Origin of the sequence: Paraburkholderia suaedae (assembly GCF_040812055.1) — a bacterium.
GTDB lineage: Bacteria > Pseudomonadota > Gammaproteobacteria > Burkholderiales > Burkholderiaceae > Paraburkholderia.
Window position 1 is genome coordinate 1 of record NZ_JBFOAH010000010.1, and the last position, 56,499, is coordinate 56,499.

General features: G+C 64.1%; 54 protein-coding genes, 1 tRNA gene, 2 pseudogenes and 1 riboswitch (1 of these 58 only partly in view). Of the genes and pseudogenes, 31 read left to right on the top strand and 26 right to left on the bottom strand.

Translation table 11 applies throughout. The annotated features are described in order from the left end of the window. From ABQJ48_RS15600 to ABQJ48_RS15620, 5 genes and pseudogenes are all read right to left on the bottom strand, one after another. Positions 1-606 (bottom strand): annotated as a pseudogene (locus tag ABQJ48_RS15600) (hypothetical protein); the annotation flags it as partial. A gap of 35 nt (positions 607-641) precedes the next feature. Beyond that, the gene (locus ABQJ48_RS15605) at positions 642-1,535 is read right to left on the bottom strand and encodes a glycosyltransferase family 2 protein (RefSeq protein WP_367838909.1); all 894 of its coding nucleotides are present in this window, start codon (positions 1,533-1,535) and stop codon (positions 642-644) included. Between the two features lie 130 nt (positions 1,536-1,665). After that, on the bottom strand, positions 1,666-2,871 hold the full coding sequence (locus ABQJ48_RS15610) for a hypothetical protein (protein WP_367838910.1): 1,206 nt from the start codon (positions 2,869-2,871) through the stop codon (positions 1,666-1,668). A gap of 6 nt (positions 2,872-2,877) precedes the next feature. Beyond that, a complete protein-coding gene (locus ABQJ48_RS15615) occupies positions 2,878-3,978 on the bottom strand; it encodes a glycosyltransferase (RefSeq protein WP_367838911.1) in 1,101 nt (366 codons plus the stop codon). Positions 3,979-4,110: 132 nt separating this feature from the next. Continuing rightward, the gene (locus ABQJ48_RS15620; protein WP_367838912.1) at positions 4,111-6,327 is read right to left on the bottom strand and encodes a GNVR domain-containing protein; all 2,217 of its coding nucleotides are present in this window, start codon (positions 6,325-6,327) and stop codon (positions 4,111-4,113) included. 431 nt (positions 6,328-6,758) lie between these two features. Between ABQJ48_RS15620 and ABQJ48_RS15625 the strand changes: the two genes are divergently transcribed. After that, positions 6,759-7,160, top strand: coding sequence for a hypothetical protein (locus tag ABQJ48_RS15625; protein ID WP_367838913.1), 402 nt, complete (start codon positions 6,759-6,761; stop codon positions 7,158-7,160). A gap of 429 nt (positions 7,161-7,589) precedes the next feature. Here the strand turns inward: ABQJ48_RS15625 and ABQJ48_RS15630 are convergent, their stop codons facing one another. The 5 genes from ABQJ48_RS15630 to ABQJ48_RS15650 form a co-directional block, all read right to left on the bottom strand. Beyond that, the gene (locus ABQJ48_RS15630) at positions 7,590-8,831 is read right to left on the bottom strand and encodes a glycosyltransferase (protein ID WP_367838914.1); all 1,242 of its coding nucleotides are present in this window, start codon (positions 8,829-8,831) and stop codon (positions 7,590-7,592) included. Between the two features lie 156 nt (positions 8,832-8,987). Next, positions 8,988-9,872, bottom strand: coding sequence for a polysaccharide deacetylase family protein (locus ABQJ48_RS15635; RefSeq protein ID WP_367838915.1), 885 nt, complete (start codon positions 9,870-9,872; stop codon positions 8,988-8,990). Positions 9,873-10,026: 154 nt separating this feature from the next. Next, positions 10,027-11,286 carry an NAD(P)-binding domain-containing protein gene (locus ABQJ48_RS15640; protein WP_367838916.1) on the bottom strand — a complete coding sequence of 420 codons (1,260 nt, stop codon included), beginning with the start codon at positions 11,284-11,286 and terminating at the stop codon, positions 10,027-10,029. Positions 11,287-11,378: 92 nt separating this feature from the next. After that, complete coding sequence (locus tag ABQJ48_RS15645) at positions 11,379-12,569, bottom strand: carboxylate--amine ligase (protein WP_367838917.1); 1,191 nt, start codon at positions 12,567-12,569, stop codon at positions 11,379-11,381. A gap of 511 nt (positions 12,570-13,080) precedes the next feature. Beyond that, entirely contained in the window at positions 13,081-14,304 is a 1,224-nt protein-coding gene (locus ABQJ48_RS15650; protein ID WP_367838918.1) for a pyridoxal-phosphate-dependent aminotransferase family protein, read from the bottom strand. Between the two features lie 351 nt (positions 14,305-14,655). Here ABQJ48_RS15650 and ABQJ48_RS15655 point away from each other — a divergent pair. From ABQJ48_RS15655 to ABQJ48_RS15670, 4 genes and pseudogenes are all read left to right on the top strand, one after another. Next, a pseudogene (locus tag ABQJ48_RS15655) lies at positions 14,656-14,892 on the top strand (2-hydroxyacid dehydrogenase); the annotation flags it as partial. A gap of 79 nt (positions 14,893-14,971) precedes the next feature. Then, the gene (locus tag ABQJ48_RS15660) at positions 14,972-15,793 is read left to right on the top strand and encodes a crotonase/enoyl-CoA hydratase family protein (RefSeq protein WP_367838919.1); all 822 of its coding nucleotides are present in this window, start codon (positions 14,972-14,974) and stop codon (positions 15,791-15,793) included. A gap of 256 nt (positions 15,794-16,049) precedes the next feature. Next, positions 16,050-17,216 carry an MFS transporter gene (locus ABQJ48_RS15665; protein ID WP_367838920.1) on the top strand — a complete coding sequence of 389 codons (1,167 nt, stop codon included), beginning with the start codon at positions 16,050-16,052 and terminating at the stop codon, positions 17,214-17,216. 377 nt (positions 17,217-17,593) lie between these two features. Then, positions 17,594-19,306 carry a pyrrolo-quinoline quinone gene (locus ABQJ48_RS15670; protein WP_473094143.1) on the top strand — a complete coding sequence of 571 codons (1,713 nt, stop codon included), beginning with the start codon at positions 17,594-17,596 and terminating at the stop codon, positions 19,304-19,306. Between the two features lie 94 nt (positions 19,307-19,400). Here ABQJ48_RS15670 and fahA read toward each other — a convergent pair whose 3' ends face one another. Then, positions 19,401-20,702, bottom strand: coding sequence for a fumarylacetoacetase (gene fahA, locus ABQJ48_RS15675; protein ID WP_367838922.1), 1,302 nt, complete (start codon positions 20,700-20,702; stop codon positions 19,401-19,403). After that, positions 20,699-22,045: a homogentisate 1,2-dioxygenase gene (gene hmgA / locus ABQJ48_RS15680; RefSeq protein ID WP_367838923.1), complete on the bottom strand. Its 1,347-nt coding sequence runs from the start codon at positions 22,043-22,045 to the stop codon at positions 20,699-20,701. The genes fahA and hmgA overlap by 4 nt, the downstream gene beginning before the upstream one ends. A 350-nt stretch (positions 22,046-22,395) precedes the next feature. Between hmgA and ABQJ48_RS15685 the strand changes: the two genes are divergently transcribed. Continuing rightward, the gene (locus tag ABQJ48_RS15685) at positions 22,396-23,229 is read left to right on the top strand and encodes a diguanylate phosphodiesterase (protein ID WP_367838924.1); all 834 of its coding nucleotides are present in this window, start codon (positions 22,396-22,398) and stop codon (positions 23,227-23,229) included. A gap of 18 nt (positions 23,230-23,247) precedes the next feature. On the opposite strand, the gene ABQJ48_RS15690 is transcribed toward ABQJ48_RS15685, so the two are convergent. Next, positions 23,248-24,033, bottom strand: a complete 786-nt coding sequence (locus ABQJ48_RS15690) for an IclR family transcriptional regulator (RefSeq protein WP_367838925.1) — start codon at positions 24,031-24,033, stop codon at positions 23,248-23,250. Between the two features lie 93 nt (positions 24,034-24,126). On the opposite strand from ABQJ48_RS15690, the gene ABQJ48_RS15695 reads away from it, so the two are divergent. Further along, a complete protein-coding gene (locus ABQJ48_RS15695; protein ID WP_367838926.1) occupies positions 24,127-25,317 on the top strand; it encodes an acyl-CoA dehydrogenase in 1,191 nt (396 codons plus the stop codon). 168 nt (positions 25,318-25,485) lie between these two features. Here ABQJ48_RS15695 and ABQJ48_RS15700 read toward each other — a convergent pair whose 3' ends face one another. Next, positions 25,486-26,124 carry a peroxiredoxin gene (locus tag ABQJ48_RS15700; protein WP_367838927.1) on the bottom strand — a complete coding sequence of 213 codons (639 nt, stop codon included), beginning with the start codon at positions 26,122-26,124 and terminating at the stop codon, positions 25,486-25,488. 36 nt (positions 26,125-26,160) lie between these two features. Next, on the bottom strand, positions 26,161-26,421 hold the full coding sequence (locus ABQJ48_RS15705; protein ID WP_367838928.1) for a hypothetical protein: 261 nt from the start codon (positions 26,419-26,421) through the stop codon (positions 26,161-26,163). Positions 26,422-26,450: 29 nt separating this feature from the next. On the opposite strand from ABQJ48_RS15705, the gene ABQJ48_RS15710 reads away from it, so the two are divergent. From ABQJ48_RS15710 to ABQJ48_RS15720, 3 genes are all read left to right on the top strand, one after another. Further along, entirely contained in the window at positions 26,451-26,753 is a 303-nt protein-coding gene (locus ABQJ48_RS15710) for an ElaB/YgaM/YqjD family protein (protein ID WP_091796641.1), read from the top strand. 131 nt (positions 26,754-26,884) lie between these two features. After that, positions 26,885-27,271 carry a phage holin family protein gene (locus ABQJ48_RS15715; RefSeq protein ID WP_367838929.1) on the top strand — a complete coding sequence of 129 codons (387 nt, stop codon included), beginning with the start codon at positions 26,885-26,887 and terminating at the stop codon, positions 27,269-27,271. Between the two features lie 172 nt (positions 27,272-27,443). After that, positions 27,444-27,911: a DUF3318 domain-containing protein gene (locus ABQJ48_RS15720; RefSeq protein WP_367838930.1), complete on the top strand. Its 468-nt coding sequence runs from the start codon at positions 27,444-27,446 to the stop codon at positions 27,909-27,911. A gap of 118 nt (positions 27,912-28,029) precedes the next feature. Here the strand turns inward: ABQJ48_RS15720 and ABQJ48_RS15725 are convergent, their stop codons facing one another. From ABQJ48_RS15725 to glyA, 7 genes are all read right to left on the bottom strand, one after another. After that, entirely contained in the window at positions 28,030-28,461 is a 432-nt protein-coding gene (locus ABQJ48_RS15725; RefSeq protein WP_367838931.1) for a type IV pilin protein, read from the bottom strand. A 10-nt stretch (positions 28,462-28,471) separates the two neighbouring features. Further along, positions 28,472-28,954 (bottom strand): pilus assembly PilX family protein, encoded by a 483-nt coding sequence (locus tag ABQJ48_RS15730; protein ID WP_367838932.1) that lies wholly within the window; start codon positions 28,952-28,954, stop codon positions 28,472-28,474. A gap of 125 nt (positions 28,955-29,079) precedes the next feature. Beyond that, complete coding sequence (locus ABQJ48_RS15735; protein ID WP_367838933.1) at positions 29,080-29,889, bottom strand: PilW family protein; 810 nt, start codon at positions 29,887-29,889, stop codon at positions 29,080-29,082. Then, positions 29,886-30,311: a type IV pilus modification PilV family protein gene (locus ABQJ48_RS15740; RefSeq protein WP_367839090.1), complete on the bottom strand. Its 426-nt coding sequence runs from the start codon at positions 30,309-30,311 to the stop codon at positions 29,886-29,888. The genes ABQJ48_RS15735 and ABQJ48_RS15740 overlap by 4 nt, the downstream gene beginning before the upstream one ends. Before the next feature lie 14 nt (positions 30,312-30,325). Beyond that, positions 30,326-30,892 carry a GspH/FimT family pseudopilin gene (locus tag ABQJ48_RS15745; protein ID WP_473094140.1) on the bottom strand — a complete coding sequence of 189 codons (567 nt, stop codon included), beginning with the start codon at positions 30,890-30,892 and terminating at the stop codon, positions 30,326-30,328. A gap of 196 nt (positions 30,893-31,088) precedes the next feature. Then, positions 31,089-31,571, bottom strand: a complete 483-nt coding sequence (nrdR, locus tag ABQJ48_RS15750; protein WP_367838935.1) for a transcriptional regulator NrdR — start codon at positions 31,569-31,571, stop codon at positions 31,089-31,091. Between the two features lie 6 nt (positions 31,572-31,577). Beyond that, complete coding sequence (gene glyA, locus ABQJ48_RS15755) at positions 31,578-32,825, bottom strand: serine hydroxymethyltransferase (RefSeq protein WP_367838936.1); 1,248 nt, start codon at positions 32,823-32,825, stop codon at positions 31,578-31,580. A gap of 166 nt (positions 32,826-32,991) precedes the next feature. Then, a riboswitch (ZMP/ZTP riboswitch) is annotated at positions 32,992-33,100 on the bottom strand. Positions 33,101-33,344: 244 nt separating this feature from the next. Between glyA and ydfG the strand changes: the two genes are divergently transcribed. The 12 genes from ydfG to ABQJ48_RS15815 all read left to right on the top strand — a co-directional run bounded on the left by ydfG (position 33,345) and on the right by ABQJ48_RS15815 (position 42,137). Beyond that, a complete protein-coding gene (ydfG, locus tag ABQJ48_RS15760) occupies positions 33,345-34,091 on the top strand; it encodes a bifunctional NADP-dependent 3-hydroxy acid dehydrogenase/3-hydroxypropionate dehydrogenase YdfG (protein WP_367838937.1) in 747 nt (248 codons plus the stop codon). Between the two features lie 69 nt (positions 34,092-34,160). Next, complete coding sequence (gene ybgC / locus ABQJ48_RS15765) at positions 34,161-34,640, top strand: tol-pal system-associated acyl-CoA thioesterase (RefSeq protein ID WP_367839091.1); 480 nt, start codon at positions 34,161-34,163, stop codon at positions 34,638-34,640. A gap of 157 nt (positions 34,641-34,797) precedes the next feature. Further along, a complete protein-coding gene (tolQ, locus tag ABQJ48_RS15770; RefSeq protein ID WP_012431821.1) occupies positions 34,798-35,475 on the top strand; it encodes a protein TolQ in 678 nt (225 codons plus the stop codon). Between the two features lie 10 nt (positions 35,476-35,485). Beyond that, on the top strand, positions 35,486-35,932 hold the full coding sequence (gene tolR, locus ABQJ48_RS15775; RefSeq protein WP_367838938.1) for a protein TolR: 447 nt from the start codon (positions 35,486-35,488) through the stop codon (positions 35,930-35,932). Beyond that, entirely contained in the window at positions 35,929-36,960 is a 1,032-nt protein-coding gene (gene tolA / locus ABQJ48_RS15780) for a cell envelope integrity protein TolA (RefSeq protein WP_367838939.1), read from the top strand. The genes tolR and tolA overlap by 4 nt, the downstream gene beginning before the upstream one ends. 139 nt (positions 36,961-37,099) lie before the next feature. Continuing rightward, complete coding sequence (gene tolB / locus ABQJ48_RS15785) at positions 37,100-38,392, top strand: Tol-Pal system beta propeller repeat protein TolB (RefSeq protein ID WP_367838940.1); 1,293 nt, start codon at positions 37,100-37,102, stop codon at positions 38,390-38,392. 32 nt (positions 38,393-38,424) lie between these two features. Beyond that, positions 38,425-38,934 (top strand): peptidoglycan-associated lipoprotein Pal, encoded by a 510-nt coding sequence (pal, locus tag ABQJ48_RS15790; protein WP_367838941.1) that lies wholly within the window; start codon positions 38,425-38,427, stop codon positions 38,932-38,934. Between the two features lie 20 nt (positions 38,935-38,954). Continuing rightward, on the top strand, positions 38,955-39,704 hold the full coding sequence (gene ybgF / locus ABQJ48_RS15795) for a tol-pal system protein YbgF (protein WP_367838942.1): 750 nt from the start codon (positions 38,955-38,957) through the stop codon (positions 39,702-39,704). A 185-nt stretch (positions 39,705-39,889) separates the two neighbouring features. Then, positions 39,890-39,965 (top strand) — tRNA-Lys (locus ABQJ48_RS15800). A 116-nt stretch (positions 39,966-40,081) separates the two neighbouring features. Then, a complete protein-coding gene (locus ABQJ48_RS15805) occupies positions 40,082-40,555 on the top strand; it encodes a hypothetical protein (protein ID WP_367838943.1) in 474 nt (157 codons plus the stop codon). A 72-nt stretch (positions 40,556-40,627) separates the two neighbouring features. Further along, the gene (locus ABQJ48_RS15810) at positions 40,628-41,002 is read left to right on the top strand and encodes a hypothetical protein (RefSeq protein ID WP_367838944.1); all 375 of its coding nucleotides are present in this window, start codon (positions 40,628-40,630) and stop codon (positions 41,000-41,002) included. 322 nt (positions 41,003-41,324) lie between these two features. Beyond that, complete coding sequence (locus ABQJ48_RS15815) at positions 41,325-42,137, top strand: mechanosensitive ion channel family protein (protein WP_367838945.1); 813 nt, start codon at positions 41,325-41,327, stop codon at positions 42,135-42,137. A gap of 169 nt (positions 42,138-42,306) precedes the next feature. Here the strand turns inward: ABQJ48_RS15815 and ABQJ48_RS15820 are convergent, their stop codons facing one another. Then, entirely contained in the window at positions 42,307-42,978 is a 672-nt protein-coding gene (locus ABQJ48_RS15820; RefSeq protein WP_367838946.1) for a VTT domain-containing protein, read from the bottom strand. Between the two features lie 203 nt (positions 42,979-43,181). On the opposite strand from ABQJ48_RS15820, the gene mutL reads away from it, so the two are divergent. Beyond that, positions 43,182-45,284 (top strand): DNA mismatch repair endonuclease MutL, encoded by a 2,103-nt coding sequence (gene mutL / locus ABQJ48_RS15825; RefSeq protein ID WP_367838947.1) that lies wholly within the window; start codon positions 43,182-43,184, stop codon positions 45,282-45,284. 43 nt (positions 45,285-45,327) lie between these two features. After that, positions 45,328-46,278 carry a tRNA (adenosine(37)-N6)-dimethylallyltransferase MiaA gene (gene miaA / locus ABQJ48_RS15830; protein ID WP_367838948.1) on the top strand — a complete coding sequence of 317 codons (951 nt, stop codon included), beginning with the start codon at positions 45,328-45,330 and terminating at the stop codon, positions 46,276-46,278. 98 nt (positions 46,279-46,376) lie between these two features. Here miaA and purM read toward each other — a convergent pair whose 3' ends face one another. Further along, the gene (gene purM, locus ABQJ48_RS15835; protein ID WP_367838949.1) at positions 46,377-47,432 is read right to left on the bottom strand and encodes a phosphoribosylformylglycinamidine cyclo-ligase; all 1,056 of its coding nucleotides are present in this window, start codon (positions 47,430-47,432) and stop codon (positions 46,377-46,379) included. 101 nt (positions 47,433-47,533) lie between these two features. On the opposite strand from purM, the gene ABQJ48_RS15840 reads away from it, so the two are divergent. The 7 genes from ABQJ48_RS15840 (at position 47,534) to panB (ending at position 53,853) form a co-directional block, all read left to right on the top strand. Further along, positions 47,534-48,610 carry an AI-2E family transporter gene (locus tag ABQJ48_RS15840; protein ID WP_367838950.1) on the top strand — a complete coding sequence of 359 codons (1,077 nt, stop codon included), beginning with the start codon at positions 47,534-47,536 and terminating at the stop codon, positions 48,608-48,610. A gap of 74 nt (positions 48,611-48,684) precedes the next feature. Then, positions 48,685-49,467, top strand: a complete 783-nt coding sequence (gene hda, locus ABQJ48_RS15845) for a DnaA regulatory inactivator Hda (protein WP_367838951.1) — start codon at positions 48,685-48,687, stop codon at positions 49,465-49,467. Next, entirely contained in the window at positions 49,460-50,146 is a 687-nt protein-coding gene (locus ABQJ48_RS15850) for a histidinol-phosphatase (RefSeq protein ID WP_367838952.1), read from the top strand. The genes hda and ABQJ48_RS15850 overlap by 8 nt, the downstream gene beginning before the upstream one ends. After that, positions 50,143-51,735 (top strand): polynucleotide adenylyltransferase PcnB, encoded by a 1,593-nt coding sequence (gene pcnB, locus ABQJ48_RS15855; protein ID WP_367838953.1) that lies wholly within the window; start codon positions 50,143-50,145, stop codon positions 51,733-51,735. Before ABQJ48_RS15850 ends, pcnB begins: the two co-directional genes overlap by 4 nt. A gap of 48 nt (positions 51,736-51,783) precedes the next feature. Continuing rightward, entirely contained in the window at positions 51,784-52,326 is a 543-nt protein-coding gene (gene folK, locus ABQJ48_RS15860) for a 2-amino-4-hydroxy-6-hydroxymethyldihydropteridine diphosphokinase (protein ID WP_367838954.1), read from the top strand. Beyond that, complete coding sequence (locus ABQJ48_RS15865; protein WP_367838955.1) at positions 52,323-53,003, top strand: deoxynucleoside kinase; 681 nt, start codon at positions 52,323-52,325, stop codon at positions 53,001-53,003. Before folK ends, ABQJ48_RS15865 begins: the two co-directional genes overlap by 4 nt. 34 nt (positions 53,004-53,037) lie before the next feature. Beyond that, the gene (gene panB / locus ABQJ48_RS15870; RefSeq protein WP_367838956.1) at positions 53,038-53,853 is read left to right on the top strand and encodes a 3-methyl-2-oxobutanoate hydroxymethyltransferase; all 816 of its coding nucleotides are present in this window, start codon (positions 53,038-53,040) and stop codon (positions 53,851-53,853) included. Between the two features lie 98 nt (positions 53,854-53,951). Here the strand turns inward: panB and ABQJ48_RS15875 are convergent, their stop codons facing one another. After that, complete coding sequence (locus ABQJ48_RS15875; RefSeq protein WP_367838957.1) at positions 53,952-55,907, bottom strand: chorismate-binding protein; 1,956 nt, start codon at positions 55,905-55,907, stop codon at positions 53,952-53,954. A 25-nt stretch (positions 55,908-55,932) separates the two neighbouring features. Further along, a protein-coding gene (gene dnaJ / locus ABQJ48_RS15880; protein WP_367838958.1) for a molecular chaperone DnaJ crosses the window boundary here: on the bottom strand, positions 55,933-56,499 show its 3' end. The gene runs 573 nt beyond the window's last position; 567 of the gene's 1,140 nt are visible here — the last part of the coding sequence; the start codon falls outside the window, past its right edge; the stop codon is at positions 55,933-55,935.

Here is a 56,499-nt window from a genome sequence, read left to right on the forward strand (position 1 = left end):
CTCCCCCAGCGTCAGCACGGCCGACTTCGGGCCGCCGGTGTCCTGTCTCTCGAGCACCGTCGCGGCCAGTTGACCTTCGGTGATCACCGTGTATTCGCCGCCGCCGTCGCCGCGCAATTTCGAGCCGGGTGGCGTCTTCAGGTCGCCGGTAAAGCGCCAGATGCCGCGCGGCATATAGAAGCCGCGCGCGCCGCTCTGGAACGCGGCGTTCAGGTCGGCGCCGCAATCGTCACTGGACGTGCCCCGCTGGATCGCGGCCAGCTTGCGTGGATCGATAAAGCGCGCCACGCTCACTTCCTGCCCCGCCACGATGTCGCTGAGCGTCTTCAGATAGCTGGGCGCAACCGGGTCCGGAAACGGATGGTTCTGCACATACGCGGCGACCTGCCTGATCTTCACGTCGTGCGCGATACCGTCGCGGGCGATCATCAGCCCGTCGTTGCCGAGTACACGGTCGGCGGTGCCGGCGCTCGCGAGCGAGTCCGGCCCGCGCGGCGCGCTCGTCGAAGCGCCCGCGAGGCGAATCTCGGCTGCCGTTGCGCCGGCCCCGGCCAGGCCGCCGAGCACAAACGTCTTGATCGCTTGCCGCCGGGTCTTGCCCACCATAAAGTTAGTTCTCCTGTGCGACTGGAAATCCGGCGTCACTCCGCGGTTTGCGGCTGCTTGACGCTGGGGCGCGCTTCGATGCGAATCGGCTGCGGTCTGGAGCCGCGCATCAGTCCCTGTACGCCGGGCGGCGTGAACAGCGGCAGGTGGTACTTGCGGCTGAACCGCCAGAGGCTGTTCATATGACGCCGCCCTGCCTTGCTCAGAAAGCCCGCCGCGGACGCCCGCTGGTGTTCGTGGGTCAGCCGCGCGCCCGGCACGCACAGCACGCGGTAACCCGCTTGCCAGATGCGCGCGCAGAAATCGACGTCTTCCATGTAGAGGAAGAAATGCTCGTCCATTCCGCCCAGGTCGCCGAACAGCGAGCGACGCACGATGAACCCCGTGCCCAGCACCCACTCGGCCTCGAACGGCGTGCCCGCGTGCCACGCTTCGCGCATCAGATGGTTGTCGATGCGCTGCCGGAACGCCTGCAGCCGGCCGAGCGGCGAACGCCGGCCGAGAATGTCGAGCAGCGAATAGAAGCGGCGCGCCGAGAACTGGCGTTCGCCGTCCGGATAGGTCAGATCGAGACCGATGAGTCCGACGTCGGGCTCGTTCTTCATCAGCGCCACGACGTTCTCGAGCGACGCGTCGACGAAATACGTATCGGGATTGAGCACGAGGACCAGTTCCCGCATGCACCCCACCACGCCGAAATTGACGCCGGCCGCAAAGCCGCGATTGATCGACGTCCTGACGAGCCGCACACCGGGCGGCAAGGTCTCCTTCAGATAGGCAAACGAATTATCCGTCGAGGCATTGTCCACCACGACAATATCCTCCTGAGCGGCAATGAACTCGTCGAGCACGGACTGCAAACAATTTCGCACCAGCTTCGGCGTGTTGTAGTTCACGATGACGACGCTAAACGTTCCGACCAGACTCATCCCCATCTCCTGCAAGGCATCAGGCATTCGCGCAGCACTTCGAAAACCCGACTAATCTAATCTTTCTTCGAGCGAGGCGGACCTCGCCACCAGACAGCTGGGCTTCTCAAGTCAAAAGAACCGTCATTGATCACCCCTCGGTTTGAACTGAATCCTCGGACGTGTCGAACACCGGCAGCGTCATCAAGAGGAAGACGAAAGGAATCACTTCGATCGATTGATAAAACAGCGACTGAAACAGTGCGGCCCACACACACAGCCTCAGCGCGCTGCCGCGGCACATCAGCCGCGTCATGGAGACAAGCAAACCGTAGTAAAAGATCGTTCCGAGCAATCCGACATTCAGAACCTGTTGGAGCAGACTCGATTCGACAATGCCGAACTGGTTTCGCACGGGGTCCGGCGCGGAGTTCGTGACCAGTCCGAAGTAGGAGCCGGCCACCACGTTGATGGGCAGCGCCAGCGCCGCGGCCTTGTCCCATGCTTCCGTGCGGCCATCGTTGCCGTCCGACTGGAGGTTGGCCGCGCCCATGATGCGTTGCGTACCGGCGTCGATCACGCTGTCGCTCGAGCCGCCTCGCGCGCCGCCCCACACGACGATCGCCATGCAGGCCATCAACCCGGCGATGATCAATTTCGCGTTCCGGCTCAGAAATCCGAGCGGCTCCCTGACGAACGCGAGCACGAACGTGCCCAGGATGATCAGCATCCCGCTTCGCGACAGCGACGAAAAGATGCACACCGTCAGCGCCGCGCAGGCGATGGCCGACATTGCTTTCTTGCGCATCAGGTAATCGGCCCCGCACAGGGCAGCGACGATCCCGACGAAAAGTGGGTAGTGCAGATAGCTGCCGGTCAGCGATGGCGCGCGCAGGTTGTCGAATCCATACGTAGCGCCGGGCAACGCAATCGGGAAGCTGCCTTGCTGCTGGGCCACGGCGACGGCGGCCTGGATCGCTCCGATCACCACCAGTCCCCAGAAGGCAACGCGCGGCCGGATGAAGCGCCGCTTGTAGTTTGAAATCGAATAGAAATAGATGAAGATCGTGAACGCGAACACGAACAGGTAGGACAGTTCGATCTGGCCGGTTTGGGCCAGCGTGACCACCATCGACACGGCGACGGTAAACAGCACGCCCAACGTGAGCCCCAAAGACCAGCGCCCCTCGCGCCGGAAATAGGAGCCCAGCGCGGCAGGCGAGACGTACCCCATGAGCAGGACGACAATACCGCCTACCTGCACGACGTAAGCCGCGCTCTTGCCCACTTCGAGCTCCAGTACGCCGCGGATCGAGCAGAGCACTGCAGCGAGTAAAAAAGCGAGGGTCGCGATCATGTTCCGCTACGCCTGGCATGCCTCGGAGGCATCGACATTGCGCGTGCCTCCGAGATAGATACGCTCGATGACAGCCGCGAACTCGTCGATCTCGCAGACGTTGAGCAAAGCGCTGTCGCGATCCACACCTTCCGCGCCCAATGGGGTCGACACGACCGGCAGCCTGGCCGCCAGCATTTCCAGAGTCTTGAGCTTGACGCCCGCACCCGAAAGCAGCGGCACCACGCCGATATGGGCGGATTCGAAGTATCGGGTCGGATCGGCCACGAAACCGGTCACGCAGATATCGTCGCTACTCAGACGCTTGACGCGCTCACTCGGGTCCGAGCCCACCACGAACAGTTTCAGCGCGAGGCCGCGCCGGCGCAGCGGCAAAAACGTCGACTCGACGAAATTGAACAGCGCCTCTTCGTTTTCCCTGCGCTGCATTGCGCCCCAGAACAGGATGTTGCCCTTCTGCACCGTATCCTTCGAGCGGCGGATGCCTTTCACGAAAGCCGGTAGCGCAATCGGCACGACGTGCAGCGAGCCGACGCCGGGATAGAGCGCCTGAATTAGCTGGGCATCCTTGGCCGACAACACCCGCACCGTGTCCGCAAGCTTCATCACGCGTTGTTCGAACTCGAACGTCTGCTTGGCGAACAAGCGCCCCTCCAGGCTCTGAATCCGCAGCACGACCAGGATCTGCACGTCGTGCACGCCCAGCACGAGTTCGATGCTGTCGCCGAATCGGCGCTTCAGATCCACTGCATACGAAAAGCACTGCGAGAACTCGAGCCGCACCGCGTCATAGCGGTTCTTGTCGATCAGCTCGCACAGGAAGCGGCTGATCGGCTTCGTATAGCGCGTGAAAAAGCGCGGCGCGAAATGCAGCGGGTCCGCGAGAAACGATGGGATCAGGTCCAGCGTATTCACATACTTCACGTAGACCTGCCCGACGCTCGCGCGGAATTCGATATCGTTTTCCCGCACCGGCACGCGTGAAATGAGCACCACGTCGACATCGTTTTGCGCACTCAACTCGGTCAGATAGTCGAAAGCCAGGCGGTGGCCAGCTTGCGGCGCGTTTTTCTGAGGCAGAAAAGACGTGACAAATAGCTGTTTCATCCGAGTAACCCCTTCACTCTTTGACGGACAGTCGGCGCTGCCGCCAAACCATGCCTTGCTGCTCGTTCGAAGCAGGCGGTCCACCTGCTTCGCGACTTCATGCCGGTCACACAATGCGAGAGACGTGCTGTTTTATCTTTCGTACGGTTTGTAGACGTAGCTGGCGTACCGATACCGCCCATATCCGTAGCTGAAGCGTCCGGGCCGCAAACGCAGCGCGTTGACGATCACCCCGCGCACCGGCAGCCCGATCTTCTCGAGCTGCCGCGACGACTCGCGCAGCTCGCCGATTCCCGTAACGCCTTGCCGGGCGACGAGGAACGTCGTGCCCGCGACGCTCGCGAGGCGCAATGCATCCGCAGTCGAGAGAACCGGCGGCCCGTCGAGCAGCACCACGTCGTAGCCGGCAGCGAGACGATTCATCAGCACTTCCATCTTCGCGTTCGACAGCAGATCGTTCGGGTTGCCCGGCGCGCGGCCGCACGCGATGAAGTCGACGCCAGGAAAGCGGGTCGCGCGGATCACTTCTTCGGGGCGCATCGTGCCCTGGATCAAATCGGCGAGACCGGGACCGCGATCGCCGCCCAGGTGGCGATGCAAGAAGCCTCTGCGCAAATCGGAATCGATCAGCAGCACGCGTTTGCCTGCCGCGCCCACCACCGCCGCCAGATTCAGGGCGACAAACGACTTGCCGATTCCGGGCGTCGGTCCGGTGATGAGCACCGCGCGATTGCGCGCCGCCGACATCGTGAACTCGAGCGCGGTATGGAAACCGCGCAGGCTTTCGATCGCCGGATCGACCACCGATTCGCTCGCCAGCACGAGCCCCTGCGCGCGCGGCCGGCGGCGACTTTGTTCGAGCTTCGCTTCCTGACGGCTGTACGGCACGCTTGCGTAGACGGGCAGCGCGGTGCGCAATTCGATCTCGTACGGATCGTCGATCGCATCGAATAAACGCTGGCGCACGAGGGCCGCGACGACACCGACGAACAGGCCCATCATCAGCGAGGCGAGCATCACCAGCGCGCGCTTGGGCCGCACCGGCGTATCGGGCGCGGCCGCCACGTCGACGAGGCGCACATTGCCCACCTTGCCGGCCTTGATCAGCTTGAGCTGTTCGAGCGTGTTGCGCAGCGTCGTGTCCAGCTCGGAGCCAACCTGCACGTCGCGTTGCAGGCGCAAGACGTTTTGCTCGAGCGGCGGCAGCAATTCCGTGCGGTTCGCGATCTGACTGGTTTCTTGCCGCGACGCCGCCAGCTGAGCGTCGATCGACTGGACGGCCGGATGCTGTTCGGTGAAGCGCGACAGCAATTCCTTGCGCTTCTGTTCGAGTTCGGCGCGCCGCGTCTGCGCAGCGACCGAGAGCTGCAGCAGGCTCGTCGCTTCTTCGCCGAGGTCGATGGTGCCGTGCTTCGCGCGGAACTGATTAAAGCGCGTTTCGGAATCGGTGAGCTGCTGCCGCATTTCCGGCAACTGCATTTCCAGGAACCGGATCGAGCGCTCGGCCTCTTCCGACTTGCGCTTGGTGTTCTGGTCCACATACTCGTTGGCGATCGCGCCAAGAATCGCGCTGGCCTTTTTCGGATCGGGTCCCTCCAACGACACGCCGATGATGTCGGACTCCTTGCCTTTTTCGGCAATCGTCAATTCGCTGCGCAGTTTCTCGGTGGTCGCGAGCGCGGAGAAGCGGCGCAGTTCGAAGGTCGCGCCCGGTTTCGCTTCGACCTTGTCGACCAGCAGCGTGAGTGGGCCATAGGGCGTGGTCGCGTTCAGCACCTGACCGACCGTGCCCTCCAGCCTGATCTTGCCGAGCCGGATCTGATAGTCCGACCCTTCGCCCTTGGTCAGCACGAACGGGTGGTCATACAGCTCGGGCGGCACGTCGAACTTCGACACGTCGATACGTTCGTTGCCCCATACATAGCCGCGCGGACCCGGCGTCGACCACTGCTGCGCATAGCGGCTCAGCACGCGGCCGATCAGCGGAAAATAGCGCGGCGTCGCCTCGATGAACAAGTTGAGCTTGTCGACCGCCGGACCCACGACCATGCGCGAACCGAGCACCTGCGCTTCGCCGGAGGCCGCCGTCTTGACGTCGAACATCCCGGACACGTCGCCCAGCACGTTCTTGGTCTGGGTAGGGGTGTTTTCCTCGACCTGCACGAGCACGTCGGCGCGATAAACCGGCGGCGACAAAAATGCGTAGCCGGCCCCGATGGCCAATGTGACTGCCGTGGTCAGCGCGATCAGCTTGCGGTTGTCGTAGAGCGCGTCGAGATAATTGCCGAACCGTGCCGGTGGATATTCGTCAACATCTCTATTATTTATTGGTGCACTGCTTCGGTTCATTGCGCGTTCTCCAATTGTCGACGGATTGCCATTTGACACAAGCGCCGGAATCAGCGCGCCGCCGTTGCCACCGAACGTTGCCGTCCAATGACGGCGCGTTTGCCTCGACGCCCCTGCCCGATCGAACACGTCGGGTCACGTCATCGGCCAGTCGTTTTGGGGTCCGAACTTCGGAATCACGCGCGTCCCCAACGATATGAAACACGTCTGCGGCCATCGGCCCAAAGGGCAACGTTGTTGATGCGCCCGGCCGTACCCCGCCAGCCTGTTCGCGCAACAACTCCCTGCATGTCCATCTCATCGAGGTGCCGACCCGATCACAGCGAGATAGACGAAATGCGCCACTTCACTTGCTTTGTGCAAAAACACCTATGCTTATTCGCTTCAATTTTTTAACATCGCAGTACCCGATTCCGTCACGGAGACCTCAAATGAAAACGTTCCTGGCAACCGCTTTGGTATCCGTTCTCTCTTTTTCGACATGGGCTGAACTGGCATTCGCTCAAGCCATTCCGTCAGCCACCTCGTCCAACTACGTGTCGCCCTACGTCAAGAAGCGCTCGCAGCTGGACGCGATGAATCTTTCCCGCCCCGCCAGCGCCCCCACCGCCTATGGCACGAATTCGGACTTGACGCCTCGTGCCGATGGCCGTCGTGTGCAGGCTCCGGTGAACTCCGGAACGCAAAGTCACGCAAGGCGTGCGCATCTTCCGCAGTCGGCTCGTTCCGCCTCTTCGGCGGCCGCAGGCGACGCTTACAGCAGTGATCTATGGAATGCAGGCCAGACCTACGCGTCTCCGGAGACGTCCGACCCGTACAGCGCGCGTAAGTAGTTGCATAAGCGCGGAGCGTTTCGGATTAGCCCTTCTATTGAAAGGTGGCCGCTTGCGGCCACGCTGTCGCCGGGTATTCCGGCACAGCGGCAATGCTTCCCCGTAGCCGAGTCCTGTCTGCTGCTGCTTTACGCAAACGCTCACGACCTGCGCACACCCTGGTTGTTTTAAGTTCAGCGACGCGCAATTCATGGCCCGACGCGGCCCTCTCCTGGCAGCCGTCGTTAGCCTCGCGCCGTCCAGCTCTTCGCGCTTTCCTTTGACTCCATAGTATTCAGGCAGGCCCCCCGGATACCGTACGGCAGCACACATAAAAGCGGAGGGTGAAGCCGTGCGATGCCGGCACTGCGCAGCGCAAAAAGGCTTGCGCACAACGGTTTTCCGTCGCACGCAAGCCTGCTCTGGGGGGTGGCGGGAGGGGCGGCCGCGTCAGCGCGCGTGACGCGGATTGTCGGCGAACTGCGCGGCTGATTCGCGACGGGTGACAGGCGCCGGACTTTCATGGATGCGCATGATTTCCGCCAGACGCTCGGCGTAATGCTCGGGCAGATACCCGCTCACGTCGTAGCGTCTGTCCGGATTGGCGAGGTGCGTGGCCAGCTCGTCGAGGGCACGCTTCAGACTCTGCGGGTCGGGGCGGAACTTGATCTTGTTGCCGACGGAATCGGCGGTCGTCGCCATGCTGCCGCCGTCGTGCACGAGCGCGGGCATGCCGAGCATCGCGGCCTCGATGATCACGAGCGGCGCATTTTCCGCGCCCACCGACGGCACCACGACCGCATCCGCGAAACGGGTCATTTCCTCGAATAGCTGCGCTTGGGGAAGGCTGCCGAAAAAGATCAGCCGGCGGCTCTCGACAAGCGACGCGAAGCGTTTCTCGATCGCCGCGCGGTCCGGGCCTTCGCCATAAACGCCAATGCATCCGATGCGCTCGAGTCCGGCTGCGTGCGCCAGTTCGAGAAAATGTGCGAGGCCCTTTTCCGGCGATATCCGCCCGACGAACGCGAGGTTCAAGCGCTCCTTGCCGCGCACGGTGATGGGTGGCCGCGCAACCGGCACAGCGGACGGATTGTGCAGGATCACGGTGTTGTCGATCCCCGCGCGGCGCAGTGCCTCCTGCATGAAGTCACTGGGACACAGGATCCGGTCGAACACGCGCGAGGGCCGATATGCCGCACGTATCGCATGCCAGTACGTCTTGGTCATCAGGTCGTGCACGAAGCCTTTGGGCGTCGGGCGCAGCTTGAATGCGGCGGCGGTACGCAGCGCGTGGAGCGGCAGGATCGCCGGACGGCCGTTCTCGAAGTATTGCAGCGACGGGTTGTAGTAGACCAGATGGTAGTCGTGGCAGGTATGGTACGCACGGTAGCCGTACCGGCGCTGATTGCGCGCGATCACGTTGAGGATCGAAGGCGAAAGAAGGTTGTGATAGTTGTGCACCATCAAGCGATGCGGCTGGAACTTGTGCAGCGCCGCTTCGAACGCGCGGGCGGCGGGCACATTCCATGATCGCGACAACATCGTGGAGCGCGCGCAAAAGTGCGTATCGTCAAAGCGCTCGACATCGACATCGGGCAATGTCGCCAACAGTTGCGCCGACTGTTGATAAACAATCTCCGCGCCGCCCTTTTCCGCAAAGTCGTTGATCACCAGTACCCTGCAGCGATGCATACTGCCCTCCGTTATGAATGCACGAATGCAACCGCGCAAAGACCTGTCCCGCGCCGGCGTCGATGTCGGCCGTGTAAGAATGTGTAAGGACTTTAACGGCTGGCCGTCGCGGGCTATGTGTGGCAGCACACTAAAGGCACATAGCCTGTTGCATCGTCAGAACTGCGGGAACCTGCCATTCCAGCCGCCACCTTCTCTCAGATAGCGCAGGAAGTGCGGGATGCCGGTCAATTGCGCGGCGAAGCGAATGGTCGAGGCGGCGTCGTCGATGATGATCGTGCGCAGCCGGTACGGGTCGCTATGCTGGTCGTTCCAGCCAATGTCGCAGGTGCGCGCGCTCTTGAATCCCGCCGCTCTCACGAAGTCGACCTCACGCTCGCCATAGTTGCCGTTCGGATACGCGAAGTGTTCGCAGGGGTGGCTCAAGAGCGCTTCGATCTCGCGCTTGCTTTCGCCGATCTCGGCCGCGCATTCGCTGTCGTTGCAGCGGGTCAGCACCGGGTGGAAGCGCGTGTGCGCCTGAAAATCCACGTGCGCGCGCATCGCTTCCATCTGCTCGACGCTCAGGCCGGTCGGCCGGTTCTCGCCGTCCTGGTGGTAGCCGTTGGCCGCCAGGTGCGCGAGACGCTCTTCGTTGGTCATCCGTTTGAGCCGCTCGTGACCGACCTGCAGCGAACCGGGATGCAGCCACCAATGCGCGCGCCGACGGCCCACGATGCGGCTGCACAGGAAGATGGTCGGCCGCACGTTGTGCTTGATGAAGATGGGCAGCAGCGCGGCGTTGCCGGCGTGCCCGTCGTCGAGTGTGATGGCCGCGCGCGCACGGCCGTTGCCGGGCGCACTGACATCGGTCAGCGGCACCAGATCGCAGAACTTGCGCAGATAGGTCAGATGGCTGTCGAGCGTGACCGGGTCGGGGTCGTGATAAAGCAGGACCGCCACACGGTCGCGCCACAACAACGCGCGCGTCGCGCGGGCGAGGCCGGTCAGCACGACGAGCGCCGCCAGCAACTCCTTGATGATTGCCTTGCCCCGTTTCATATTGCCTCTCCTGCTCTTCCCCGGCCGCCCTGAACCACTGACTCGCGTCGCGTGGCTTGCGCCCGGTGTTGCCTGGGGTTGCCCGGGTTCCCCAGTGTTGCCATCTGTGCGGTTCAACAGCAGTCCTCGAACGCGCCGCCTCACTGGCCAATGCTCAGCGCGACTCGCCCGTTCTGCCAGGCAGCGGAGCCTCGCCAGCGGACCAGCCGCGCTGTCTCTCGCCCGCTCCCAACGAACCCTTGATGTGCCTTGCCACGCAAGGCGACGCGTGCTTGGTGCCGTAGACGAACCGCATCACGGGACCGAAGCTATGTGCGCAGGCCGGCCCGATAACATAGAGACCGCGCACCTGGGTTTCATAGTTGGACGTGAGCTCGGGCAACCCCGCGCTGCCCGCGAGCGTGTCCGCGATGTCTTTCGACAGAAACGCGTGCTGCCTCATGTCGGTTTTGAAGCCGGTTGCCGCGATCACGTGATCGGCGCCGACGGCGGCGTCCCGGCCGTCGGTCGACACGCGCAGCACGACCCGTCCGTTGTCGACGGATGCGGCGCGCACCTCCGTGCGAAACGACAGCTTCACCTTGTCCACCACGCGATCATGCAGCCACCAGGCACCGGACGCGCCGTATGACTTCTCCATGATCAGCTTGCGCCGGGCGTCGTCGAGCAAATGAAAAATGCCCGGGCATTCGGACAGAAACAGCGAGCGCCAGCCGCGCCCGAGACCCGCGTCGGGCCCCTTGAGCTTCGAGGCGATGCTGCGCGTCGCCTCCGGCCGGGTGTGCCAGACCACGTGCGATTCGCGCATCAGCACGTGAGGCCGCGCGCCCAGTTCATGCAGCAGCGCCGAAAGGCCGAGCGCCGACTGTCCGCCGCCGACGATCGCAATGTCCTGGCCGCGCGCCCACGTGAGGTCGCCGTAGCGCTCCGAATGCGTCGCATAGCGCTCAGGCAGTCCGCGCAACACCGCGGGCGTTTGCGCGAACGCCTTCAGGCCCAGCGCGATCACCACCTTGCGCGCGCTCAGCGAACGGCCGTCGCTCAACGCGAGGTGAAAATGTCCATCGACGCGCCGCAGACTGGCGACGTCGACCGGCTGGCTCGCACCGACCAGATTGGCGTGAAACCAGAGCGCGTAGTCCACGAAAGTTTCGAGCGGCAGCGCGATGCCCATCGGCTCATAAGGCAGGCGCTTGAGCCGGCAATAATCCTCGACGGTAAAGCCGGCACGCGGCGCATGAAGACTCGAAGCAAAGGCCTCCGAGCGCAGCAGCATGCCCGGCGGCATGTAGTTTTTCCAGGTCAGCATCGGCTGGCCGAGAAGCTGATGGTCCACACCGGCGGCTTTCAGGTGAGCCGCCAGAGACAACCCATACGGGCCTGCGCCAATGATTGCGGTGTCGGTAAAGGACATTGGGTCATCTCCCTCCAGGGATGGCATTCACGCCTGCGCCGCAGCGCTCCATGCATCCGGGCGGCGCGGCTCTTGATCAGGACTCCTTCGTGTCAGGCTTTCGCCTGGCGCGAGGCGGGGGCCTTCATCGCTTTCCAACGGCGCTTCAAGCGTCGCAGCGGTCCCATCACGCAATAAAACTGCAGCGCGGGAAACGGATCGGTCCAGCGAAAGTAACCATCGACGATCTTCGTCCGCGCGCTCAGCAAACCGGGTGGCGCGCGGTCCGAGAACGACGCGCGCCACGCGACCGGCACCTTGGTCGCGCGATCGGGGATGGGCGGCAATCCGGCTTCGTGCCGGTAAGCGGCCAGCGGAATATTGACGCCGGACAGCGTGGCGATCTCTTCCTGCCAGTCGGTGCGGCCGACCGTCGGCTCGACCATCAGGAACTGCTTGTGGTTGTCGTCCCACTTGTATTCGATGCTGCCCATCCCGTCGAAGCCGGCCCGCTCGACGAACGCGCGGGTCAGCGGTTCAAGCGCGCCGCGCGCTTCGGGCGCGGCCACGCAGATGGCCGTATTGCCGACGCCCGGCGGCGAACTAAGCACCTTGCGGCCGGTAAACATGCTGACCACCTTGCCGCCTTCGCCGCGATAAAACAGCGTGAAATGGATGTTGCTGTCGGGCCCTTCGATCCACTCCTGCACGATGACTCCGCCCGGCGAAGCCAGCATCATGATCGCCCGTTCACGCGCCTCGCGCAGCGTGTCCACGCGCACCGCACGCTCCTTCTCGCCGCGCAGCACCTGGCGCTTGTCGTCCGGTTTCATCACGCACGGGTAGCGCAGTTCCGCCAGCCGCTGAACATCGGCCGGGCTTTCGAGGACCACCGAGCGCGGCACCGGAAACTGGTGCTTCTGCGCGAATTCGTGAAACCTCGATTTGCTGGACAGCATCTTCACGGTGTCGTCCGCCGGCAGGCGAAACCGAAACCAGCTCGACAGCGCCTGCCGGTTTTCCGATACCGCATGCACCGCATCCTCGTCGGTCAGAATCAGAACCGCGGGTTTGCTGAACGTCTTGGCCAGCTCGATCATTTCATCGGCAAACACCTTGCCGACAAAGCTCTTGATGAAGTGTCCACGCACATGGCGACACCACATGCCTGCGCTGACGGTTTTCGTATCAACCGCTATGACCGGCACATCCGCGCGCGCAAGAGATCGCGCGACACCAAGTCCGTTGAGTTCCGCACCGACGACCACGCCCAGCATTTGATCAGAACCGTATGCGCTCGCCATAGTATCGAATCCTTCTTTCCTTATTGGTGCGTGGGCCCTGGAAGCGCGCGCAAACAATCGCCCCACCGGCGATCGAATCAAGCCGAACATGACTCTCATGTGCTGCCTCGTTGGGAAGGTCCGCTGTTCATCTCTTCGATGTGGAACGGAAATGCCGCATGCGCGCGCACGTTGACGCGTCATGGCACGCGCCGAGTTTCGAACGATGTGTATTTCGTACCGCGGCGCGAGCCTTGCTCGGCTCGCGTCGTGAATCACTGTACGGGCCTGGGGACTTGCAATACGTGCGGCGGCGCACAGTGCCCGGCAAAAGATGATATGAAGGTAACTTCGACCTGCCGCGCGGGGCCGACCACCGCTGCAGCGCGCCCGAGACCGCCTGGCGGGCGTTGCAGCGGGGCGACAGCCGGCGCCCGAAACCGCGCTCAGCGAGGCCTCGGCGGTCTACAGGCTCGGTCGGCGCGCGCGAATCGCATGGACGATGGGCGATGCGCCATCGGACAAAAGATCGCTACCGGCCTTCGGAGAAACCGCGTTCCAGCGCGGCTACGCCGGCCGGCAAATCGACTTTCACGCCGAGATCCACCATGGTCCTGCCGAGCGCGTGCACGGTGCGAAAAAGATTGTGCTCACGGCACTGCTCGCCCATCTGGCCGATTCGAACGATCGGCAATCCAAACGAGCCCGAGATTTCCACCTGATGCTGCCGCGAAATATGCGAGCAGACGTCGGCAGGAGTCAGACCGGCGGGGACTTCGATGCCCACCACCGAATTCAACCGGCAGGCCGTGGGCGCATACAGTTGCAAGCCCAACGCCGTCACCGCATCCTGCAAAGCCAGCGAACACTTCAGATGCCGGGCGAAGCGTTTTTCCAGCGTTTCGGCGCACACGAGGCGCAACGCCTCATGCAATGCGAGCACGCCGGACACCGGCGCGGTGTAGTGATAGCCGGCGTTATGCCAGAAGTTTTCCGCCAGCGACGCATCGAGACACCAATGGGCGTTGGGCGCCGTACGCCCCTTCACGCGCGCCCAGGCCGCGTCGGAGAACGCGATCAACGATACGCCCGGGATCGACGACAAGCCCTTCTGTCCGCCGGTGATCACCGCGTCGATACCCCACGTGTCCATTTCCAGCGGCATCGTGCTCAACGTGCACACGGCGTCGACGATCACCAGCGCGCCGGCTGCCTTGGCGAGCGCCGCGATGTCCTTCAGGTGGTAGTTCCACACGGTGTTCGAGGTCTCGCCCTGCACCACCGTCACGATCTCCGGACGCTCGCGGCGGATCGCCTCGGCGATCTGTTCGAGGCTCGCGACCGTGCGGTCGGCGACTTCGAGCGTGCTGACCCGCGCGCCGACGCGCCGGCCCATTTCGCCCATCCGGTCGCTGAAAAAGCCGTTCTTGATGCACAGCACTCGCGTGCCGTCCCACGCGAGATTGCAGATAGCCATTTCCATGGCCGCCGATCCCGGCCCCGCAACGCCCAGCACCCACTTCGATTGCGTCTGGAACACATAGCGCGCCATCGTCTTCACCTGCGTGATGACCTTCACCATCGTGCCGCCCAGGTGATTGATCACGACCGTGTTGGCTTTGGCGACGGCGGCGGGAATCGGCACGGGGCCGGCGCCCATCATCAGAAGCGGCTCTTCGGGGAGGATGGCGTCGAGCGATTCGACAACTGGACAGGGTACGGTGGATGCAACGGTCGGGATGGATGAAGTCGGCATGATCGGTATGTGAATGGCAGGACACCAGGAAACGCGTGGCCTCGCCGGCGATGACGCCGGAGAGGCCACTCATCCGATCATTCACTGATCCGCGCGATTGCGCAAGTTTTTGGCTGTGCTTGCAGGTGCGCCGACGTTGGGGCGACGCCGCATACCCGCTGCGTGCCTCATGCGCATGAGCGAGGAGCCAGGCCGTGACTTCGCCCGGTTGTCGGCGAGCCGCTCGACCGCGCGTATCCGACGATGCATGGCGCGACGGGGCCATTGCCGCCAATGCGTCACCTATACTGGTCCGGCCGCCCCCGCGCGACGATCGGTGTCGTCGGCCCCGCACGTTTCTGGGAGGCCGACATGCGCATGATCCTCTTCAGCCGCCGCCAGTACGACAGGGATACCTTTACCCAAGCCAACGCCGCGCACGGCTATGAACTGCACTTCCAGGAGTCGCATCTGGGTGCCGATACCGCGGTCCTCGCCCAGCGCTGTGAAGTGGTGTGCCCGTTCGTCAACGACAACGTCGACGCCGACGTGCTGGCGCTGCTACATGCGGGCGGCCCGCGGCTTCTCGCACTGCGTTGCGCGTATTTCAGGCGAACTTTCCAGGCCAGGTTTCCAGGCCACCTTTCCAGACGGGGTTTGCGGGGCGGGTTTTCGAGGAACGAAGACGATGATAGCCATCCAGAACTTCAACGAGCACGTACGCATCGAAGCCGACGCGCACACCGGCGTCGCCACGATCGTGCTGGAGCGTCCGGAGCGGCGCAATGCCGTCGACCGGCCGGTCGCCGATGCGTTACGCGCCGCGTTCAGCCGCTTCGAAGCGCAGCCGGCATGGCGCGCGGCGGTGCTGTTCGGCGCGGGCGGCACCTTCTGCGCCGGCGCGGACCTGAGCGCGCTCGCCGACGACACCCGCCGCAACGAACTGCACGCCGACGGCAGCGGCCCCGGTCCAATGGGACCGACACGCATGGCGTTCAGCAAGCCGGTGATCGCGGCGATCGCCGGCTACGCGGTGGCGGGCGGTCTCGAGCTGGCGGCGCTGTGCGACCTGCGCGTCGTCGAGGAAGATGCGGTGCTCGGCGTATTCTGCCGGCGCGTCGGGATTCCGCTGATCGACGGCGGCACGATCCGGCTGCCGCGTTTGATCGGGCTCTCAAAAGCGCTCGACCTGATCCTCACCGGGCGGGCGGTCAACGCCGACGAAGCGCTCGCGATGGGTCTCGCGAACCGCGTCGTCGCGAAGGGCAAAGCGCGCGAGGCCGCCGAACGACTGGCCGCCCAACTCGCCGCCTTTCCTCAAGCGGCGCTGCTGGCCGACCGCCGCTCGGCACTTGAAAACAGCATGCTCGACGATCTCGCACTCGCGTTGCAGCGTGAAGGTGCTGGTGGCTATCGGGCAGTGTTCGAAGAGGGCGTGACCGGCGCCGCCCGGTTTGCCGCCGGCACGGGCCGGCATGGCGAGCCGTTGGACCCGGGCGATCCAGCCTGAACGTCGAACCCCCTCGAGGCAGCCCACGGCTGCCGCGTCAGCCGCCTACGCGCGCGGCCGACCACACCGCTGATCGGCGGACTCGCGCGGCGTCGGCTATGCAAAAAACAACAGCTCCATCGACACCCGGCAGCATGGTTTCGACTTAGGTAGAATCCCCTACTGATTTGCCCTCGCATCGCGCCGGCGTTCTCGTCCCGAAAACGCGCGCCTGCCGCGCGGCGTTCCCCGCCGCGCCGATCCACGCTCCAACACCATGCCTTTGCCCTTGCTCGCCCTTGCCGTCGCCGCGTTTGGAATCGGTACCACTGAGTTCGTCATCATGGGGCTGCTGCCCGATGTCGCGCGCGATCTGTCCGTGTCGATCCCCGCTGCCGGCATGCTGGTGTCGGCCTATGCGCTGGGCGTCACGATCGGCGCGCCGATCGTCGCCGTCGCGGTCGCCAACCTGCCGCGCAAGAAGGCATTGATGAGTCTGATCGGCGTGTTCATCGTCGGCAATCTGCTGTGCGCGATCGCGCCGGGCTACGCGGTGCTGATGGCCGCGCGCATCGTCACGGCGTTCTGCCACGGGGCGTTCTTCGGAATCGGCTCCGTAGTGGCCGCGGGGCTGGTCGCTCCGAACCGCCGCGCGCAGGCCATCGCGCTGATGTTCACCGGCCTCACGCTCGCCAACGTGTTGGGCGTGCCGCTCGGCACGGCGCTCGGGCAGGCGGTGGGCTGGCGCGCGACCTTCTGGGCCGTGACGGGCATCGGCATCGTCGCGGCGGCAGCCCTCGCCGTATGCCTGCCGGCCAAGATCGAGATGCACAAGGCGAGCCTCGTGCACGAATTCAGCGTTCTCAAGAACCGGCAGGTGCTGATGGTGCTCGGCATCAGCGTGCTGGCGTCCGCCAGCCTCTTTTCCACCTTCACGTACATCACGCCGATTCTCGAGGACGTGACCGGCTTCACCCCGCACGCCGTTACGCTGGTGCTGCTGCTGTTCGGCCTCGGACTGACGGTCGGCAGCACGCTCGGCGGCAAGCTCGCCGACTGGCGGCTGATGCCGTCGCTGCTGGCGTTTCTGCTGGCGATCGCCGTGATCCTGACCGTCTTCGCCGGCACGATGCACGCGCAGATTCCCGCGATGATCACGATTTTCGTGTGGGGCATCCTCGCCTTCGCGATCGTGCCGCCGCTGCAAATGCTGATCGTCGATCGCGCGAGCCGTGCGCCGAATCTGGCGTCGACGTTGAATCAGGGCGCGTTCAATCTCGGCAATGCAACCGGCGCGTGGCTCGGCGGGATGGCGATCGGCGCGGGCGCGCCGCTCACCACGCTGCCGTGGGTCGGCGTGGCGACTTCCATCGGCGCGTTGATGCTGACGCTGTGGTCGGTGTCGATCGATCGGCGCGCACAGCGCATGGCCGTGGCGGGGTGAAATCGTCACATCGGGAACTGGCTTCGCTCCTTTTGCGCGGCATCCGCTAGCGGATCCGCCGAACCTCAGCTGTGGCCGGCACGCTGGAGAAGCGCATGGGCAACGGCGCGATGGTCGCCGGGATGCTGCGGGCGACGCCTTGGTTTCTGCCCGCTTTCCGGTGGCACAGCGCTGCACGTCGTCGGCTGACGGTTGCGCGCTCGATGCTGTCTTGTGGTCGGCGCGCCCGGTGCTAATCTTGAATCCACATTGCACGGCGCTTCGCCGAACGCCCCATGCGTCGTGGCGCCGCCTTATGCAATGGGGAGTTCTCCATGCCCACTCTGCACACCCCGCGGCGCTTTTACCTGCTGAGCGTATTGATCCTGCTGAGCGCGATGTTGTTCACACATTGCGGTGGTGGCGGAGGCGGAGACACGAACGGCACGACGAGCAGCGGCGGCGCATCCGGTGCGTCGGGTGCATCGGGCGCGGGGGGGACGACAACAGGCAGCGGTCCGGCGAGCGGCGCCGGCGGCGGCGGCGCAACGGGATCGGGCAGTGCCGGCACGGGCATGTCGTCCGGCGGCACGGCCATGGCCGCCACGCATGACGTCCTGACCTATCACAACGACATCGCCCGCACCGGCCAGAACCTCAATGAGACCGTTCTGACGCCCGCCAACGTGAACACGACGACGTTCGGCAAAGTCGGCTTTTTCGCCGTCGACGGCAAGGTCGACGCACAACCGCTCTTTGTCGAATCGCTGGCGATCGCCGGCGGCACCCATAACGTGCTGTACGTCGTAACCGAACACGACAGCGTGTACGCGCTCGACGCCGACAGCGGCACGCCGTTATGGCAGGTCAGCATGCTCGGCGCCGGCGAAACGCCGAGCGACGACCTCGGTTGCGGCCAGATCACGCGGGAGATCGGCATCACGTCGACGCCAGTCATCGACCGCTCGCGCGGCGCGCACGGCACGATCTTTCTGGTCGCGATGTCGAAAGACGCAAGCGGCGGCTACCATCAGCGCGTGCATGCGCTCGACCTCGCGAGCGGCACGGAGGTGCTGAACGGGCCGACGGAGGTGGCCGCCAGCTACCCCGGCAACGGCGCGAACAGCTCCAACGGCCGCGTCGTGTTCGCGCCCGCGGCTTACGCCGAGCGGGCGGGCTTGCTGCTCCTCGGCGGGGTGGTCTATACGACCTGGACCTCGCATTGCGACGAAGGCGCCTATACCGGCTGGATCATGGGCTATAGCGCCGACAGCTTGCAGCAGACCGCCGTGCTCAACGTCACGCCGAACGGTTCGGGCGGCGCCATCTGGATGAGCGGCGCCGGGCCGGCCTCGGATGGCGCCTCGATCTATCTGCTCGACGCCAACGGCACCTTCGACACCACCCTGAACAGCGGCGGCATGCCCGCTCAGGGCAATTTCGGCAACGCGTTTCTGAAACTCGGCACGGCAGGCGGTCTTGCTGTGGCGGATTACTTCGCGATGTCGAGCACGGTGCAGGAGTCGAAAGCCGACGAAGACCTCGGCTCCGGCGGCGCCCTCGTGCTCCCTGACGTCACCGATGCGAACGGGGTCGTCCAGCACCTCGCACTCGGCACGGGCAAGGACGACATCGTCTATGTGGTTAACCGCGACTCGATGGGCAAATTCAATGCCGCGGGCGACCAGATCTATCAGGAGATTCAGGAGCAGTTGCGCGGCGGAGAGTTCGGCATGCCCGCCTATTTCAACGGCCGGGTCTACTTCGGCTCGGTGAATGACAATCTCAAGGCGTTCACGCTGACCAATGCGCTGCTGTCGACGGCGCCCACCGCGCAGACCAGGATGGCCTTCGCGTACCCCGGCACGACGCCCAGCATTTCAGCGAACGGCTCGGCGAACGGCATCGTGTGGGCGGCGGAAAACGGCAACATGGCGGCGCTGCACGCGTTCGATCCGGCCACGCTCGCCGAGCTATACAACAGCAACCAGATGGGCACCCGCGATCAGTTCGGCGCAGGCAACAAGTTCATCACGCCGATGATCACGAACGGCAAGGTGTATGTCGGGACGACGAACGGCGTCGCGGTGTTTGGATTGCTGAAGGGATGAACGCCGGGGGTGAACGCCGGGGGTGAACACCGGCTCAGGCCCCATCGAGAAAAATGACCAGCACATGTGACGGCCCGTTGTGCTCATTTCCGGCTTAAGGCTGCGCCGGCAGAACCTCGCCCACGCATGTGCCGAAGCCCACGCGATACCCGTCGCCCTGGCACCAGCCCGCAAGCGTCAGTTCGTCGCCGTCCTCGATAAACGCGCGTGTGCCGCCTTCGTTCAACTGCAGCGGCTTCGTGCCGTTCCACGTCAATTCGAGCAGGCTGCCGTACGAATCCTCGGTGGGACCGCTGATCGTGCCCGATCCCATCAGGTCGCCCACCCTCGTATTGCAGCCTGATGCCGTGTGATGCGCGAGTTGCTGCGCCATCGTCCAGTACATGTGCCTGAAGTTGGTCCGCGAGATCGTGCTCGCGTGCCTGGCCTGCTGCGGGCGCAATGTGACTTCGAGGTGGATGTCGAACGCATGCTTGCCGTCGTGGCGCAGGTACGCGAGCGGCTGCGGCGCCTGCACCGGCTGTGCGACGCGAAACGGTTCGAGCGCGTCGAGGGTGACGATCCACGGCGAGATCGTGGTCGCGAAACCCTTTGAATTGAAGGGGCCGAGCGGCACGTATTCCCATTGCTGGATGTCGCGCGCGCTCCAGTCGTTCAGCAGCACCATGCCGAAGATGTGCGCTTCGGCCTGCTCACACGCAATCGGCTCGCCCAGCGCATTGCCCGCGCCGATCACGAAGCCGGTTTCCAGTTCGATGTCGAGCTTGCGGCATGCGCCGAAGACCGGACGGTCCTGATCCGGCAGCTTCAACTGACCATTGGGACGGCGCACCGGCGTGCCGCTCACCACCACCGACGACGCCCGTCCGTTGTAACCGATCGGAATCTCCAGCCAGTTCGGCAGCAACGCATTTTTCGGATCTCGAAACATCGCGCCGACGTTGGTCGCGTGTTCCTTCGACGAATAGAAGTCCGTGTAGCCGGGAATCTGCACCGGCAGATGCAATTGCGCGTCGGCCTGGCGCACCAGCGCGGTCGCGCGCAAAGCGGCATCGTCGCGCAATGTCGCGGTGTCGCGCGAAAGCAGCTCGCTCAACTGGATCCGCACGCTGCGCCAGACATCGCGCCCGAGCGCGATGAAATCGTTCAGCGTGTCGCGCGAGAAAACGTCGACCGGCGAGGACACGTTCAGCAAACCCGCCGCCTGCAATGCGGCGAGGTCGACTATCTGGTCGCCGATCGCGACGCCCACGCGGCGCGCGTCGCGATGCCGGTCGCTAAAAATGCCGAACGGCAGATTCTGGATCGAAAAATCGTTGGTCGGATCGTTGGCCGACTCGAGCCAGCTCTTGCGCGACGGATCGAGCGTCGCCTGTAGATCGCGCAATGCGTTCATCGTTGCTCCGGGTTGAAGTGTTTCTTGAGACCTTGCCAGCACTCGTAGTAATGCGCCTGCAATTGCGCGGTTTCGAGCGCGTAACGGGTGGGCTTGATCAGCGTGCGCGTCTCGAACATGAAGGCCATCGTGTCGCCGACTTTGTTCGGCGTCGACGTATCGCTGTGCGAGGCTTTCTCGAACGTGTCGGCGTCCGGACCGTGCCCCGACATGCAGTTATGCAGACTCGCGCCGCCCGGCACGAAGCCTTCGGCCTTTGCGTCGTACACGCCGTGCACGAGCCCCATGAACTCGCTCGCGACATTGCGATGGAACCAGGGCGGACGGAACGTATCTTCGGCGGCGAGCCAGCGCGGCGGGAAGATCACGAAGTCGATCGCATCGACGCCCGGCGTGTCGCTTTGCGATTGCAGCACCAGAAAGATCGACGGGTCGGGATGGTCGAAGCTGATCGAGCCGATCGTGTTGAAGCGCCGCAGGTCGTACTTGTACGGCGCGTAGTTGCCGTGCCATGCAACCACGTCGAGCGGCGAATGGCCTATGTCCGCACGCCACAACAGGCCGTTCAGTTTCGCGACGAGTTCGAAGTCGCCCTCGCGGTCTTCATAGGCGGCGTGCGGCGTGAGGAAGTCGCGCGGATTGGCCAGACCGTTCGAGCCGATCGGCCCGAGATCCGGCAAACGCAGCAGCGCACCGAAGTTCTCGCAGATGTAGCCGCGCGCCGCGCCGTCCGGCAGGCTCACCGCAAAGCGCACCCCGCGCGGGATCACCGCGATCTCGAACGGCCCGACTTCGAGGCGCCCCATTTCGGTCGCGATGAAGAGGCGCCCTTCCTGCGGCACGATCAGCAATTCGCCGTCGGCGTTATAGAAGAAGCGGTCTTGCATCGAGCGGTTCGCCGCGTACAGATGAATCGCGCAGCCGTTCATCGCTTCTGCCGCGCCATTGCCGGCCATCGTCATCCAGCCGTCGATGAAATCGGTCGGCTCGGCCGGCATCGGCAGCGCGTCCCAGCGCAACTGATTCGGCGGGGTCGGCGGCACCTCGGCGAAATTGGCCACGAGCCGCGTGCAAGGCAGCGGCTCGAACGGCTTGTGTACCGCAGCCGGACGGATCCGGTACAGCCACGAACGACGATTGTGGCCGCGCGGCGCGGTGAATGCGGTGCCCGACAACTGCTCGGCGTACAGACCGTAGGCCGCGCGTTGCGGCGAATTGCGGCCTTGCGGCAGCGCGCCTGGCAACGCCTCAGTCGCGAATTCGTTCGCGAAGCCCGATTGATAGCCGGGCTCGATTTCGAGCCGCGAGCTTGCAGCGGGCGGCGTGCGGGTGGGGATATCCATGCAAAGGTTCTCCGAAAGTGGTGCTTCTGTGTCTGTCGATGGCGCGTGACCCTGTGGATCAGCGCCTGTGCGTTCGCGTCTGCTCGCGGGCGCGTTCCCGGCGCCGCTGCGCGCGACAGCCCCGCGATGATTTACGTATGGTAAAACTAATTACGGTTAGTGAAATTAACGTATACCCTGCCTGCGAGCGGCAAAACCGCCCTGCGCGCCGCCCCAGCGCTTTCGGACATAAGGTTAGGAGCATTTTCTTGATGTGCGCGGATCGCGGACTGCTACCATCCATGCATGCGGCATCCAGTCGCGTTGCCGGGCGCCGGGTGCGCCCTCCCAGTCGCCATCCATTCGCCTTCATGATTCCGCCGACCATCTCCGACCTGATTGCCCGCGCCGCCGCGCATCCGTTTCTGAGCGAACATCTGGCGATGGGACAGGGCGTGCACAGCGAGATCGCGCTCGCGCGATTCGACGGCATGGAACTCGCCAGCGCCTATGAGCCGATCTTCGACATCAGCGTGCATGCGCTCGCGCAGTCGCTGTCATCCGGGGCCGAGGGCGTGGACCGGTTCGGCGATGAACTGGGGTTTCAGGCCGTTACCCATCAACTGGGCTCGGCGCCGTTCGAAGTATTCGACCCGTTCGACCGGATCGGCGAGGATCAGGAACTCGTTGCGTTGGACCGCATGTCGCGCGCGCTGCACGCGATCAATTTCTTCGGCGCGCAGCGGCATGGGCTCCTGTTTCTGCGCGTGCACGAGCGTCTGCTCAAGAGCGTGAAGTACGACCACGGCCGGCACTTCTCGACCGTGTTGCTGTCGTTTGGCTTGAACCCGTCGCGGGTGGTGATCGAGTTGCCGGCGGCGGCGGTGGCCCACAAGACGTTTCTCGGCTATCTGACCAAGAGCTATCAGCACTACGGCTTCAAGGTGGCGGGCAACCTGTCCAACGCGGGGCAGATTCTGTCGGTGTCGGAAACGGCGCGGCTCGACTTCATCAAGATGGATGCCGCGGTGGCGCTGCGCGAATCGATGGTCAAGCCGCTAGTCGGCTATGCGAGCCGGCTGAGCATTCCGCTGATCTTCAATCGCGTGATGGATGAACCGCAGTTCGTCGCGCTGCAACAGTACGATGTGCGCTTCGTGCAAGGGCCGCTGTTCAACGCGCATTATCACGACCGGGCGGTTTGACGACGCACGCGTCCCGTTTCACCCCGGCTCCCCCAGGCGCCGCGCGAGCGCCTTCAGACGCGGCGCGACCTTCTCGCGAAACACATCTTCTCCCATCGACGACGCCGGCCCGCTGCAGCTGAGCACCAGCCAGCGCCCCTCGCGCGGCTCGCGAAACGGCACCGCGACCGCGTTCACGTCGTCGTGCCACGCGCGAAACGAATAGCAGCAGCGCTCGGCGGTGAACGCGTCGATCTCCGCTTCGGCGTCGGCCACCAGCGCCGCGCCCACTTTCCCCGCTGCCTTCCTGAGTTCGGCGAGCAGCGCGGCGCGCGCGTCGGCGGCCTGCACCGCCAGGTAGGCCCGCCCCATGGAGCTCGTCAGCATCGACAGTTTCGAACCCGGTGCGAGCCCGAGCGTCAGCGCGGTCTCGCTGCGGATCGTGTCCAGATAGATCATATCGAGCCCGTCGCGGCAACCCAGCGAGACCGCCGCGCCCACCTCGCGTGCGAACGCGCGCATATGGGGACGCGCGAGTTCCAGCGTGTCGGTGCCCGACAGCAGCGCGAAACCGAGTGACAGCACGCCGGCGTCGAGCGCATATTTGCCTAGCGATTCGTCGAGCCGCAGATAGCCGAGCACGGTCAGCGTGTAGGCCAGCCGGTTCACGGTCGCCTTGGGCAAACCCGTGCGCTCGACGAAGTCCCGATTGCCGAGCATGGTTTCGCCCGGCCTGAACGCGCGCAGCAAATCCAGCCCGCGCGCCAGAGCGGCGACGAATTTGCGCTCGTCGACCGGTTCCGAGAAAGTGGATATGGGCGTCATCGGGTGATACACTCGGGTGTCGTTTGCAAAACATTGTTTCGCAGAGCGGAACTTAAGTCAAGCTTGATCGAGCAAGAAATCAGGAGATACGTCATGGCCGAGGCCGCGCAGTTTCACTGGGAAGACCCGTTGCTGCTGGATCAGCAGCTCACCGAAGATGAACGCATGGTGCGCGACGCCGCCGCGGCCTACGCGCAGGACAAGCTGCAGCCGCGTGTGCTCGAAGCGTTCCGTCACGAGAAAACCGACATCGAAATTTTTCGCGAGATGGGCGAACTCGGCCTGCTCGGCCCGACCATTCCGGAGCAGTACGGCGGTCCCGGTCTGAATTACGTGGCCTACGGGCTGATCGCGCGTGAAGTGGAGCGCGTCGACTCGGGCTACCGGTCGATGATGTCGGTGCAGTCGTCGCTGGTAATGGTGCCGATCAACGAATTCGGCTCCGACGCGCAGAAGCAGAAATACCTGCCCAAGCTTGCCACCGGCGAATGGATCGGCTGCTTCGGCCTCACGGAACCGAATCACGGTTCCGATCCGGGCAGCATGGTCACGCGCGCAAACAAAGTCGACGGCGGCTATTCGCTGTCGGGCTCGAAGATGTGGATCACCAATTCGCCGATCGCCGACGTATTCGTCGTGTGGGCGAAGCTCGAGGAAGACGGCAAGGATTCGATTCGCGGCTTCATTCTCGAGAAGGGCTGGAAGGGACTGTCGGCGCCGACCATCCATAGCAAGGTCGGTCTGCGCGCTTCGATCACCGGCGAGATCGTGCTCGACGAAGTGTTCGTGCCTGAAGAAAACCGCTTGCCGAACGTCGGCGGGCTGCGCGGGCCGTTTACGTGTCTGAACTCGGCGCGCTACGGGATCGCCTGGGGCGCGCTCGGTGCGGCCGAAGCGTGCTGGCATACCGCGCGTCAGTACGTGCTAGATCGCAAGCAGTTCGGCCGGCCGCTCGCCGCGAACCAGTTGATCCAGAAAAAACTCGCGGACATGCAGACCGAAATCACCCTTGGCCTGCAAGGCGTGCTGCGCCTCGGCCGCATGAAGGACGAAGGCACGGCGGCCGTCGAAATCACGTCGATCATGAAGCGCAACTCATGCGGCAAGGCATTGGATATCGCCAGGCTTGCACGCGACATGCTCGGCGGCAACGGCATCTCGGACGAGTTCGGGATCGCGCGTCACCTGGTGAACCTGGAAGTGGTGAATACGTATGAAGGCACGCACGATATTCACGCGCTGATTCTCGGGCGCGCGCAAACGGGGATTCAGGCGTTCTTCTGATGCCGGGCTGACGCATTGCTGATGCGCGGGTTGCGCGATGCGAGGCGCACGCTCGCTGCTCGTCGGCACGCTTTAAGAGAAAGGCCGGTTCGTTTTTCGACCGGCCTTTCTCGCTTGAGCCGCGCGGTGCGCGTTGCAGTCAGACCCGCTGTGCGCGCTCCCAGCCGCTTATTTGTTCGGCTGCGGCGTCATGCGCAGGTAAGGACGCAGCGCCTTATAGCCCTTCGGGAACTTCTGCCTGATGACTTCCTCGTCCTTCAGCGACGGGACGATCACCACGTCATCGCCCTGCTTCCAGTTGCCCGGCGTGGCGACCGAGTAATTGTCGGTGAGTTGCAGCGAGTCGATCACGCGCAGCACTTCGTCGAAGTTGCGGCCGGTGCTGGCCGGGTACGTGATGATCAGACGCACCTTCTTCTTCGGATCGATGACGAACAGCGAGCGGACCGTGAGCGTCTCGTTCGCGTTCGGGTGGATCATGTCGTACAACTGGGCCACCTTGCGATCGGCGTCGGCGAGAATCGGAAAGCCGACATGGGTCGCTTGCGTCGCGTTGATGTCCTTGATCCACTCGTTGTGCGACTGTGCGCTGTCGACCGACAACGCGATTGTCTTGACGTTGCGCTTTTCGAACTCGCCGGCGAGCTTGGCCGTCAACCCCAGTTCGGTCGTGCAGACCGGCGTGAAGTCGGCGGGATGCGAGAACAGCACGCCCCAACTGTCGCCCAGCCATTCATGAAACCTGATCCTGCCGACACTCGACTCCTGCTCGAAATCCGGCGCGGTATCGCCCAGTCGCAAACTCATCGGTGTATCTCCTTATGGTCTTCCGCGGGCGTTTGCTCACGGCTTGAAAAATTCGAAGCATACGGCAAGCGCGGTATTCGCGAGCGAACATCGCGCCACTAGCTTATTCGGCTTTGTAATTTTCTCGAATTTAGAGGAAACTTTGCGGGACAGATCAACTCCATCGTAAGCGAACTTTGGCTCGACGGTCGGGCGCAGGAAGATCGCATGCTGGGTCCAAGCGGGAACGATTCGTGCGTTCGTCGCAGTCAACCGGGCAGTGCGCTCGCCAGCGGCCGTTTCTTTGTTACGATTCACGCGTGTCGTGAGATGAAGGGGATCTGTCAATGTCGGAAGTCAACAAGGAGAGATTGATGTCGGATATCAAAACCGTCCTCGCAGACGCTGAAGATCTGCTGAAACAGGCCGCGAGCGCCACCGGCGAGCGCGCCTCGGAACTGCGCGAAACGGCGCTTACGCGTCTTAAGCAGGCAAGGGAAAAGGCGGCCGACGTACAGGTGGTGGTGGTCGAAAAAGGCAAGAAGGCTGCGCGCGCCACCGACGATTACGTCCACGAGCATCCATGGGCATCCATCGGAATTGCCGCGGGCGCCGGCGTGCTGCTGGGCCTGCTGATCAACCGCAAGTAACGCTGATGTGGTTGCCGGGTGATTGATGTCCGGCGCATCAGCGAATCGAGTTGACCGGCGCATGCCTGGCCGGTCCACTTCTCTCGGCGTGCATGTTCGCACGCGCCCCTCTACGCGCAATGCCCACAGCCATGACGATCGAAACACAATCGCAGCGCGCAGAACAGAGTCCATTGCGCCGCATCGTTGGTTCCGTGTTTGCCATTCTCCAAACGCGGCTTGAATTGGTCGGCATCGAAATCGCTGAAGAGAAAGACCGTCTGCTCGGTGTGCTGTTTCTGGGCCTGGCCGCGATGATGCTTGCCACCATGGCGCTGATCGCCCTCACCGCGCTGATCGCCATCGCGTTCTGGGACACCTACCGATGGCAAGCACTCGCCGGCATCACCGCGGTGTACGCGATAGCGGGGCTCGCCTGTGCGCTGAAGGCGCGCAGCGGTTTGCGCAATGCGCCAATGGTGTTCGAGGCGACCATCGCCGAGTTCGAAAAAGACCGCGACGCGTTTCGGAAGCCTTGACACAGCGGATGTGAGGGGTAGGTATTTGGCGCGTTTTTTTGCTTCGGCTTGGGCTTGGGCTCGATCAAGAGAGAGTCTCAGGCATTGTGCTGAGTCCTATCGCAGTGTCTGTGTTTGCAGTGTCCGTTTGCAGCCTCATTAGCCGTCCCACCTTCATCGCCGCCGACATGCCATGAGCCAGACCCACTCCGATACCGCATTCCGTAACCAGCGCCATCCGGGCAAACAACTGAGCGCGCCGCATTTGCGAGCGCTACGCAAGGAACTGCTGATGGTGCGAGCAGACGTCGAGCGCATGGAACTGGTTCAGGCGACTGTCGAATTGCGACAGGCAGTCACGCACTTCAGCTGGCTTAAATTCATCTTGCCGGGCTTCGGCGGGTTGCGCGTGGGCAAGGGGTCGAAGGCGGGCATCATTAACGCAGGCACCATCGGCGCGCTACTCAAACAGTACCCGGTGATCAGTTCGATCGCTTCCATTCTGCTCGCCAAGCCGTTGCGCACCACCGTCGTAGCGGGTGCAAAGCCAGTCCTCAAGTGGGGCAGCATTGGGCTAGCCGCCTGGGAAGCATATCGGATCTGGCAGCAGATCAAGCGCGATTCCGCTGTGGATGCGGCTACTCGCGCGCAGGGTGAATGACGGATCGCGGGTTTTGAGGCGGCGGCGGGGCGGTTGGGGACGTGCGGCGGGCTGGTCGCGCCGGGTCGCTCAGTCGCAAGGTGTCTCCGAATCTCCGAGTTGCTAAATCGCCAGGTCGCTAAGTCGCGTTCCAGCATTCATTGCTGGCCGGCGTCGCACCGCCCACCTCGCTTTTGTTGCCCCGCTGCCCTGTCGCATCGAGTGTAAATGTGCCGCACGGGTCATCGCGCATTGGGCCGGAGTTACCCGGCGCCGCCTCGATCGAATAGCCGCCGTTTGCGTCGTCAGCAGGCAGCACCCGCAAACGATATATCGCGCTGCCGAATTGCGGCGCCTGGTCGAGTCCCGGCGGCAACGCCGGCACACCATCGCTTGCGGCTCCCTCGACAAATTGCGCCGCGCGATACAGCGCGGATGCCGCGTCGATGCGATGCGTTCGCGCTACGTGATTGCGATAGGACGGCACGGCAAATACGGCCAGGATGGCCGCTATCGCCAACGCGATCATCAGTTCAAGCAGCGTGAACGCGGATGTGTATGACGTCCTCATGGCCCCCCCATCAAAATGGCCTGGCGACGACCCGCCGCCAGTGCCGTTCAACCGTCTCGCCGTCGATGACAAGTTCCAGTTGCAGCCAGACCTGCGAGTCGCTGGTCCGGCCGAAGCCGCGCGCCGTCAGCAAGTAGGCCTGAGCATCCGCACGGTTCGATAAGCGCCAGGCTTCGGTCAGGCATTGCGGAGCACGGACCGACCCGGGCCATTGGGCGAATGGCGTGACTGCGCCCGCTTCAAATGCGCTTTGGAGTTTCCATTGAACCGGCTCGCCGGACGCAGCCTGGGGCGGCGCAGACGCGTCAGCGTCGGCCGCTGCCGAGACGGCGCGGCGCGCGCACGAAGTCAGCGCCGAATCCGCGGCGTGGAAAGCTTGCAAATAGTCGCGGACGTTGGCCGCCGCACGCGTCGCCGCGAGCGACGTTTCGAACCAGACCGCCGACGTCGTCAGCATCATGGCCGACATCAGCAGCACGATTGGCAGAACCACGCCGCGATGACGAGCACGTGACGAATGACACCGGCGATCGACGCGCGGCGAGTGCCGCGGTACGTCGTGAAGTCGACGATGCCGCGCATCCGTGCGACGACGCCCGGCCATTTGGGTGTGCGTCGTCACGAGCTAAGCGCCGTCTGATTGCGCAACGCCACGCGCCGCGAAAAGGTTTGCCGCGGCCGCAGGTCGGCGCCGAGCACGCTCAAGCCGTCGCAATCGACATAACGCGAGCGCTGCCCCTGTGGCGCGCCGCGCACGAGCACGCACAGATCGACAGCAACTACCGCCGCCCATTGATCAGCGGACAGCGCCGACGCGGCTATCGGATCCTGCGCGCCGGCCAACCAGTACTTGACCCGCAAGCTCTCGACACCTTCGACGAGCGGTTGCGCGGACGCCCCGTTGCCATTGCCCTGGCAGTAAAGCTCCGGCTCGCCAGTCGATCCGCTGAGGTTCGCGAAGTACCGGTTGACGATCAGCACGCCTTGGTCGGCGGGCACGGCGGTGGTGGCTGTCACGGATTGTCCAAGACAATCGGTTGCCTGCCCGCTCGTCGATTGCCACGTGGACACACTATCTCCGACGTAGCGCACCACGACACCGTCGGAGCCATTCGACAACTTCGTGCAAGCAAGGCTGTCGTCGGCGCCCGTGGGCCGGCCGCCCGAACAGCCGAACAATGGCGGTGGACCGTCGTAGCGCACGGTGTCCGCGGGCGTAAAGCCGGCCATTTGCAGTTGCTGACCGATCAGCGTGAGCGCGGTCAAACCCGCCTCGCGGATTCGCATCGCATTGCTCGCGTATTCGAACGCGCGTCGCTGCGTCGTGTAGAGCGATACGGCGGCCGCCGTCACGACCAGTCCCAGCGCCATCGCGATCACGAGTTCGAGTAGCGTATGACCACGGGCGCACTGCCGGCGCCGCGTCATGGTGCGAAGGCCAGCGCGACGCACGAAGAGCCGGCGGGAACATTCGCTGTGCCACAAAACTCCGGTTTGTCGATCACGTCGGCGGCGGGCGGCATGTCGCGCACGGAAGTCCATGTCACAAGCGCCGCGGCTACGCCGGCGCTTGCCGTCACGGAGGCTTCGCCGTGCGGCAAGAGAATGCCTGCACGGGCATTCCACTGCCTCGTTGCGGCGTCGTCGGCGGCGGCATACGTGGCTTCGGCGATCGAGTCCGCGATCCAGGTTGCGTGTTCGCGCATCGATACGGCACGGGCTTCGCGCACGATCCATAGCTGAGCGGCAATCAAGCCGAGCGCTGTCACCGCCATCAACGCGACCGCAAGCATGACTTCGAGCAGCGAACTGCCGCGACACCTCAGTGCGCAGCGACGCCCGCGCCGCATCGGTGAATTACGGGTCACGACGCCGCTCCACACGCACCCTCGGAAAGCCGCGCGCGTCCCCCCGCTGCAATGCTGATGCAACGTCGCCAATTGCTCCCTTGCGTCGCGCGGGTCGGCGTTTTCGGCGCGACGTCGAAACTGCGAAAGGCGCCGATCAGTTGCCCCGCCGGTGGCGTGAAGGTGAGATTCGTCTGCACGCCAGTGACGCTTACCGCGGCAAGCGGCGGCTGTGCTCGAAGCAGCGACAGCGCGCCGCCCTGCTCCGCCAGCACGGCCCAGCCGCAGGACCAGTCGGTGACGCCATTCGCGCACGGCTGTCCCGCGGCGAGGCACGCTCGCGCCGCATCGGTCCTGCACACTGTGACGCGCGCGCCGCGTCGCAATGCCTCGCTGCGCGCATAGGCGAGCGTCGAGATCAGCGCCTTCGCCCGCGCGTCGACCTGATCGCGCACGTGCCACGCCACGAACGACGGTGTCGCCATGAGCGCGATCACCGCTAGCAGCGCGACCACGGTCAGCGTTTCGACAAGCGTAAAGCCGCCCCGCGGCGAGCCCAAGACCACATCGCATTTCATCTGCATCCCTAAGCTTTCGAAGAATGCAGTCAATCTAACGACCTGAGCGCGACTCGACAATCGGCCGAATGGCCAGGTGGCACTCGGGTGCTATCGGGCGTAAGAATGCACGCGACGAACCATCATCGAGCGGGAGATACGGATGCGACAAACAACGCGTGCAGCAGCGCAGGCAGAACAGCAACCCGCGGCGCGACTGCGGTCAACGCTTGCGTGGGGGCTTGGGCGGAGAAGAAGCGCGGCGAAATTCTTCGATCACGTCTTCGAATTCGGAGACGTCTTCAAAGCGCCGGTAGACGGATGCGAAACGAACGTAGGCAATGGTGTCGAGCGCGCGCAACTCGTTCATGACGAGTTCGCCGAGCCGGTCGCTGCGGACCTCGCGCTCGCCGCTGCCAAGCAACTGATACTCGATGCGGGCAACCGCCGCCTCGATCGCGTCCGCAGCCACCGGGCGCTTGCGCAGCGCCAGTTGCATACTCGCGACGATCTTGCGGCGGTCGAATTCGGTGCGGCTGCCATCCTTCTTGACGACCGACGGCAACGCCAGCTCGACCCGCTCATACGTCGTGAAACGTTTGTCGCAGGCCGGGCAGCGGCGGCGCCGGCGAATCGTCGCGCCGTCTTCGGATACGCGCGAGTCGACGACTTGCGTATCGGCGTGGCGGCAGAAGGGGCAATGCATGACGGCTTAGCGGTAGACCGGGAAGCGTTGGGTCAGCTCGGCAACCTGCCCGCGCACCCGGTCGATCGTCGCGGCGTCTTCCGGGTTGTCCAGCACGTCGGCAATCAGGTTACCGACCAACTCGGCTTCCTTCACGCCAAAGCCGCGCGTGGTCATGGCCGGCGAGCCGAGCCGCACGCCGCTCGTCACGAAGGGCTTTTCCGGATCGTTCGGGATCGCGTTCTTGTTCACCGTGATGTGCGCCGCGCCGAGCGCCGCTTCGGCAGCCTTGCCGGTAATCTTTTTCGCGCGCAGGTCGACCAGCATTACGTGGCTTTCCGTGCGGCCCGAGACGATGCGCAGACCGCGCTTGACCAGCGTTTCAGCCAGCACCCGCGCGTTCTCGACGACTTGCTGCTGATATGCCTTGAATTCCGGCGAGAGCGCTTCCTTGAACGCGACGGCCTTCCCGGCGATCACGTGCATCAGCGGACCGCCCTGAATGCCCGGGAAGATGGCCGAGTTGATCTGCTTTTCGAACTCGGCTTTCATCAGGATCACGCCGCCGCGCGGGCCACGCAGGCTCTTGTGCGTCGTGGTGGTGACGAAGTCGGCGTGCGGCACCGGGTTGGGGTACACGCCCGCGGCGATCAGGCCAGCGTAGTGCGCCATGTCGACCATGAAGTACGCGCCAACCGACTTGGCAATCTTCGAAAGGCGTTCAAAGTCGATGCGCAACGCGAATGCGGACGCGCCAGCCACGATCAGCTTCGGCTTGTGTTCCTGCGCCAGCTTCTGAGCGGCTTCGTAGTCGATGTCTTCGGCTTCGTCCAGCCCGTAGCTCACCACCTTGAACCACTTGCCAGACATGTTGACCGGCGAGCCGTGGGTGAGGTGGCCGCCGTGCGCGAGGCTCATGCCCATGATCGTGTCGCCCGGCTTGAGCATCGCGAAGAACACGCCCTGGTTCGCCTGCGAGCCGGAATTCGGCTGCACGTTGGCGGCTTCGGCGCCGAACAGTTGCTTCACACGGTCGATGGCCAGCTGCTCGGCCACGTCGACGTATTCGCAGCCGCCGTAGTAGCGCTTGCCCGGATACCCTTCGGCGTACTTGTTGGTGAGTTGGGAGCCTTGTGCAGCCATCACAGCGGGGCTCGTGTAGTTTTCCGACGCGATCAGTTCGATGTGCTCTTCCTGACGGCGGTTCTCCTGCTCGATGACCTTCCAGAGTTCAGGATCGACATTGGCGATGGTACTTTGGGCTCTGTCAAACATACGGATTCCGTTGAGAGTGTTCAGGTTAACCGGATCATGCGCCGAATCTTGCGTAGAGGGTACGCAGCGCTGCTGGCGGCTGGGCCAGCCTTGACGTGGCGAACGGAGAGTCACCGCACACGCGAGGCAGGACAGCCACCGTCAGCGCAAATCAATGCGCGCGGATCACGGCTGCCCAGGCGAACGGCAAAACGGCACCCTGTGCTTCACGGTGGGTTGTTCCACCTTGGACCCGATTGCACGAATCGGGTCTATCGCCAGTCACACAGGGTCGAGCGCGTTAGTTTATTGGAAGAGGGTCGAATAGGCAACCGGCTTGCCGGGGCCCCGGCGCGCGGCGGCTACGGCGGCGGGGCCTGCCGCGACGCCGCCCCGCACAGCGCGCGAGCGCCCGCCAATGGGCCCGGCATTCGTGGCGCGCCGCTGCAGCCGCGGCGGATCCGGCTGGCTCATCCTTGCCGCAGCGCCGCATTGCAAGTAGGCTTCGGGCCTTTCTCTCTTACCAGCCAGGGAATTGCAATGATCGTGTTCGTCACCGGAGCGTCCGCGGGATTCGGCGCCGCCATCGCTCGCGCCTTCGTCAAAGGCGGCCATCGCGTCGTCGCCACGGCGCGCCGCAAAGACCGCCTGCACGCACTCGCCGACGAACTCGGCGACGCGCTGCTGCCGTACGAACTCGACGTGCGCGACAGTGCCGCCGTCGCCGCGGCGCCCGCCGCACTGCCGGCCGCATTCGCGGCGATCGACGTGCTGGTCAACAACGCCGGCCTCGCGCTCGGTATCGAGCCGGCCCACAAGGCGAGCCTCGACGACTGGAACACGATGATCGAGACCAACTGCACCGGACTCGTGCAGGTCACGCATGCGCTGCTGCCGGGGATGCTCGAACGCAATCGCGGGCATATCTTCAACCTGGGCTCCGCGGCCGGCCGGTGGCCTTACGCCGGCGGCAACGTGTACGGCGCCACCAAGGCATTCGTGCGCCAGTTCACCCTGAACCTGCGGGCCGATCTCGCCGGCACGGCGCTGCGCGTCACCGACATCGAGCCTGGCCTGTGCGGCGGCACCGAATTCTCCAACGTGCGCTTTCGCGGCGACCATGAAAAAGCCGACAAGGTGTACGAAAACGTCCAGCCGCTGACGCCCGAAGACATCGCGGATTCGATCTACTGGATTTCTAACCGCCCGGCGCACGTGAACATCAACACGATCGAGCTGATGCCTATCGCACAATCGTTCGCCGGATTGTCGATTCATCGTGGCTGACGCCCGCCGCACACCCGCCAGACAAGGCGCACACTTTGAAACAGACCCCGGAGTGTGCGTTCCGGTAAAATGCGCCGCATGAATATGTCGACCAGCCAGCCTGGCACGGAAATCGGCTACATGTGGCCGATCCGCGTGTACTACGAAGACACGGATGCCGGGGGCATCGTGTTTTACGCCAACTACCTGAAATTTTTCGAGCGGGCACGCACCGAATGGCTGCGCGCGTGCGGCATCGACCAGCGCCGCCTCGCGGACGAAACGGGGGCGATTTTCATCGTGCGCAGCACCGCACTCGACTACCGGGCGCCGGCGCGGCTTGACGACGTCATCAAGATCGTCAGCCGGATCGAGCGTCTTGGCAGGGCTTCGGTAGACTTCGCCCAGGAAGCGTGGCGTGACGGTACGCTGCTCGCAACCGGTGCAATCCGGATTGGCTGCGTCGAGCGCATCAGGCTGCGGCCGACTGCGATTCCGCCACCGGTGATCGCCGCCTTGCGGGACGGCCCCCAGGTGAATCGCAGCGGCATGTCAACGAACGAAGTGTGAACCCCGTTGTTACGGGGCCAGTGAACTGATACCGATCAAGCAGCACAAAGCATCGTTCGGCTTGCGACACTCGCCGATGCTTCCGTTTTGCCAACGGTAAGCTTCGAACGGTCTTGCAGCCGGACGCCCCCGTCCCGGGACGTTAAAACGAATCTTTATGAACACTACACAAGATCTGTCGATCGTTTCATTAGTACTCAATGCGAGCCTGCTGGCACAGGCCGTCATGGCCCTTCTGCTGTTGCTGTCGCTGCTGTCGTGGACTTTCATTTTCCGCAAGTGGTTTGCGATCCGCCGCGCGCGCGCGCAAACTGAGCGCTTCGAACGCGATTTCTGGTCGGGCGGCGATCTGCAGGCGCTCTATCAAAGCGCGGCCAACAACCGCCACACGATCGGCGCGCTCGAGCGGATTTTCGAGTCCGGCATGCGCGAGTTCCTCAAGGGCAAGGAAAAACGCCTGAACGATTCGGGTGCAATTCTCGACGGCGCACGGCGCGCCATGCGAGCCGCGTTCCAGCGTGAAATGGATGTGCTCGAAGCCAATCTGGCATTTCTCGCGTCGGTCGGTTCGGTCAGTCCTTATATCGGTTTGTTCGGCACGGTGTGGGGCATCATGAATGCGTTCCGCGGTCTCGCCAACGTTCAGCAGGCTACGCTTGCGAACGTCGCGCCGGGCATCGCCGAAGCACTGACGGCCACGGCAATCGGTCTGTTCGCCGCGATTCCGGCGGTGGTCGCCTACAACCGCTACGCACACGACATCGACCGTCTGGCGATCCGCTTCGAAACCTTCATCGAAGAGTTTTCGAACATCCTGCAGCGCCAGGCACAGTAAGGAGTCCACGATGGCAGGCTCTCGCTCCTCCAGCATGCGCGGCTCGCGCTCGCGCCGCGCGATGGCCGACATCAACGTCGTACCGTACATCGACGTGATGCTCGTGCTGCTCGTGATCTTCATGGTGACCGCGCCTCTGGTTGCTCCGTCGATCGTCAATCTGCCGACCGTCGGCGGCGCCGCGCCTCAGCAGCAAACCCCGCCGGTCATCGTGAACATTCGGGCCGACGGCAACATGAGCGTCAAGTACAAGGACGATTCCGGCGCACAGCAGCAAGAAAATATGTCCAAGGCGGGCCTTGCCGGGTTCATCGCCGACCGGGCGCAATCGCACCCTGACCAGCCCGTCGTGATCGCAGCCGACAAAACCGTGAAGTACGAAGTCGTGATGAACGTGATGTCCGAGTTGAAAGCCGAGGGCGTCAAGCGTGTTGGATTGCTCGTCAAATCGCAATGATCCGCAAGCACTCCGACTACCCGCTCCAGCCACCGCGTGAACGCGGCACCGGGCGAGCGTTTGCGTTCGCGCTGGTGATGCATGCGCTGCTCGGGTTCTTCCTGTATCACGGCATTCAGTGGCAAAACAGTACGCCCGAAGGCGCCGAAGCCGAACTGTGGACCGAGGTGCCCGACACGGCGATCCCGCATCCGGTCGCGCCATCCCCGCCCGCGCCCGTCGCCCCTGCCCCGCGGCTGCGCGACGAGCAGGCCGACATCGCGCTGCAGGAGAAAAAGCGCCAGCAGCAGCAAGCGGCTCGCGAAGCGCAACTGGCCGAGCAACAGCGTCAGCAGAAGCTGCAGGCACAGCAGGAAGCCGAGGCCAAACGTGAGCAGCAACTCGCGGCGGACCAGGCGGCGCAGAAAGCCGCGGCAGCCAAGCTCAAACAACAGCAGCAACAGCAGGCCGAGAAGCTGAAGCAACAGCAACTGGCTGAACAGCAAAAGCAGCAGTTGAAGGAACAGCAGCAGGAACAGCAGAAGCAGCAGCTGAAAGAACAGCAGCAACAGAAGCAGGCCGAAGCCGAAGCGCAGAAAAAGGCCGAGGCGCAGAAAGCCGCGAAGGCCAAGGCGCAAGCCGACGCTGCGGCGCAAGCGAAGAAGCTCGATGCGGAGCGTCGTGCGCGGCTCGCGCAAATGCAGGGGATGGCTGGCGGCACCGGCTCGTCCAGCAACGGACTCGGCAAGAGCGGCACGGGAAGCGGCTCGGGCGGCACGGCCGCATCACCCGGTTACGCGGACAAGGTGCGTCGCGCGGTGCGCCCGAACATTTCCTGGGGTGGCGAAACGGAAGGTCTGGAAACCGTGATCGCAGTGCGTTGTTCGCCGACCGGCACGTTGCTGAGCGCGTCGATCTCCCGTAGCAGCGGCAACGCCGCGTGGGACGCCGCCGCGCTGCGCGCCGTTCAGCGCTCCGATCCGATGCCTCTGGACACGAACGGCAAGGCACCGGAAAGCTTCCTGATTACGTTGCGTCCTGCAGGTTGATTGCAGCAGTTTGACAGTCCGCTGACGGCAGACGCCGCGCCGGATTCCGCGTGGCATGCTCGGGAACGAATTAGGCGTTTTCCGGTCTCTCTGCTGTCGCGAAGTGTTAGTAAAACCGTTTTTGGGGAATCCATACAGCATGAGTTTGATGACCAAGCCAGGCCTGCGGACGCTCGTAGCATCGTGCCTGATCGCCGTTGGCGGCGCCGCCAACGCACAACTGAACGTCCTCGTGACGGGCGTCGGGTCCACCCAGTTTCCAATCGCCACGGCCAACTTCGCCAATGAGGCGAACTCGCCGCAGCAGGTCAGCACGATCGTGCGTCAGGATCTGCAACGCAGCGGCAAATTCACGAACATCGACGCGGGCTCAACGCCAGTGTCGGAAACGGATTCCGTCGACCTCGGCAGTTGGAAGGCCAAGGGTGCGAATGCATTCGTGGCGGGCAGCGTCAATCGCCTGCCGAACGGACGTTACGAGGTGCGCTTCAAGCTGTACGACACCGTCAAGGGTGAAAGCCTCGGCGGTCTGGTACTGGTGAGCCCCGAAAGCGGCCTGCGCATGAGCGCGCACAAGGTAGCGGACTACATCTACGCGAAACTGATGGGCGGCCGCGGCGTGTTCGCCACACGCCTGTCGTACGTCATCAAGACGGGCGGGCGCTACCAGTTGCAGATTTCCGACTCGGACGGCCAGGACGCGCACATCGCGCTGTCGAGCCCGGAGCCGATCATCTCGCCCGCGTGGTCGCCTGACGGCACGAAGGTCGCCTACGTGTCGTTCGAGAGGAAAAAGCCGATCGTCTACATCCACGATCTGCCCACGGGCCGTCGCGTGATCGTGTCGGATCAGAAGGGCAACAACAGTGCGCCTGCGTGGTCGCCCGACGGTCGCACGCTCGCCGTCGCTCTCTCGCGCACCGGCAATACCCAGATCTTCGCCGTCAATGCCGACGGCAGCGGCCTGCGTCGTCTCACGCAAGGCAGCTCGATCGACACCGAGCCGACCTACTCTCCTGACGGCCAGTCGATCTATTTCACCAGCGACCGTGGCGGCGCACCGCAAATCTACAAAATGCCGGCCCAGGGCGAAAGCGCAGGCGCCGCACAACGCGTCACGTTCACGGGCAACTACAACACCAGCCCGCGCGTGAGCCCGGATGGCAAGGAGCTCGCTTATATCTCCCGCGTCGGCGGCGCGTTCAAGCTTTATATCCAGGACCTGCAAAGCGGAACCGCCACGGGCCTGACGGACACGACACATGACGAATCGCCGAGCTTCGCGGCGAACGGTCAGTACATTCTTTACGCCACACAGGTGAACGGCCGTGGCGTGTTGGCCGCAGTATCGACCGATGGTCGCACTCGGCAGGTCCTGTCCGTTCAGGGCGGCAGCGTACGCGAGCCGTCCTGGGGCCCGTTTATGCAATAACGTTGATGCAATAACACAAGGAGAGTAACCAAATGATGTCTAAGTTCCGTATCGCATTTGCTGTACTGATGGTCGGCGCGCTGGCCGCGTGTCATTCGGGCGTCAAGCTCGACGAAAACGCCAACAAGGGCGGCGCGGTCTCGACCCAGCCGAACCCTAACGATGTCGCGCAGGTCAACGTCGACCCGCTGAACGATCCGAACAGCCCGCTTGCCAAGCGCAGCATCTATTTCGATTTCGACAGCTACTCGGTCAAGGACGACTACCAGCCGCTGCTGCAACAACACGCGCAATACCTGAAGGGCCATCCGCAGCGTCACGTCCTGATCCAGGGCAACACCGACGAGCGCGGCACCAGCGAATACAATCTGGCACTCGGCCAGAAGCGTGCTGAAGCCGTGCGTCGTTCGCTCGCGCTGATGGGCGTGACCGACTCGCAAATGGAAGCCGTGAGCCTCGGCAAGGAAAAGCCGCAAGCCACGGGTCATGACGAAGCGTCGTGGGCACAGAACCGCCGCGCCGACCTCGTGTATCAACAGTAAGTCAACAGGTGATGAGCCGCATGACGCATCGTTTCTCCTGGCTGCGGTTTGCCGCAGCGGCCTGCATCGCGGGGACGGCCTTTACGGCTGTGCCTGCGCACGCGGGTATCTTCGACGACGATCAGGCCCGCCAGGCCATTCTCGATCTGCGCTCGAAGACCGATAGTTTGTCGAGCCAGCTGTCGGCCGCACAACGCACGATCCTCGATCAGTCCAACCGCCTCGACCAGCTCAATCAGCAGGTCGCGACGCTGCGCGGACAGAACGAGGACATGGCCAATCAGCTCTCCACGCTGCAAAAGCAGCAGAAGGACTACTACACCGATCTGGATACGCGCCTGAAGAAATTCGAGCCGCAGCAACAGACGGTGGACGGCGTCCAGGGCGAGGTGCAGCCGGGCGAAACCGATTCCTTCAATGCGGCTTCGCAGCAGTTCCGCAGCGGCGACTTCAAGAACGCGGCGGCGTCGTTCCGCGCCTTCATCTCGAAGTATCCGAACAGCCCTTACCAGCCGACCGCGCAGTACTGGCTGGGCAATGCGCTGTATGCGCTGCGCGATTACAAGGGTTCGACGGCTGTCTGGCAAGGTGTGGTGAAGAACTACCCGCAGCATCCGCGTGCGCCGGAAGCGCTGCTGGCTATCGCCAACAATCAGCTTGAACAAGGGCAGAAGGCTGCGGCCAAAAAGACGCTCGAGCAGATCGTCGCGCAATATGCCGGTTCGGATGTGGCGCAGTCGGCTCAAAGCAAGCTGTCGCAAATCAAGTAGCCTGATCCGCTTGAGTTGTTCTGTTCGCAGTAACGCGCCGTGTCCGAGGTCATAGCCACGCGCGCCTCTCGCTGGAAAGCCCGGGTAGTGATGCCCGGGCTTTTCATTATCTGAAGTGTCGATGGCAGCAGCGGGCCCATTCTTGACAGGTCCGGAGGCCGTCGATATAATTTCGCTTCTCTTTTGGGTCGTTAGCTCAGCTGGTAGAGCAGCGGACTTTTAATCCGTTGGTCACAGGTTCGAATCCCGTACGGCCTACCAAAAGATTTAAGGGCTTGCACGCGTTTGCGTGCAAGCCCTTTTTCTTTTGTGGCGCCCGTTTGCGCTTTAACGCCGCACGGATGCTCTCATTCCACGCGGTTTCCAATGAGGTGCCCATGAGTGCTTCAATGGGTCCTGGTCGAGTAGCACGATCGAACGGAGCAAGCCGGCGCAGGGCCACACAGCAGCATGAAGCGCCCGCCACGGAAACCGCAGACAGCGGCGATGGCAAACACCATAAAGCCCGGCAGAAAGCCGGCGTCCGTGCAGAAGCAGCGTGGTTAGAGGCACGCGCATCCGACCGGGATTCTTTGACGCGCGGGCGCGTCATCTTCCCTCGGCATTGGCCGCACAAACTTCATTTGGCTCGCGGTGAAGAGCGCAAAAAAACCGTCCTGGCGCAAGTGCGTTTTATACGCATTCCTCACAATTCGATCGACACATTCCCATACCGCACTTCGCAACACCGCAGCGGCCAAGCCAACATTTCCACACAGCCACTGGGCGGTGACGGCAGCCGCTCCCGCTTCGTCAAAACCAGCAAGTTTATCGAGACGAAAAGATGTGCAATGATCGCCGCCGCCCGATGACCACCTACCGGGACCGCGCGTCATCAGACGCTTCGGCCACACTGCGGCGCCTTGCGCTTTCATTGAACCAATATGTCCAATTTTCTGTTCGACGTCGTCTCGAACCTCGCGTTGCTCGCGGCCGCTTTGCTTGTGTGCAGCCTGTATAACCGGCTCACCGCCGGCCCTGCGGTGAACGGCGCATACGTGTTCGCGGCGCTGGCAATTGCCGCGCTGGCGCTAGACGCGGCGCTGACCTTCCTGGTGTTTGCCGACGCGCAAAACCGTTACGGGCAATTCAGCAGGCCAGTCGCGTTTTGCCAGCGTGCCGCCGCGTACCTGTTCTCTATCGTTGCCGGTTTCGCATGGCAGTCCATCGCACGCCGCAAAAACGCCGCGCGGGTGCGCGCCGACAAGGCGCTCGTCATTCGCACGTCGCCCTACTCCGAATCGCATCTGCACATGTGAGCCACTGCGCGTCAATGCGCGTGTAAGCGCAACGGAAGCCCGCCAAGCCGCGCCGCAAAACGCACGAGCAAGCCACGATCGCACTGTCCCGCGCATTGCGAACTCAGCGAGTGCCCCATCCTTGCTCGCTGCCACCCAAGCGCCCAGTCGTTCCCGCCAGGCCGGGCCTTCGATCACCGGGAACGGTCCTTGCCCATGCGCGCGCCGTCGTCTATAACTCCCGAAGCCGAGTGTGACCATCGCGTCCGTCGTCGGGCATTTGCCGCTGTATTGCGCCACCGTCGTTCAATCAGTAGAAGGCACTTATCCAGCGAGGGACATCGTGGATATCGATACCGTACGCGTGTTCGTCATGACCCGAGGCGTCGATCTCGGCACCAGGGTCCTCGGGGCAATCGTCCTGTGGATCGTCGGCCGCTGGATCATCGGGCTGATCACCGGCTTGCTGCGCAAGGTGCTGGCGCGCAACGGCCGGGTCGATCCCACGCTCGCTCACTATCTCGGCTCGATTCTCGGCGCCTTGCTGAACCTGCTGCTGATCCTCGCGATCCTCCAGGTGTTCGGTGTGCAGACGACTTCGTTTGCCGCGCTGCTCGCCGGCCTGGGCCTCGCGATCGGCACCGCGTGGGGCGGTCTGCTCGCCCATTTCGCGGCTGGCGTCTTCATGCAGGTGCTGCGGCCCTTCAAGGTAGGCGATTTCGTCACCGCGGGCGGTGTCACCGGCACGGTTTCCGAGCTGGGCCTGTTCGGCACCACCATCATCACGCCGGACAACGTGACGACGATCGTCGGCAACAACAAGATATTCTCCGATACGATCTCGAACTTCAGCGTGTTGCCGGTGCGGCGCGTCGAGCTGACCGCCAAGATCGCCAACGGCGTCGATCCGACCGATGCGATGAACCGGTTGAGGGCGGCCGTCGTGCAGATTCCCAACGTCGCCGCGAGCCCCGCGCCCGACATCGAAGTGTTGAGCTTCACGCCCGAGGGACCACTGCTATGCGTGCGGCCCTATACGGCCAACGACCACTATTGGCAGGTCTATTTCGACACGAATCGCGCGATCGTTCAGACGTTCAAGGACGCGGGCTATCCCACGCCGGAAACGCCACTCGCGCCACGCGCGGTCCACTGAACGCGAAGGGGTTGATGGCGTATCACAAGATTTGCGCCCCGGCGTCAAGCCAGAGCCGGCCGCCGCGGCACCGGCAGCCTCACGCTTCACGCAAGAAAAAAGCGCCGCGAAAATCCACGGCGCGTTCACGTTTCTACCGCGTCAGCGGCCACGCGGCCGCGCCGACACTTCAGCGGCTACCGGCCTTCGCGCCATCCTTGCGGAACATCTTCCACAATGCGCCGAGCAGGATCGGCACGATGGCCGCGCCGATACCCACCAGCACGATCACATTCAGGTACTGGCGGATAAACGGAATATTGCCGAAGAAGTAGCCGAGCAACACGAGCAGCAATACCCACAGCAACGCGCCGATGATATTGAACAGCTGAAAGCGGCTCACCGTCATCGACGATGCGCCGGCCACGAATGGCGCGAAGGTCCGGACCACCGGAATGAAACGCGCGAGCACGATGGTCTTTCCGCCGTGCTTCTCATAGAAGTCGTGGGTCTTCTGCAGCGCGCGGCGATCCAGGAAGCGTTCGAGGAAAGGAATGTGCGAATTGAACACACGTGGCCCGATGGCCCGCCCGATCATGTAGTTCACCGTGTTGCCCGTGGCCGCCGCAACGAGGAGGAGCACGATCAGCAGACCCAGGTTCAACTCGCCCGTCGCGCAGAAAGCACCGCCGATGAACAGCAGCGAGTCCCCTGGCAAAAACGGCAGAATCACCAGCCCGGTTTCGCAGAACACGATCAGAAACAGCACCGCGTAGACCCAGGCACCGTAGACGTGAATGAAGTCTCCGAGGAACTTGTCGATGTGCAGAACCAGGTTGACGAAATGTAGCAGCGTATCCAAGGAGCGTCCTCTGTTAAACGATTGACAGCGTGGCGAAACGGCTGGCCGGCCAACCGGCGAATGCAGCGGCGAGTATACGCAAGCACAGCCTGGCAGCCGAAATTGACCGCGTCATGATACCGAAAGTGTCTCACCGCGCCTGGAAATCTGCCTTGCTCGTATGCGGCGGCGGACGCCGCGTGCCGAATCGCTATAATTTCGCCATGTCCGAAATCTCCGAAACGCCTGACGGCTCCGGCACGGCCGCCACGAGCCCAGCCGCCGCGCACGCGAGCACGCCACGTCCGTTGCGCGCGATCCAGCCCCTTCCAGATCAGCTCGTCAGCCAGATCGCCGCCGGCGAAGTGGTGGAACGGCCGGCGTCGGTGGTCAAAGAGTTGCTGGAAAACGCGCTCGATGCGGGCGCGCAAACGCTGCGCATTCTGCTCGACGAAGGCGGCGTCAAGCGTATCTCGGTCACCGACGACGGCTGCGGCATCCCCGAGAGGGAACTGGTGCTCGCGCTGATGCGCCACGCGACCAGCAAGATCCGCTCGCTCGCCGAACTGGAGGCGGTCGTTACACTCGGGTTCCGTGGCGAGGCGTTGGCGTCGATCGCCTCCGTCGCGCAAATGACCATCACGAGCCGCACCGCCGACGCGCCGCATGCCGTGCGCGTCGACGCGCAAACCGGGGTGCTGAGTCCCGCGGCCGGCACTCAGGGCACGACGATCGAAGTCCGCGAGCTGTACTTCAACACGCCCGCGCGCCGCAAATTCCTGAAAAGCGAGCAGACCGAACTCGGCCATTGCCTGGAACAGATCCGCCGCGCAGCGTTAGCGCGGCCGGACGTCGCGATTTCGGTGCTGCACAACGGCAAGGCGGTCGAACACTGGAACGCGAGCGAGCCGCCGCTGCGGGTCGCGAAGATTCTCGGCGACACCTTTGCAACGGCCCATCTGCCGCTCGATGAATCCGCCGGACCGCTGGCCATCTACGGCTGCGCCGGGCTGCCGACCGCAAGCCGAGGCCGCGCCGATCAGCAGTACTTCTTCGTGAACGGCCGCTTCGTGCGTGACAAGCTGCTCACGCACGCAGTGCGCGCCGCCTACGAAGACGTGCTGCATGGCGAGCGTTATCCATCGTACGTGCTGTTCCTCGATCTGCCGCCCGAAGGGGTCGATGTGAACGTACATCCGTCGAAGATCGAGGTTCGCTTTCGCGACTCCCGCTCGATTCACCAGTTCGTGTTTCACGCGGTGCAGCGCACTCTGGCGCGGCATGCGGGTGCATCGCCGGAAACGACGGCGGGCGGGCACGCGGCACAGCTGGCGCCCGTGGCCGGCGGGCCGGCTTCGTTCGGTGCGACGCCGTTGGGCGGCGCGGGTGCAAGTTCGGGCGTGGGCGGCGGTGCTTCGGGCTCGGGCTCGGGCATCGGCTCGGGCATCGGCTCGGGCGGCTTCGCAGCCGGCAATGGAGGCAGCCTGAATCGCGGCTCGAGCGATGGATTCGGCTCCTCGCATTCCGGCACGAGCTGGATGCGCCAGGCGCGCATGACGCAAGGCACGCTGCCGGTCGCGCAGCCGCTCGGGTTCTACGACGCGTTGTTCGGCCGCAAAGACACCAACGCCGGCACCGCCGAAGGCGCCACGCTTTTCGAAGCGCGCGACTCGGCCGCCGAAACGCCCACGCCGTATCACGCATCCGCGCCGTATGGCTCGCCCGCCTTCAGCGCCGCCGACGAGCAACCGCTCGGCTTCGCGCTCGGTCAGATTCACGGCATCTACGTGCTCGCACAAAATGCGCAGGGACTGGTGATCGTGGACATGCACGCCGCGCACGAGCGCATCCTGTACGAGCAGTTCAAGAACGCGCTGGCCGATCGCGCAATCGCCGTGCAGCCGCTGCTGATCCCGCAAACGATGCAGGCCGATCCGATCGAAATCGGCACAGTGGAAGAAGAGCGCGACACGCTCGACGCGCTCGGCTTCGACCTCGCCGTGCTCTCACCGACCACGCTCGCGATCCGCGCGGTGCCCGCCTTGCTCAAAGACGCCGATCTGCAGGCGCTGGCGCGTGCGGTTCTGTCCGACCTGCACGCGTTCGGCGGCTCGCGGGTGCTGACCGAGCGTCAACACGAACTGCTCGGCACACTCGCGTGCCATCACGCGGTGCGCGCGAACCGTCGTTTGACGCTCGACGAGATGAACGCGCTGCTGCGTCAGATGGAAGCGACGGAGCGCGCCGATCAATGCAACCACGGGCGTCCGACTTGGTATCAACTGTCGCTGTCCGATCTGGATCGGCTCTTCATGCGCGGGCAGTAACGGTGCGCGCCATCACGTTGTGTCGACGCGCGCCGGCTCACCCATGACGCCACGCGCTTTCTCCACGCCAATCCCCTGCCTGCTTGGCCCAACGGCTTCCGGAAAAACCGCGGCCGCGCTGGCGCTGGCCGCACGGCGGCCGGTCGAGATCATCAGCGTCGATTCAGCGCTCGTGTATCGCGAGATGGATATCGGCACAGCGAAGCCGACCGCGGAAGAACGAGCGGCGGCCCCCCATCATCTGATCGATATCGTCGAGCCCACCGACGCTTATTCGGCCGCGCAGTTTCGCGCCGACACGCTGCGGCTGATCGGCGAAATCCACGCGCGCGGGCGGCTACCGGTGCTGGTCGGCGGCACCATGCTGTACTTCAAGGCGCTCACGCAGGGGCTCAACGACCTGCCCCCCGCCGACCCGGACGTGCGGGCCACGCTGGATGCCGACGCCGCGCGCGAAGGCTGGCCGGCGCTGCATGCGCGGCTCGCGGAACTCGATCCGGTGACTGCGGCGCGGCTTGCGCCAAACGATTCCCAGCGAATTCAGCGCGCGCTCGAAGTTTTCCTGCTGACCGGGCAAGCGATGTCCACGTTGCTGGCCGCACCCGCACGCACCGACGACGCCGCCGCCGCGTGGCGCTTCGTGCCGTTCGCACTGGAGCCGTCCGATCGCGGCGTATTGCACGCACGCATCGAGCGGCGCTTCGATGCAATGCTGGCGCAGGGTTTCGTCGATGAAGTCGTGAAGCTCCGCGAACGCGGTGATCTGACGCCCGACTTGCCGTCCATGCGATGCGTCGGCTATCGGCAGGTGTGGGAGTACCTGGATGGCGCGGTCGACTACCCGACCATGCGCGACAAGGGGATCTTTGCGACGCGGCAGTTGTGCAAGCGGCAGCTGACGTGGCTGCGGAGCATGACGGAGCGGGTGGTGGTGGACTGCTGCGATCCACACGCTACCGCACGGGTGCTCGATCAGATCGAGTCGATGATTTGAAGCGTCGAGGTCGAGCTTTGGCGCAGTGCGTTGATGGGTTGATGCGATAACCCCGCGCAGCGCTTGTGCAATTCACACGCCGCGCGGAAAACCAGCTATTAGATCACGACGGTCTGCGCTTCACCCGCCGCGCTCTCGCGAATCTCGCCGATTTTCCAGATCAGTTCGCCAGCCGCCGACAACAGGCCGATTGCCGCCTCGGCATCGGCCGCGGAAACCACGACCGCCATGCCGATCCCGCAATTGAACACGCGGTGCATTTCCGCGTCGGCGACGCCGCCGTGTTTCTGCAGCCAGGAGAACAACGGCGGCATGGGCCATGCGCGGTGATCCAACGCCGCCGTCAGGCCTTCACGCAGCACGCGCGGAATGTTTTCCACCAGCCCGCCGCCCGTGATGTGCGCCATGCCCTTCACGGTGATCTGCTGCATCAGCGCGAGCAATGGCTTGACATAGATGTGTGTCGGCGCCATCAGCGCGTCGGCAAGCGTTCGGCCGTCGAAGTCGGCATTCAGATCGGGCTGCGCGCGCTCGATGATCTTGCGCACCAGCGAAAAACCGTTCGAATGGATGCCGCTCGACGCGAGGCCCAGCACCACGTCGCCGGGCGCGATGGTACTGCCGTCGATGATCTTGCTCTTTTCCACCGCGCCCACGGCGAAACCGGCCAGGTCATACTCGCCGTCCGGGTACATGCCCGGCATTTCCGCCGTTTCACCGCCGATCAGCGCGCAACCCGACAGTTCGCAGCCATGCGCGATGCCCTTGACGACCGTGGCCGCCGTGCCGACATCCAGCTTGCCGCATGCAAAGTAGTCGAGGAAGAAGAGCGGCTCGGCGCCTTGCACGAGAATGTCGTTCACGCTCATCGCCACCAGATCCTGGCCGACGGTGTCATGCTTGTTCAGTTGGAACGCGAGGCGCAGCTTGGTGCCGACACCGTCGGTGCCGGACACGAGCACCGGCTCCTTGTATTTCTTCGGCACTTCGAAGAGCGCGCCGAATCCGCCGATACCGCCCAGCACGCCGTCGCGCATCGTCTTTTTGGCAAAGGGCTTGATCGCGTCGACCAGGGCGTCGCCCGCGTCGATGTCCACGCCGGCGTCGCGATACGACAAACCTTGGGCGTCAGGGGCGGATTTCGGTTGATTCATGGGGAAGAGCGAGAAGGTCGGTAAAATGCGATTTTACCCGATGCTGGCCGACTGGCTGGAATTGAATCATCCGGTTCCGACAACACCTGGGGAAACGCACTTTGCAACAAAACTCATCGATTCCGACGCCGGTTCAGCGCCGCGCGCTCATCTGGCTGGCTATCGCGCTGGGGATCGGCATCCTGCTGTGGCTACTGAGTCCGGTGCTCACGCCGTTTCTGCTCGGGGCGATTCTCGCGTACATTCTGCAGCCGGGCGTCGCGTGGATGGTGCGCCGGCGCGTGCCGCGCGGCCTCGCCGCGTTGCTGATGATGCTGTTTTTCGCGCTGCTGATGGCCCTGCTCGTGCTGTTGGTGCTTGCGGTGATCCAGAAGGAAGCGCCGCAATTGCGGCAGCAGGTGCCGGTGTTCTTCGCGCATGTCAGCGTGTGGCTGCAACCCAAACTGGCGCTACTGGGTCTCGCCGACTCGCTCGATTTCGCCAGCATCCGCGACCTCGTGATGGGCGAGCTGGAAGGCAGCGCGCAAACCGTCGCGCTGTACGCGTGGACCTCGCTGCGCACGAGCAGCAACGTGATGATGACGGTGGTCGGCAACCTGGTGCTGGTGCCGCTCGTGCTCTTCTATCTGCTGTTCGACTGGAACCGCATGCTCGCGCGCCTGCAGGTCGTGGTGCCGCGCCGCTGGCTCGACAAGACGCTGCAACTGGCGCGCGACATGGACCAGATGCTGTCGCAATACCTGCGCGGCCAGTTGCTGGTGATGGCGGTGCTGGCCGTGTATTACTCTGTCGCGCTGAGCCTGGCCGGGTTCGAGATCGCGCTGCCGGTCGGCATCTTCACGGGGCTCGCCGTGTTCATCCCGTACCTCGGTTTCGCAACCGGTCTGGTGCTGGCGCTGCTGGCGGCGCTGCTGCAGTTCGGCGACTGGTACGGCTTCGGCGCGGTCGCACTGATCTACGGCGTTGCGCAGATCGTCGAGAGCTTTTATCTGACGCCGCGTCTGGTCGGCGAACGCATTGGGCTGCACCCGCTCGCGGTGATCTTCGCGCTGCTCGCGTTCGGCCAGCTGTTCGGCTTTTTCGGCGTGTTGCTAGCGTTGCCCGTCAGCGCGATCCTGTCGGTGGCGATCCGCGAGTTGCGGCAAAGCTATCTGACCAGCATGCTCTACAACAACTAACTGCTTACTGACGTTTCAGGGCCCGAAATCCGGGCCACTTGCGGCCTGAGCCTCATTTCCGGCATTCACCTACTGTGCTTCGTCAACTGACGCTCGATCTCGGCACTCCGCCGCCATCGACATTCGACAATTTCTTCCCCGGCGCCAACGCGGAACTGGTCACGCGGCTGCGTGAGCTCGACAACGCGCTCGCCGCCGGACCGGTCGCCGACCGCACCTTCTACATTTGGGGCGACTCCGGCAGCGGTCGCACGCACCTGTTGCAGGCGCTCGTGCACGAAGCGCCGCCGGGTCACGCGCGCTTTGCCGGCCCGCAGAGCAGCCTCGCCGCATTCAGCTTCGACCGGCGCGTCGGGCTGTATGCGATCGACGACTGCGACGCGCTGTCGGCCGCGCAGCAGATCGCCGTATTCAACCTCTTCAACGAAGTGCGCGCGCATCCCACCAGCGCGCTGGTCGCCGCCGGTAATGCGGCGCCGATCGGCATGACGGTGCGCGAGGACTTGCGCACCCGCCTCGGCTGGGGCCTCGTGTTCCATCTCGCGCCGCTACCCGACGAAGCCAAGGCGGCGGTACTCAGGCACGCGGCGCGCGAGCGCGGCCTGATGCTCGCCGACGATGTGCCCGCCTACCTGCTCACGCACTTTCGCCGCGACATGCCGAGCCTGATGGCGCTACTCGACGCGCTCGACCGCTTTTCGCTCGAACAGAAGCGCGCGGTTACGCTGCCACTGTTGCGCACGATGCTGGCTTCGCCCGGCGCCGACGAACGGCGCATGGGGGCCGGCGCGTCAGGCGCGGCGGCGGGTTCGCACGCCGCTTCATCCGCTTCAAGTAAAATAGGCCCCCATGGCTAACCTTGCACTCTTCGATCTCGACCACACGCTCATCCCCACCGACAGCGACCACGAATGGGGCCGCTTCATGGTGAAACACGGCATGGTCGACGCCGAAAATTTCGCTCGTGAAAACGACCGCTTTTTCGCCGACTACAAAGCCGGCCAGCTCGACATTCACGCCTATCTGATCGCGATGCTCACGCCGCTTGCCCGGTACACCCGCGCGCAACTGGCAGAGTTCCACGCACAGTACATGCACGAAGTGATCACGCCGGCCATCTCCCCGGTCGCGCTGGAGCTGGTCAAGCAGCACCGCGAGGCCGGCGACCTGTGCTGCGTGGTTACCGCTACCAACGAATTCATCACCCGCCCGATCGCCCAGGCTTTCGGTGTCGAGATGCTGATCGCGTGCGAAGTGGAAACCGTCGACGGCGATCCGCACGGGCCCTACACCGGCCGCCCCACCGGCACGCCGAGCTACAAGGAAGGCAAGATCGTCCGCACCGAAGCGTGGCTCGCGTCGCTCGGCAAGACCTGGAGCGACTTCGAGCACAGCTATTTCTACAGCGATTCGCACAACGACATTCCGTTGCTCGAGAAAGTCACCGACCCCATCGCGACCAATCCGGACGACACATTGCGCGCCCATGCGCACGCCAAAGGCTGGCGCATCCTCGAACTCTTCCAACCCTCGTGATCAAAAAACTCATTCGCAAGCTATTCGGCCAGGACCCGGCGCCCGCCGACGACACCCAGCCCGCCGAAGCCGACTCGGACTCAACCGGCAGCGCCCGCACGCGCACCAGGTCCACCACCGCGGGCACCGCCAGACCGCGCCGCAAGGCCAGCGGCGCAGCCGCCCCGGCCGTGCCGGAGCCGGATGTGCCGGTCATCATTCCGCACGACGTGCACGGCATCGATCCCACGCTGATCTCGCGCAACGCGATTCGCGTAACCGAAGGGTTGCAGCAGGCGGGGCATCGCGCGTTCATCGTCGGCGGGGCGGTGCGCGATCTGCTGCTCGGCATCAAGCCGAAAGACTTCGACGTCGCCACCGACGCCACCCCCGACGAAGTGCAGAAGCTGTTCCGCCGCGCGCGCATCATCGGCCGGCGGTTTCAGATCGTGCACGTGCAGTTCGGCCAGGAAATCATCGAAACCTCGACGTTCCGCGCGCTGGTCGATCCGCCCGCCGCCGACGCCCCGCCCGCACGGCGCCTCAAGCGCGACGAGCTCGACCGGCGCACGCACGCGGTGGACGCGAGCGGCCGCGTGCTGCGCGACAACGTGTGGGGCGAGCAGCACGAAGACGCCACGCGCCGCGACTTCACGGTCAACGCGATGTACTACGATCCGGCCACGCAAACGGTACTGGACTATCACAACGGCATGGCCGACATGCGCGCGCGTCTGCTGCGCATGATCGGCGACCCGGCCACGCGGTACCGCGAGGACCCGGTGCGCATGCTGCGCGTTGTGCGTTTTGCCGCGAAGCTCGGCTTCGAGATCGAAGACCACACTCGCGCGCCGATCGCCAGCATGGGCGATCTGATCAACAACGTGCCGGCCGCGCGTCTGTTCGACGAGATGCTCAAGCTGATGCTGTCGGGTCACGCGCTCGCCTGCCTCAAGCGCTTGCGCCACGAGGGCCTGCATCATGGCCTGCTGCCGCTGCTCGACGTCGTGCTGGAGCAGCCCACCGGCGAAAAATTCATCACCTTGGCGCTGACCAACACGGATGCCCGGGTGCGCGCCGGCAAACCGGTGTCGCCGGGCTTCCTGTTCGCCACCCTGTTGTGGCACGACGTGCAGCAGCGCTGGCAGAAATTCGAAGCCGACGGTGAATATCCGGTCCCCGCACTGCATCGCGCGATGGACGAAGTCCTCGACACGCAAACCGAGAAACTCGCGATCCACAAGCGCTTCTCGTCGGACATGCGCGAGATCTGGGGCCTGCAGTTGCGCCTCGAAAAACGTTCGGGAAGAAGCGCGCTGAAGCTGCTCGAACACCAAAGATTTAGAGCGGGGTATGATTTCCTCCTGTTGCGCTGCGAATCGGGCGAACTCGACGAGTCGGTCGGTGCGTGGTGGACGGAGTTCATCGAAGGAGACATCGCCGCGCGCGAGGCATTGCTCACGCAGGGCGGGACGGACCGAAGCCCCAGAAAACGCCGGCGGCGCAGCAGTGGCGCCAGAAAACGCAAAGCGGGCGACGGAATGGAGGGCGGCACGCCAGCCGAACGCACAGACAACGACGCGGGCCGCGAAGGCGCGCACGACGACTGACGCGGCGTTCGCTGACGCCGTCGAACGATAGTTGCAGGAAGTGATGCCATGACCGTTGCTTATCTTGGCCTCGGCGCGAATCTCGGGGACGCGCGCCAGACCCTGAAAGACGCAGTGGTGTGCCTGGCGCAACAGCACACCATCTCCGTGCTCGCGAAATCGAGCCTGTATCGCACTGCCCCGATCGACGCGGGCGGTGACGACTATTTCAACTGCGTCGTGAAGGTCGAGACGACGCTTCCCGTGCGGCATCTACTGGCGCTGTGCCACAAGATCGAACATCAGTTCGGCCGCGAACGCCCGTTTCGCAACGCTCCGCGCACGCTCGACCTGGATATCCTGCTATACGGCAATCAGTCGATCGACGAAGCCGACCTGAGCGTGCCGCATCCCCGTTTGATCGAGCGCGCGTTCGCGCTCGTGCCGCTCGTCGAGATCGACGCGGCGCTCGTCATCCCGCAACACGGCCGCGCCGATGCACTGCTCGCCGCGGTCAGCCATCAACGCGTCGAGAAAGTGAAGTCGCCCTGTCAGTGCCCCATACTCAGTGCGTTGACGGCCGGCAGCGCCGATAAAGGCCGCTGCGAATGAGCGCACCGCCCCTCACCGTCACCGCGCCGCAACTGCGCCCGCCATTCGGCTATCTGGCGATCGAAGGGCCGATCGGCGTCGGCAAGACTTCGCTCGCACGCCGCCTCGCGCAGCGCTGGTCGATGCACGAGCTATTCGAGCGGCCGCAGGACAATCCCTTTCTCGAACGTTTTTATCGCGACACCGCGCGTTACGCGTTGCCCACGCAGTTGCACTTCACATTGCAGCGCGCGCAGCAGGCGCAGGACGTGAGCGCCGCATATGACTCCGGCACGCCACTCATCGCCGATTTCATGACGCAGAAGAACGACATCTTCGCCCGTCTGACCCTGGAGGAAGACGAGTGGCAACTGTATCGCGCGCTCGCCGCGCGGCTTGAAACCAGCGCGCCCGCGCCGGATTTCGTCGTCTATCTGCAGGCCAGTCCCGAGGTGCTGTTCGCGCGCATTCAGAAGCGCGCCGTGCCGATGGAGCTGCAGATCTCCGACGCGTATCTGCGCGCGCTGTGCGACGCGTACAACGACTTCTTTTATCACTACGACCGCACGCCCGTGCTGACGGTCAACGCCGAACACCTGAATCCGCTCGACTCCGACGCGGACCTTGCGCTGCTCGCCGAACGCATCGAAACGATGCGCGGCCGCAAGGAATTCTTTGTCAAAGGCACGTCGCTCTGAGCGGCGCGCCGACGTCTTTTCGATGGATTGACCCATGACTTATTTGCAGGAAGCGAGCCGGAGCGCGATCACCGTGCCGAAACTGCAGACAATGCGCGACGCCGGCGAAAGAATCGCCATGCTCACGTGTTACGACGCGAGCTTCGCCGCGCTGCTGGATCGCGCGGGCGTCGACGTGCTGCTGATCGGCGATTCGCTGGGCAACGTGCTGCAAGGCCAGAGCACCACGCTGCAGGTGTCGCTGGCCGACATCGCGTATCACACGGCCAGCGTGGCGCGCGCCCGGACCTCGGCGCTGGTGGTGGCCGATTTGCCGTTTGGCACCTACGGCACGCCGGAGGACGCGTACAGAAGCTCTGTCGAACTGATGCGCGCGGGTGCGCAGATGGTCAAGCTCGAAGGCGGCGAATGGCTCGCGCAGACCGTACGCTTTCTGGTCGACCGCTCGATTCCGGTGTGTGCGCACGTCGGCCTCACGCCGCAGTCGGTGCATGCGTTCGGCGGCTTCAAGGTGCAAGGCAAGACCGAGGCGGGCGCGAATCAACTGCTGCGCGACTCGCTGGCAATGCAGGCGGCAGGCGCGCAACTGATCGTGATGGAAGCGATTCCGTCGCAGCTCGCCAGTGAAGTCACGAAGCAGTTGTCCATTCCGACGATCGGCATCGGCGCGGGTGTGGACTGCTCAGGTCAGGTGCTGGTGCTGCACGACATGCTGGGGATTTTCCCCGGCAAGCGACCGCGCTTCGTGAAGGATTTCATGCAAGGGCAGCCAAGCATTCTGGCCGCCGTGCAAGCGTATGTGGGCGCGGTCAAGGATGGTTCGTTCCCTGGGCCGGAGCACACGTTCTGATGCGCTTGCACCGCTTGGATGTTGAGCCCGGCGCTGATTGCATGCGGGCGCAGGCGGTTCATTTTTGCTGATCCGGACGTGCGGCTCGCTGTACGGTTCTAGCGCACGATCCGCGCCGGCAATGCGCCGCGCAACGCGTTGCAGATCAGCAGCGCTTCGGCGTTCAGCACGTCCATTCGCGTGAGGACTCTTTCAGCCGCTTGCAGGTCCGACGCTTCTTCGAGCAGCACACTGCGCATCACACCGGGCAGCACGCCCGATGCGAGGGGCGGCGTCCACCATCGCCCCGCCAACTTCACAAACACGTTCGACCGGCCGCCTTCGGTCAACTCACCTCGCTCGTTGAAGAACAGCGTATCGAATGCGCCCTTCGCTTCGGCTTCGCGCCAGCCGCGATCGTAGTCCGCGCGGCGGGTGGTCTTGTGACGCAGCAGCGGGTCGGCGGCCTGGGTTGCGGAAAAGCCCTGATCGGGACCGAGCAGCACGCCGACGATCGAGTCCGCCAGCGGTGTCAGGACTGCGGCGAGGATGTGCACGGTGCCGTCCTTGCTCAGCGCGAGCCGCATGCGATGCGGAGTCTGCGCAGGTAGCGTCGCGCACCTCGCGGCAATCTGGGCACCGAGTGTATGGACATCATCGAGCCTGAAGCCGAGCGTCGCGGCGCTCGACGAAAGTCGTTGCAGATGACGCGCCAGATGCCGCACGCCTTCTTCCCGCGTCGCGTACATCGTTTCGAAGAGGTCGAAACCCGGCTCGGCGCCAGTCAGGAAATGCGCTTTTAATTTGCACTCCGCATATTCGTCGGCGGCCACGCTGTCGAGCACGATGCCCGCGCCGATGCCCATCTCGCCCTTCAACCCGCCGGTTTTCCCCGACCTGTTCAACGTCAATGTCCGGATCGCTACGGAGAGGCAAAAGTCTCCGCATGGGGATTCGTTGGAGACGATGGCTGGAGCCGGGGCCGCTGGCGCGGCAGCTGCATCTGCCGACCGGCCTGCGGCGCGAACATGCGTCGTGGCGGAAGGCCCGTCGAGCCAGCCGATCGCCCCTGTATAGAGTCCGCGCGGCGTGCTCTCAAGTTCGTCGATCAATTGCATCGTGCGATGCTTCGGCGCGCCAGTGATCGAGCCGCATGGAAAGAGCGCGCGCAGAATGCCGGCGAACGACGTGCCGGGCCGCAGGGCGGCTTCCACCGTCGACGTCATCTGCCAGACCGACGCATACGGTTCGACCGCGAACAGCGCCGGCACCTCGACCGACCCCGTCTGCGCGACGCGCGATAGATCGTTGCGCAACATATCGACGATCATCACATTCTCAGCGCGGTTTTTCGGGTCGCTGCCGAGAAATTCGGCAGTGCGACGATCGGCGACCGGATCGTCCGAGCGGGGCGCCGTGCCTTTCATCGGCCGCGCGCGCAACTTCTCGCCGTGCTTTTCGACGAAGAGCTCGGGCGAACACGACAACACCCACTGATCGCCGGGCAACGCGATCAGCGCGCCAAAGGGAACCGGCTGACGAGCTCTCAGGCGCCGATACAACGCAATCGGTGAGCCGAACACGTCGAAATCGAGCCGGTACGTGTAGTTGACCTGATACGAATCGCCCGCACGCAACGCGGCATGAATCGCATCGATGGCCGCGTCGAATTGCGCGGCATCGACGCTCGCGCGCACGTCGGCCACGCCCGCCACCGAGGGCTCGGCCGCGCCCTCGTCGCCATCCGCGAGCCACGCGTCGACCTCTTCACGCGAATGTTTGACGCAGCGCTCGAACAATAAAAAACGCAGCGTGGCATTGCCACGCTGCGTTTTCGGAGACACCGCCCTGATATCGAGGAGTGCCCGGCCAAATTCATAGTCGGCAAGCATGACGGCGTGCAAGCCGCCCCGGATGTCCGCCGCGACGCAGTCGCATACAGCCTCCAGTTGCGCGGCGTCCGCGCAGACCCGCTCACGCACGAAACCCGTGTACAGACGACTGGAACGGCGCGCCGGCGTCGCATCGCAATCGTCGAGCAACGCGAATACCGTGCCGCGCCTGTCAGTCGTCATGCCCACCGCCAACTTCCAACTGCTACTAATCGAAGAAGCTCTTTACGCGATCGAACCAGCTCTTGCTTTGCGGGCTATGCCGGGCGCCGCCTTCCGTCAGCGCCTTTTCGAATTGCTTGAGCAGATCGCGTTGCGACTCGGTGAGCTTGACCGGCGTTTCGACTTGCACATGCACGTACAGATCGCCGGCGATACTCGAACGCAACCCCTTGATGCCCTTGCCGCGCAGACGGAACGTCTTGCCGGACTGCGTGCCTTCCGGCACGGTGAAGCTGGCGCGGCCCGCGAGCGTCGGCACTTCGATTTCGCCGCCGAGTGCCGCCGTGGTGAAGGGAATCGGCATCTGGCAATGCAGGTCGTCGCCGTCGCGTTCGAACACCGAGTGCTGCTTGATATGAATCTCGACGTACAGATCGCCCGCTGGACCGCCGTTGATGCCCGGCTCACCGTTGCCGGCAGAGCGAATGCGCATGCCGTCGTCGATACCCGCGGGAATCTTCACTTCCAGCGTCTTGGTTTCCTTTACCTTGCCCGCGCCGTGGCAATGGCCGCACGGTTCGGGAATGTAGGTGCCGGTGCCGTGGCACTTCGG

Bases quoted from the DNA above. Each gene is read 5' to 3' on its own strand.
- ABQJ48_RS15605 (WP_367838909.1), bottom strand. From the start codon at position 1,535: ATGAGTCTGGTCGGAACGTTTAGCGTCGTCATCGTGAACTACAACACG.
- ABQJ48_RS15610 (WP_367838910.1), bottom strand. From the start codon at position 2,871: ATGATCGCGACCCTCGCTTTTTTACTCGCTGCAGTGCTCTGCTCGATC.
- ABQJ48_RS15615 (WP_367838911.1), bottom strand. From the start codon at position 3,978: ATGAAACAGCTATTTGTCACGTCTTTTCTGCCTCAGAAAAACGCGCCG.
- ABQJ48_RS15620 (WP_367838912.1), bottom strand. From the start codon at position 6,327: ATGAACCGAAGCAGTGCACCAATAAATAATAGAGATGTTGACGAATAT.
- ABQJ48_RS15625 (WP_367838913.1), top strand. From the start codon at position 6,759: ATGAAAACGTTCCTGGCAACCGCTTTGGTATCCGTTCTCTCTTTTTCG.
- ABQJ48_RS15630 (WP_367838914.1), bottom strand. From the start codon at position 8,831: ATGCATCGCTGCAGGGTACTGGTGATCAACGACTTTGCGGAAAAGGGC.
- ABQJ48_RS15635 (WP_367838915.1), bottom strand. From the start codon at position 9,872: ATGAAACGGGGCAAGGCAATCATCAAGGAGTTGCTGGCGGCGCTCGTC.
- ABQJ48_RS15640 (WP_367838916.1), bottom strand. From the start codon at position 11,286: ATGTCCTTTACCGACACCGCAATCATTGGCGCAGGCCCGTATGGGTTG.
- ABQJ48_RS15645 (WP_367838917.1), bottom strand. From the start codon at position 12,569: ATGGCGAGCGCATACGGTTCTGATCAAATGCTGGGCGTGGTCGTCGGT.
- ABQJ48_RS15650 (WP_367838918.1), bottom strand. From the start codon at position 14,304: ATGCCGACTTCATCCATCCCGACCGTTGCATCCACCGTACCCTGTCCA.
- ABQJ48_RS15660 (WP_367838919.1), top strand. From the start codon at position 14,972: ATGATAGCCATCCAGAACTTCAACGAGCACGTACGCATCGAAGCCGAC.
- ABQJ48_RS15665 (WP_367838920.1), top strand. From the start codon at position 16,050: ATGCCTTTGCCCTTGCTCGCCCTTGCCGTCGCCGCGTTTGGAATCGGT.
- ABQJ48_RS15670 (WP_473094143.1), top strand. From the start codon at position 17,594: ATGTTGTTCACACATTGCGGTGGTGGCGGAGGCGGAGACACGAACGGC.
- fahA (WP_367838922.1), bottom strand. From the start codon at position 20,702: ATGAACGCATTGCGCGATCTACAGGCGACGCTCGATCCGTCGCGCAAG.
- hmgA (WP_367838923.1), bottom strand. From the start codon at position 22,045: ATGGATATCCCCACCCGCACGCCGCCCGCTGCAAGCTCGCGGCTCGAA.
- ABQJ48_RS15685 (WP_367838924.1), top strand. From the start codon at position 22,396: ATGATTCCGCCGACCATCTCCGACCTGATTGCCCGCGCCGCCGCGCAT.
- ABQJ48_RS15690 (WP_367838925.1), bottom strand. From the start codon at position 24,033: ATGACGCCCATATCCACTTTCTCGGAACCGGTCGACGAGCGCAAATTC.
- ABQJ48_RS15695 (WP_367838926.1), top strand. From the start codon at position 24,127: ATGGCCGAGGCCGCGCAGTTTCACTGGGAAGACCCGTTGCTGCTGGAT.
- ABQJ48_RS15700 (WP_367838927.1), bottom strand. From the start codon at position 26,124: ATGAGTTTGCGACTGGGCGATACCGCGCCGGATTTCGAGCAGGAGTCG.
- ABQJ48_RS15710 (WP_091796641.1), top strand. From the start codon at position 26,451: ATGTCGGAAGTCAACAAGGAGAGATTGATGTCGGATATCAAAACCGTC.
- ABQJ48_RS15715 (WP_367838929.1), top strand. From the start codon at position 26,885: ATGACGATCGAAACACAATCGCAGCGCGCAGAACAGAGTCCATTGCGC.
- ABQJ48_RS15720 (WP_367838930.1), top strand. From the start codon at position 27,444: ATGAGCCAGACCCACTCCGATACCGCATTCCGTAACCAGCGCCATCCG.
- ABQJ48_RS15725 (WP_367838931.1), bottom strand. From the start codon at position 28,461: ATGAGGACGTCATACACATCCGCGTTCACGCTGCTTGAACTGATGATC.
- ABQJ48_RS15735 (WP_367838933.1), bottom strand. From the start codon at position 29,889: ATGACGCGGCGCCGGCAGTGCGCCCGTGGTCATACGCTACTCGAACTC.
- ABQJ48_RS15740 (WP_367839090.1), bottom strand. From the start codon at position 30,311: ATGCGGCGCGGGCGTCGCTGCGCACTGAGGTGTCGCGGCAGTTCGCTG.
- ABQJ48_RS15745 (WP_473094140.1), bottom strand. From the start codon at position 30,892: ATGCAGATGAAATGCGATGTGGTCTTGGGCTCGCCGCGGGGCGGCTTT.
- nrdR (WP_367838935.1), bottom strand. From the start codon at position 31,571: ATGCATTGCCCCTTCTGCCGCCACGCCGATACGCAAGTCGTCGACTCG.
- glyA (WP_367838936.1), bottom strand. From the start codon at position 32,825: ATGTTTGACAGAGCCCAAAGTACCATCGCCAATGTCGATCCTGAACTC.
- ydfG (WP_367838937.1), top strand. From the start codon at position 33,345: ATGATCGTGTTCGTCACCGGAGCGTCCGCGGGATTCGGCGCCGCCATC.
- ybgC (WP_367839091.1), top strand. From the start codon at position 34,161: ATGCGCCGCATGAATATGTCGACCAGCCAGCCTGGCACGGAAATCGGC.
- tolQ (WP_012431821.1), top strand. From the start codon at position 34,798: ATGAACACTACACAAGATCTGTCGATCGTTTCATTAGTACTCAATGCG.
- tolR (WP_367838938.1), top strand. From the start codon at position 35,486: ATGGCAGGCTCTCGCTCCTCCAGCATGCGCGGCTCGCGCTCGCGCCGC.
- tolA (WP_367838939.1), top strand. From the start codon at position 35,929: ATGATCCGCAAGCACTCCGACTACCCGCTCCAGCCACCGCGTGAACGC.
- tolB (WP_367838940.1), top strand. From the start codon at position 37,100: ATGAGTTTGATGACCAAGCCAGGCCTGCGGACGCTCGTAGCATCGTGC.
- pal (WP_367838941.1), top strand. From the start codon at position 38,425: ATGATGTCTAAGTTCCGTATCGCATTTGCTGTACTGATGGTCGGCGCG.
- ybgF (WP_367838942.1), top strand. From the start codon at position 38,955: ATGACGCATCGTTTCTCCTGGCTGCGGTTTGCCGCAGCGGCCTGCATC.
- ABQJ48_RS15805 (WP_367838943.1), top strand. From the start codon at position 40,082: ATGAGTGCTTCAATGGGTCCTGGTCGAGTAGCACGATCGAACGGAGCA.
- ABQJ48_RS15810 (WP_367838944.1), top strand. From the start codon at position 40,628: ATGTCCAATTTTCTGTTCGACGTCGTCTCGAACCTCGCGTTGCTCGCG.
- mutL (WP_367838947.1), top strand. From the start codon at position 43,182: ATGTCCGAAATCTCCGAAACGCCTGACGGCTCCGGCACGGCCGCCACG.
- miaA (WP_367838948.1), top strand. From the start codon at position 45,328: ATGACGCCACGCGCTTTCTCCACGCCAATCCCCTGCCTGCTTGGCCCA.
- purM (WP_367838949.1), bottom strand. From the start codon at position 47,432: ATGAATCAACCGAAATCCGCCCCTGACGCCCAAGGTTTGTCGTATCGC.
- ABQJ48_RS15850 (WP_367838952.1), top strand. From the start codon at position 49,460: ATGGCTAACCTTGCACTCTTCGATCTCGACCACACGCTCATCCCCACC.
- folK (WP_367838954.1), top strand. From the start codon at position 51,784: ATGACCGTTGCTTATCTTGGCCTCGGCGCGAATCTCGGGGACGCGCGC.
- ABQJ48_RS15865 (WP_367838955.1), top strand. From the start codon at position 52,323: ATGAGCGCACCGCCCCTCACCGTCACCGCGCCGCAACTGCGCCCGCCA.
- panB (WP_367838956.1), top strand. From the start codon at position 53,038: ATGACTTATTTGCAGGAAGCGAGCCGGAGCGCGATCACCGTGCCGAAA.
- ABQJ48_RS15875 (WP_367838957.1), bottom strand. From the start codon at position 55,907: ATGACGACTGACAGGCGCGGCACGGTATTCGCGTTGCTCGACGATTGC.